The sequence below is a fragment of the Lysobacter sp. HA35 genome, assembly GCF_054061195.1.
The window spans coordinates 1,630,547-1,684,202 of record NZ_JBSSDY010000001.1; the positions used below are offsets into that span (position 1 = coordinate 1,630,547).

The following is a 53,656-nucleotide window of genomic DNA, read 5'->3' on the forward strand; positions in this document are numbered from 1 at the left end:
TCCCGATGCCGTGTGGCCGCTCGATTACCCGATCCGCCGCCCGCAACTGCAGGAGGCGCTGCGTCGCGCAAGCCTCAAGCGCATCGATGCGGAAGAACGCCAGGAAAAGCAGAACGTCGGGCCGACCGGTTCGTCGGAAGCGGTCGTGCGGCTGAACCGCATGATCGACCAAGTCGCCGGTTTCGATACCACGGTGCTGGTGCTCGGTGAATCCGGCACGGGCAAGGAAGTCGTCGCGCGAACCATCCACGAGCGCAGCAAGCGCGCAGGCAAGCCGTTCGTTGCGATCAATTGCGGCGCGATTCCCGCCGACCTTCTCGAAAGCGAACTGTTCGGCCACGAAAAAGGCGCGTTCACCGGCGCACTCACGCAACGCAAGGGCCGTTTCGAAATGGCCGAGGGCGGCACGCTGCTGCTCGACGAAATCGGCGACATGCCGATGGCGATGCAGGTCAAACTGCTGCGCGTGCTGCAGGAACGCACGTTCGAGCGCGTCGGCGGCACGCAGGTGTATTCGTGCAACGTGCGCGTGATCGCCGCGACGCATCGCAACCTCGAAGGCCACATCGCGGAAGGCAAGTTCCGCGAAGACCTTTTCTACCGACTCAACGTCTTCCCGATCGAGATGCCCGCACTGCGCGAGCGTAGCGAGGATCTCCTCGATCTAATCGCCGCGATTACGCGACAGCTGGCCGACAGCGGTCGTGGTCGCGTCACGCTGACGGGCGAAGCAGTCAACGTGCTCAAGCACTATCACTGGCCTGGCAATGTGCGCGAACTGCACAACCTGCTCGAGCGCCTCGCGGTGCTGCATCCGAATGGACAGGTGCGCGCGAGCGAACTGCCTGCGCGCTATCGCGCTGGCGCGCCGGAAATCCTCGAAGAACCTGTTGTCGCCGCGGCACCCGCGCCTGCGCTTGCGCCGTCGGTCCTTCCGTCCGGGCGTAATGGTGCCGATGGTGCCGACCCGACGACGATCAATCCGCGCGCCACGCTTCCGCCGGAAGGCCTCGACCTCAAGAGCCACATGGCGGAGCTCGAGCTCGAGCTGATCCAGGCCGCGTTGCAACAGGCGAACGGCGTGGTCGCGCATGCGGCGCCATTGCTCGGTCTGCGTCGGACGACACTGGTCGAGAAATTGCGCAAGTACGGGATCGATCGCGACGCGGATTGATGCGCGTCGCGCTCTAAGTAGTGCAATGCTCCGTGTGTACCGTGGCGCGCGTAGCGATCTACGCCGCCCCCAAGCGTCCAAACCATTCGATCAGAATTGTCGATCGAGCGGGCTGAGCACGGCACCAGCGCCGCGACCGAGCACATGCGTGTAGATCTGCGTCGTGCCGAGATCCTTGTGCCCGAGCAACTCCTGCACCGTGCGGATGTCCTGCCCAGCTTCGAGTAGATGCGTCGCGAACGAATGTCGCAGCGTGTGGCACGTCGCCGGCTTCGTGATGCTTGCGAGCGTACGTGCACGTTTGACCGCGCGCTGGAGCGCGCTGTCGTCGACGTGGTGACGATGCGTGCGCCCTGTACGTGGATCGACCGACCGCTGCGCCGAAGGGAACACGAACTGCCAACCGGGATCGCGAGCCGCGGTCGGATATTTCTTCGCAAGCGCATGCGGCAGTCGCGCTTCGCCGAACCCTTCCGCAAGATCGTGCCGATGCAGCAGCAATGCGCGCTCGATCGCACGACGCAGGTCTTCTCGCAGCGTCTTCGGCAACGGTACGCGACGATCCTTGTCGCCCTTGCCTTCGCGCACAAGAATTTCGCAGCGCTCGAAGTCGATGTCCTTGACGCGAAGCCGCGTGCATTCCATCAAGCGCATGCCTGTGCCGTACAGCAACGCGGCCATCAGCCGCGTCTGGCCATCCATCGCACCGAGCAGCCGATCGACTTCCGATCGCGACAGCACGACGGGCAGACGCCGAGGACGCTTGGCCCGAACAACGTCCTGCATCCAAGGCAGCTTAAGGCCGAGCACCTCGCGATAAAGGAACAGCAGCGCGGCGAGTGCCTGGTTCTGCGTGCCCGACGCGACGTCATCGCGTGCAGCGAGATCCGTCAGGAAGCGCTCGACCTCCGGCCCGCCCAACTCGCGGGGATGCCGACGCCCGTTCGCGATGATGAAGCGCCGCACCCAGCTGACGTACGCGCGCTCGGTGCGGATGCTGTAGTGACGCACGCGCACCCGTTCGCGCACAAGATCGAGGAGACGCTTGCCGCCGGGCTCCGCGGGCTTCGCGATCGGACGCCCGGTGGCCCGCCCGGCGAGGTCATCGTCCCGAGGCTCACCGAGCCAGCGGATGCCGTCGTCCTGTGGGCCACGCGTCGATGTTTCCTCGGCCCCCGATTGTTTGGGGCACGCGGGAGTGCTCGGAACATTCCTGGCCGGACTCCTTTCCGTCGCGGGCGGCGCCCCCGGGATACGCGGCTGCCCTGATCCCGTGCGCGAACCGTAGCGGCCGCGCTCCTCTCGCAAGCGAACACGCAACCGCCGCAGTCCGCGGTAAATGTTTACCAACGCATCCATGCCGTACATCCCCTGCAACACCTCAAATCGAGGTGCGTAAGATGAACCGCGGGAAGGACTCCTGCTGTAGGCCGCTGTGCTTACTGGGCGTAGGAACAATCCGGCCTTGGCGTCGGTCCATTACAGTTGCTGTGCCGATGGGGTAAAGCGATACAACTCCATGTGACGGTGTAATGCCGATAAGGGTCGGCGCATAGAGGCCGATAACTTCTAAGTGCTTGATTTCGAAGATTTGAAGTGTCGATCCGTTCGCGACTGCCTGCCAATTGGCCTTACCGTCCTACTTTGAAGACAGAATCGGTGTTAGGGCCCATGGATCGGTCACAGGCGCTCCAACTTCTAGAAGAATCGTTTGCTCGGGGCAGCAACACGCCTTGTAGCTGGGCGTCAGACAGAAACGCATACATCGCAGAGCAGCAAGACAAGCTTCGTGCCTGCGTCGTCGACCCATTTCTAACCCTCGTGGCGACCGGGGAATGGGCACAGAAACATTGCAGCCGCTCGGCGGAACCTTATCCTCTGTACACCATTGCGAAACTCGGTAGCCAATGGCTGTTCTATAGCGAACCGACCGGAGAGTTCTTCCTCGGCTACGGTGACTTAGGCAATCCAGAAGGGCTTTCCATGCTCGGCTTCTCGTCAAGCGATGCGCTCGCGGAGTGGCTGGGCTAGGGCCCTAACAATTCGTCCAAGCCGACGCCGCTTCGCGGCGCGGCTTAACTCAGGTGTTAGAGAGCACAATGGGGAACATCGCGGCCTTAGCCTTCGCTTACATGCTGACCCTCGCCGCGTCATGTATCCCCCTAGGTCTGGTCATGTGGGGCGTTGCACGCTTGACGCGCAACTTTGCTCCTCGCTGCCGCACCCCCACCTTGGTGATTGCTGCAGGCGTTCTTTTCATGCCGGTGTGGGGCCCTGCGACCATTGCAGTTGTGCCAGTACCCTTGGGCCTCATCCTTTTGCTCACGGCCGGGTTACTCGACTTCCACGGGTTACTCGATTTACTTAGGCTCACGCCGGCTTGGTGGTACCCCTGCGGGTTTTCTGCGACTTCCCTTGCTGCATACGCATGCCTAAGGGTGCTCTCTAACAATTCGTCCAAGCCGACGCCGCTTCGCGGCGCGGCTTAACTCAGGTGTTAGGCGTGCCATGAAGACATCGTCTCTAGCGAGTCTCTTCTTAGTTTGCTTTGCCGGAAGTGCCGCGAGCTCGGAACTCAACATTGGCGGGCTTACTCCCGGCCTGCCGAAAGCTGCGGTACTCAAGCTACTGGGCTCCCCGCAGCGCGCATTGCCTGGCGACGGTTCCGTATCAGAAACGCTCGTATACCCAAGGGTCCGAGTTGAGCTAGATGAAGGTCACTTGGTAGCTGGCGTCCGGTCTGCCGCGCCGAACATCTGTCTCGGCCGCGTTTGTCCCGGCACGCCTGCCGCGATAGCGCGGGGCTACCTTCCGGAGCTTCGCACGGGTTCCATCGCGCTTTCAAAAGGCGAAGGGTGTTGGGCGGAAGTTCCCATCAAGAACGGGCGTGTGAAGGCTGTGCTTCTCGTATGTCAGCCGTAGGCACGCCTAACAATTCGTCCAAGCCGACGCCGCTTCGCGGCGCGGCTTAACTCAGGTGTTAGGGCGCATGTGGAAGTTTGTCGCAGTCATCGTCGGCACTGTCGTCCTACTTGGTTGCAGCAATCCCGCGCCGGTGGTGGTCACGAGCTCTGCAGTCGCAACTGGTGAATGTCCGCCGGTCACAAGCGAGGCAGTTGCCTCTACGATTGCAGATGTCTTGCGTTCTCCTAGCGCGTACAACCTTAGGCCTGTGCGGCTGGTGGGGTCGTACTACAACGCCTTTGAACACTCGGCTGTGTACCCGGTCATTGCCACTGGCAGTGAGCCGGCTCCTCGCACAGGGATTTGGGTGTCGCCGCTACCCGAGAATCTAAGTGGACGGCGTGTGGAGCTCGTGGGCTACTTCACGGATGCCGTTAAAGGCCACGGCGGGCAGTGGCCAGGTGCACTGTGCGTTGCGTCTGCACGTCAAGCTCGCGAAGATGCGCCCTAACAATTCGTCCAAGCCGACGCCGCTTCGCGGCGCGGCTTAACTCAGGTGTTAGGCAGGGGAAGGTGAATGCGTAGGCTCTTGAAGAAGATGCTCCACAGCGCGGTTCGCTACGGCTCGGGTGAGTTTGTGCTCGACCACATGCCTAATGGAGGAACTGCGGTGCTTGTCAGGTCGCTTCTGGTGACAGCGATCGCAGTCATTTTTGTCGCACCGCTGAAGGCGTATCTGGCCAAAGACACTATCTTCTTATCTTTCTCTATCGAGCAAGCCAAGGGCGACCTCGGCGACATTCTTCCGTGGGTAGGCGCGATATTCGCTGGCGTGTACGCGGCGTTCTATTCTCGTTTTGCCGCGCAATGGAGCTACCTTGCCGGGTTGTACAACCAGCTCATGGCCACGTGCGCTTCCATCCCGGAAGCGCACCAAAGCTCAAGCCGTGCGCTCTCCACCTGGCACGCTGCATTCATAGAAGATGCTGTCGAGCTGCACCTTGCCGCCAAGCCGATGTTCGCTTCAATGGTCGTCGCTCTGCTGCAAGATGGCGAGATAGTTCGAGACTTCGTAGAGAGCACCATTGAAGGTCCCCGCAAGCTTGCAGAACTGGAGAGAAAGCTGCGCTTCACAGCTGTCCCTCCTGCGGTGCCTAAGCCACTTGGCAACTCGTGCCCAGCAACAGCGGCAGCGGCGCCTACAAAGGCCCCTGCCTAACAATTCGTCCAAGCCGACGCCGCTTCGCGGCGCGGCTTAACTCAGGTGTTAGGCCCCAGGCGCGGCTATTCGGTACGTGCGCCCACAGTGCGATGCCTTCCGGTAATCTGCGCGGCACCGCAACAACTGTGTCGAACCAACAAAAGGGGGAGTCCATGAACTTTTTCAAGTCTGCCGTCGTCGCGCTGGCGCTGTGCGTGCCTGTGTCGGCGGTTGCATTGCTGTACTCGCCGCCTGCGGCTGCACAGCAGGTAATCGAGTCGCGTATCGATGGCGAGTTCAACGGGTGGGAAGGCGAGACAGTTGTCAAACTGCAGAATGGGCAAATTTGGGTTCAAACGCAGTACCACTATCATTATCACTACAGCTACTCGCCGAAGGTCATCGTCTACCAGTCCAACGGCGGCTGGAAGATGCAGGTCGAGGGGTCGGATCAGCCTGTAGGTGTTCGTCAGCTTCGGTAAGTGGGGCCTAACAATTCGTCCAAGCCGACGCCGCTTCGCGGCGCGGCTTAACTCAGGTGTTAGGCGTGCATGGAAAGCATTTCGCAAGCGCAACTACTTGAACAGCTTTGTGCTGTCTTCCCAGCGTTCCGGGACGAATGGGAAGCCGATCTTGCCGGTGAGCAGTTCGGGAGCTGCTCGCTGCATTCTGTCTACCAGTCGTTTCTGCCGTGGGTCAGCTCGACTAGTCCTGAGCGTCGGCAGTTGCACGCGCTAGCCACTCTTCTGAGTAACGAAGTGGCGGCGGGCGGCAACCGGGAAAACGCGGTCTCAACCTGCTTTCTCGAACACTGCTCGCCGGCCGGCTTGGCTAAGCAGCTCAACCCCTTGTTGAGCGCTGCCGCCAGGTCTAGGCTGCACGCCTAACAATTCGTCCAAGCCGACGCCACTTCGTGGCGCGGCTTAACTCAGGTGTTAGGCCTCAAATCCAGTTCACGTAGGAAGCAGATGAAAGCCACAACCAAACTACTTCTAGTTGCACTTCTGATGGCTGGTTCGGCGTTTGCCGCCGAACCGCTGAAGGTCGATGCCTCAACAGACCAGACGGCCACTGACTCTTGGAATGCGATGGTTAAGGCTGCACCCGATGGCCAGCGCCAAGCGCTGTTAGAAGCCATGCTCAAGATCAACCTCGCCGGCGTCAACTCTGCGGCGGACATACTCGCCACTCCCGGCATGGACAGTCTCGGCATCGTTCGGATTAAAGATAAGGTCGGCGGCCTCACCGCGGAGCAGATCATTGAGCTCGGCGAAAAGGTATCCCCCGTCAGTGTCGAGCTCAGCTCGCATTGAGGCCTAACAATTCGTCCAAGCCGACGCCGCTTCGCGGCGCGGCTTAACTCAGGTGTTCGCCTGCAGGCTTTTCGTTCTGGTGATTGGGTAAGTTGCACGCTACTCCGCCGTTTTCGCCTCCGCCGTTTTCGCCTCGGCCGTTTCGCAGCAGCTTCTGCACCATCGCGCTGCGCCCCATTTGTCCCGCGGCGATTCCGCAGCTGGAGCTGCACGCAACATCTCGCGGCGCATCCGGTTTATCCCCTTCGGCTTTTTCCGTCGGCCACTTCCCGCGCAGCGCTTCCGAGTCGTTCGGCGGCTATATCGCCCGTGCCGTGCACGGCGGCATGTCCGGGCGCCCTGCCCCGTTCATCTACCTTCGGCCGCACGGTGCTTTGCGGTAGTCTCGCGTCGAACTAGTCGTTCAACCCGACGCCGCTTCGCGGCGCGGGTCAACTCCGGTGTTAGGCCGCCAGATGAGCTTCAACGCACTTCAAATGTTTCGTTCTGTGCCCGCGGAATTCTCGTCCCCACTCGGGGCAGAGGAAGCGGCTGCCGCGCTAGCCGCGGCGACACGTCGCTGGTTCCAATTCGGGAGCCAAGACGCCTATGCCAAAGGAAAAGTCTCGGCACTCGGCGTCACGATTTGCTGTGCTGGGCCATCTTCGGCCAAGCCTTTCAAGAAATACTTCGTCGGCACGTTCGCTCATCAGGGCGAAGGGTCGCTTCTCTCGGGCAACTTTACGATTCATCCATTCGCGAAAATCGTCGCTGCTCTGTGGCTGGGGTTCATCGTGCTGTGGACCGTGTTCGCAGGCATCATCGCCATTAAGCAGCCACAAGTTTGGTGGTTCCCACTTGCGGGCGCCGGGATCTTCGCAATCGGCCTGCTTCTGTTTGCATCTGGAAACCGTGCCGGCTACCGGGATGCACAATGGATCGTAAGCCACATCTCGCGCGCTATAGCTGGGCGGCCTAACAATTCGTCCAAGCCGACGCCGCTTCGCGGCGCGGCTTAACTCAGGTGTTAGGTGACTTAGGATGGCTCGTCACTACGTGTTGCTAGATGCTTGCGTCGCCGCGGCTCATTTCGCGCCGAAGACCACGCACAGCGCCAATCTTAGGAACAGGGCTCGCATCCTGCTGGCCGGCAGCGCGCCGGGAACGGAGATCCATTTCTTGATTCCCAACTTCTGCATCGCGGAAGTATTCGCGGTATTCGAGAAGTATCGCTGGGGGAAGACGTGGAACAAGCAGGTGAAGGTCGCACTCACCCCGGCTGAGTTCACCGCCGCGCGTACCGCCTTCGGGTCTGCTATTCACAACGGCGCAACCATTCTCCAAATAGAGCTTGATCGCTACCACATCCTCTGCGTTGACCTCATCTCGCCAGTCAACAACGCCTACAAGATCAAGCGCGATCGCGCCAAAAAGAAGAATGTCACGCCCGCCAAGGCATACGACATGCTGTTTGTGGCAATGGGCATCTGGCTGCAGCACCAATACGGCGCAGACTCGTTCACCGTCGTTACGGGTGATGAGCGGCTAGCTGCCGTGGTGGAACGAGCCAAGTCGGCCAAGCTCGGGCACCCCATTCGCCAGCACCTGAGCGCGGCCGCCTCCAGCCTCGGCTTTTCGTATAGTTCGTCGCTCTACCCAACGGTGATCAATCTCACGCAAGCCGGAAAGGGCGAGCTGTCGGGCCGCTTTCCGGGCTGGGCACCTGCGTGGTGAAGTCACCTAACAATTCGTCCAAGCCGACGCCGCTTCGCGGCGCGGCTTAACTCAGGTGTTAGCTGCTAGGGGAACGTGCGTGGCTCTTGAAGGTCTTTTCACTGCCCTGTGCCGCTTTCTAGCGGTCGCACTAGTAGTTGTTCTGCTAGCGCCTATTTCTTCGACGTCGTTCGTCATGGTTCTCTGGGATTCGTTTGAGAATCACGGCTACGGCGTCCGAAGCGCGTTGGGCACAGCCGTTTTTTTTGCAGCCGTTTACGCGGTGCCGATTGCTTGTCTGTGGTTCAAGGCGGACTGGTTAGGGCGCAAGATCACTCACGGCATCACCGCTGAAGCCCCAGTTGCCCGCAGCCGTGACCTTCAGCAAGTCGGCTTTAGCCTTGTCGGCCTCTACCTTTCTGCCAGTGCTTCCTACCAGCTGCTAGCGCTCGCTTCCTTGTGGTTGTGGCAGCAGTCCCGCTCGGTGGACGTGCCGATGGCTATGCAGTTGGACCCGTTCCGCGTGTACTGCGCAGTCCTGATGCTTGGAATCGGTCTGTGGCTCTTGTTAGGCTCGCGCAGGTTCGGCGCGTGGCTTCGGTTTCTGCGTGGCCGCGCCTAGCAGCTAACAATTCGTCCAAGCCGACGCCGCTTCGCGGCGCGGCTTAACTCAGGTGTTAGGGCGCAGTGGAAAACATCGTGCACTGGAAGAAGATCTTTGCTGCCGCTTTACTCGCTGTTCTTCTCGCGGCGCTAGTCGCCTTCATCAACGGCCTAACCATCGGTCTATGGCTTGACCACGTCGCATCGATCGACGATGCCATCCAATTCAGCCGCCAGGCCCGAACGGCGCTGATAGTGGTGATAGTTGGGGTAGTTTACTGGCGGCTCTGCGCGAAAGTCAGCGCGCGCCCGCTGCTGCACGTGGCTTTGGCTTGGCTCGCTGCGATCGCCTTGGATTTTCTGGTGGGTTCGGGGTTGGCCGTCGTGCTACACCTCTCCTCACACCCGCGCTCCAGCTTCAGCTACATCTTATCCACTGCTCTCGCGGCGCTGTTTGGGTACTTGGTCTATCGCCTGCGCCCTAACAATTCGTCCAAGCCGACGCCGCTTCGCGGCGCGGCTTAACTCAGGTGTTAGGCGTGTCGGGCGAGGCGCTTACTCGTCGAGGAGAGAAGCGGTGGCAGATCCGATCAGCGAGCTCGGCGTTCTTGACCCGTGGCTATGGCGCGGTTGGGCATATGCACTGTCGCCCACCTACCGTGCGAGAACCCACAGGCGGTGGCAAGCGCATAGCCGGCTTTACGTGGCGGCTGACATCGCGTTGTCACTAGCGGTTGTAGCTGCTGAAATCGCATTGGTCGCGTGGGTGTTCGGGTACGGGCTCGGAATGTCCCACGTCCACGCCTAACAATTCGTCCAAGCCGACGCCGCTTCGCGGCGCGGCTTAACTCAGGTGTTAGGCCGCATGTCGAATCTATCGCTCATCGCCCGCATACAAAGCGCGCTGGCTGCCACGCGGTGTTCGAAATGCTCGCCCCAAGTTCTCGCCGACACGATCCGCAATAACGGTCGTGCGTTGGAAGCTATGCCGTACTCACTAATCACCGAGATGGAGAGTCTCGCGATGGATCTAGATATTGCGTCGTGGCACGATGGAGAAGGTTGCGTGCCAGAGCTAGGGCCGGTGTTGTCACGAGTCGACAGCTGGCTCGCACAGGTCACAACGGCTGCGGCCTAACAATTCGTCCAAGCCGACGCCGCTTCGCGGCGCGGCTTAACTCAGGTGTTAGGGCGCAGGGGTAGCTATGTCGCGATTCGTAACGAGCTCTTTGATCGGCTTCGCGATAGTCAACGCGACTATGGTGCTCGTTGTCGCGCTGACCAAGATTTTTGGCGATCATTGTTGGGCGCCGCGCGTCGGCGGACTGCTCGTGGGCTTCGCCGTATTTGCGCAAGGCTACGCATACGCCAACGCAGAATCATTTACCCGCCGCCTTCCATCTGGCCTCACACTGGAGCAGCGTGTCTTACATGTCGTTTACGTATCTAGCGTTATTGGCACCTTCCTTTGGGCGCTCGGTGACTTTATCCCTTCCATGTTTGGCGTCGCGGTCTGCAAGCACTAGGCTGCGCCCTAACAATTCGTCCAAGCCGACGCCGCTTCGCGGCGCGGCTTAACTCAGGTGTTAGCGCTCATGAGCCGGCTGCTCGCATTTCGGTGTTCACACGACAACTGCTCGGCGCCGCTCTCGTTTAGCGCTTGGGCTTACCTGCCAAGTCGGGCGAGAGGCTACATCCGAACGAAGTGCCACCATTGTCTGACCGAGTACGAGATTCCGCTCCCTTGGTCTTTCCTGCTTTCGGTCGCCACCACTTTCGTCAGCTTGGTCGCCGCCTGCACCGTCTGGTCGGCCACTATGAAGGTCGTGCCCGAACTTGCAGCGACCCATTCCTGGGCCGCAGCTGCATACTTCGTTGCCCTGCTATCGATCGCCGTCTATGGTCTTTCGTGGCTTTTCACGTCCATATGCACGGCCCTTGGCATGAGAGTCGCTGAGCGCTAACAATTCGTCCAAGCCGACGCCGCTTCGCGGCGCGGCTTAACTCGGGTGTTAGCGCTCACACTGGACGCATCTACGCTCGTGGTCTTCGCGTCGCGTCGTGCCGTTGTTCCGCTCGCGTGCCGCCGCCGGGGACACTCTGGCTCCCCGCCGGGCGCGATGCGGAAAAGCCTCCGCACGTGCAAGCACCGCCCGGCTCGGCAACACGCTCGCCTGCGTTGTATCGCGGCTCGTCCCCCTCCGGCTCACGGCAAGGATCGGTACCTCGCTCTCCGTGGCACACTTCGGCTTCGTGGAGAAGCAAGCCGGTTCAGCGGCGTGTGATCTCTAACAAGTCGTCCAACCCGACGCCGCTTCGCGGCGCGGGTCAACTCTGGTGTTAGCGGGCTTGGCCACAACAACGCAACTGAGGCATGCATGACCGCTTCGAAACCCTTGATGTCGTCCGAGCAATATGCATCCGCAGACGGAACAACTTGTCCGGTCTGCGGCGGCCCCGAATTGGATCGCGCACCGATGGGCTACCCGGAGACTGGGAGAGTCACGGCATGGGTCGGCTGCGAAACATGCAAGCACGTGTGGCAAGAACAGTATCGCCTCGAAGGCTACGATCGGCTTGAGAAAAGCTCGATTCCGCCGCAGCATCCGTCGGCGTGATGGGCGCACGCGTCAAGCATCGAGCGCCCGCTAACAATTCGTCCAAGCCGACGCCGCTTCGCGGCGCGGCTTAACTCAGGTGTTAGGCGGCGAAATGAAATATTCGGATGGCTCGGAAGTACGGCTCGGCGACCTAGTGAGCGTGCCGGTTCCCACTGGCTCTGCACTCGCGCGAGTGGTGATGCTCGGCGACTCGGGCGAACACCTGCCGATAGACTCCGCTTTTCTCCAATGGGTTCAGTCAGGCCGCGTGCTCGCGCGCGAGTCTGTAGTGATCGAGTAGACCGGTGAGAACCCGTTTGCTCATCAGGATCCGACGCTCGCTCCCGTGGGAAACTACATGTTCACGGCAGTGGACGAATGGGTCGAGCTAACGGCCCGGTCTGCCGCCTAACAATTCGTCCAAGCCGACACCGCTTCGTTCCGGCTTTGCAGTGGCAGGTAAAGCTTGCCACCGCAAAACCTCCACTACGCGCCGCGGCTTAACTCAGGTGTTAGCGCCCACGCCGCGATGCTCTTCGGTTGTCGGGCTAATCGCTCCTCACGCTTCATAGCTCACGGCTGCATCGGCTTGCAGGTTCATGGCTGCAAGCTCGCGCCGCTCGAGGTGTCCAAGCTCGTCTCGCGTTACGAGTGGCGGCGCCACCTTGCCGGCCACAGTGGTTCCGGCATCGTCACCGTCCTCGCCTTTCGGCGCGCCTGCGGCGCCCCGCTCCGTCCATCTCGCAGTCCAGCCTTTCATGCGAGACTTTCGTCGCGTGGAGCAGCGGGCCAATATCCCGGCGCGTGGGCTCTAACAATTCGTCCAAGCCGACGCCGCTTCGCGGCGCGGCTTAACTCAGGTGTTAGGCCCCGTAATGACAGATCAGCGCGATCCCACAGAGGTGTTCTCGCTCCTTGCGCGGCTGCCCGCGGCGCAACTCGCATTGCTCTGCGCGGCGGCCGTCGTTTGGCTGGTCGGCGGCAACTTGCTGGCGGCCTCATGCTGCCGCCGAATTGGCAAGCCGTGCTGGCACGCATTCAGGCCTGGCACCTTCGTCGTTCGGTATTTTGGCGCGCGCGAATGGCTCTGGCTAGCCGTACTTGCAGGGGTATCGCTCGCGCTTATGATTCTGGCGGTGACCGTTGCGGCTCCGTCCGGGGCCTAACAATTCGTCCAAGCCGACGCCGCTTCGCGGCGCGGCTTAACTCAGGTGTTAGGCGGCACAGTCATGCACTCTCGAAACTGGAATATCCGAACCCCGATCCTCGCAGCAGTGATGCTTGGCGCCCCGGTCATTGCTGGTTGCGCCCATCGGCTCGGCCCGGACATGGAATCCACGCGGCGCGCAGGCGAACTCGGTCTAGCCAATTGCTCAGTTACCGAACCAATGCGGCGCTACCAGACGTTGGACTACGCAGACCTGATCGGTATTCCAAACCTCGCCGAGTCGCGCTATTGGGCAGAGGCTATGGCCACACTGCAGCCCGGCGACGAACTGCGTCATGTTGAATGCAAAAACGGCGAGAACTACTTCGGCCTGTTCCGCGGTAAGTCTGTACTGCTGAAATTTGGCAGCCTGCTGTACTAACGCAGCTGTGCCGCCTAACAATTCGTCCAAGCCGACGCCGCTTCGCGGCGCGGCTTAACTCAGGTGTTAGGCGGCTATGGAAAATCTCACCAGCTACGTGTTGCTAGGGATCTTCGCTGTCGCGGTCGCCGTGCTCTTCGTGCGGGTCGTGAAGTACCGCAGCTGGTCGGGCGCGTTGCTTGGCGCCGCCGTCAATCGCACTGAGGGGCACGCGCTCGCCGCAAGTTCCCTGCACATGCCGGTGGAGGTCCGCGTGCACGCCCTGTCCTCCCCCACGCCGTACCGAGCTGTCGGTCTCGAGCTGGTGGAAAAGGTCGCACTCCGGTATCGGGTCATGCCCGTTACGCTCTCAGCGGAGCAGGCCCGGCACCTCGCGCAGTTGCTCTTGCAGGCCGCGGATACGCCGCCTAACAATTCGTCCAAGCCGACGCCGCTTCGCGGCGCGGCTTAACTCAGGTGTTAGCGCTCATGGAAAAACGTCCCGCCCTCCAACTGCCTGCTCCGGTCTCGGTACGGCTACTCGCACTCACCATGACCTTTGTCATTTCTGGGTTGGGGCTGCTCGCACTTGTGAGCGGCCACACCGAAGAGCGCTGGACTCGTTATGGCCACACCGGGTCGCTGGAAGGTGCGCCTGCACATGCATTCGGGCTTGCCATGTTCTTCTTCGGGCTACTCCCGCTCGCGCTCGCGATGCGCACACCGAAGTCCGCGATGTGGTGGGCGGTATCTGCTGTAGTGCTCGGGCTGCTGACCGTGTTTGTCGGTCCAGCTTTGCTAGCCTGAGCGCTAACAATTCGTCCAAGCCGACGCCGCTTCGCGGCGCGGCTTAACTCAGGTGTTAGGCCTCACATGAGCTCTGTCGCGCTTCGACTTCTTTTGATTGGAACCGTCCTGGTGGTGGTCGGCGTTATCAACTACGAAGCGTTGCGAATGGCGGATGAGCCCCCTAGCCTCAGGCGAACGGTTGGCTCCATCTGCGGGTGCGTGGGCTTGAGCTGCACGGCGTTGTTTCCCTTCATGCCAGTCATCGCTCTTTTCGGTGAGTTCACGCCGGAGGAGCGCCTCGGGGCCACTCCCGCTGCACTAATATTCAATATCGGCGTTGTAGCGACAGTAGGATCAATCGCTTGCATCTTATGGGCGGCGCGGCAAGACAGCCGTGAGGCCTAACAATTCGTCCAAGCCGACGCCGCTTCGCGGCGCGGCTTAACTCAGGTGTTAGGCGGCTAATGCAACGAACTAGCAAGGGCGGTATCGGTCAGACGATCGCCTTGGGCGCAGCGATCCTGCTCTTTAGCGGTTGCGTCGGTGGGCAGGGTCCGTTTCTGCAGGTTCAGCTCTGCGTAGCGAGCCCGGGCGGTGTCGACCACTTGAAAGCCGAGCTCGAGACCATCGCTCGAAATGAGCACGTGCGCTACATCGATGGCAGCCGGCAAACGACCCGAGACCTAAAGCTCTTGAGCCCTAAACCGCAAAATTTTCACACGGACGGCCGCTTGGTAAATGTCGGCATTGAAGCGGATGGGTACGGCCTTATGGCAGGAAACCTTGGCCTTAATCCTTACCAAATCGCGGTGGGCTTCGGCCCAGACACGCCGGAAGCGCGTCTGTTTGCAGATCGTGTAGTCAAGCGCCTAGCGCAACGCTGGCCGGTGACACGCGTGCCTAGTGGGTCCGGTGTCTTGCCAGACCCCACATGCGCCGATAAGCCCGCCACGCCGCCTAACAATTCGTCCAAGCCGACGCCGCTTCGCGGCGCGGCTTAACTCAGGTGTTAGATCATGGCTTGGAACAAACCGGTGCGTGCAGTGCTCGCAACAGCAATCCTTGCAGTCAGCTTGACCTGCCAGGCCCAGTCGAATGAAGAAGCCGAGTTGCGGGCGCTTCTACCGTACGTCGAGGGGCTTACTCCGCCGCCGCAAGTGCCGCGGCAGTCATGTGCTGCCCGGGTTGTCGCGTACGCACTTCTGTACAGGGCCGAGCCAAACAAGTACCGAAATGACTTTTTTGGCGAGCTTGTGGTCAACGACTACGCCCAGCGCTCAGCGGGCCAATACACGCTCGTCGAGCCGGATCGGATCGCTACAACCGTAGATTCGGCGTCGGCACTGCCCGGGAATATCACCGAGCCGCACCTTTCCGCCGCCGCCGGCTTCTGTGCACTGAAAGATAAGAATCTATGGGTATTCACGCGGAAGGCCGGCCGCATCTCCCTCGCGCGCGTGTTGCGGGGCATGGCGCTCACCTCGCTTCTCGAGGGTACAGATGAAGATCCGCTGGCCATTGCGAGCGCTATAGACGCTCACACCGCTGCTCAAAGTCCAGCGCGGCCATAATCTAACAATTCGTCCAAGCCGACGCCGCTTCGCGGCGCGGCTTAACTCAGGTGTTAGGCCTCATGTTTAGGGAACAGGCGCTTGTTACAGAAGCAGCGGAGCTCTCGAAGCTCCTCAATGATTCTGTCTTGCGCTACTGCGAGCTAGCCGTGCCATCCGTCGATGGCGGACACGTCGATTCCACGTTCTTGTTCTGCACCCTGCGCGGCATCGACTGGTATTGGCCGCTGTTCAATCTGGCCGTGTTCGTCAGCTGCACGTTTACAGGCTGTAGCTTCCGGGGAGCGGTCTTCGCCGGGTGTCGCTTCGTCGATTGCCGGTTCGAGGAATGCACGTTTGGCGGCGACAACCTAAATGGCGATTGTGAGTTCGGCGAAAGCGTCTGGTACGGTTGCACCCAGAAGAACTGCATAGGTCTCGGCGGCTTTGTCCCGGCTGAGGCCTAACAATTCGTCCAAGCCGACGCCGCTTCGCGGCGCGGCTTAACTCAGGTGTTAGCTGTATGCAGCTTCGTGCCACGCGCGATATGGAAGTCATCACCAAGTGGAAGTCGCGCGTTGCCGAGTGCTCCGCACGACTCCGGCCGTTATGGATTGTGGCCGGCGCACTCGGCGTAGCAGGTGCTCTAGGGCTGGTGCTAGCTAAATGGCTTCACCAGCTTGGGCCACTTGGCTTTGTCGCGATCACTGCGGCGATACTGCTCGCAACCGCCGGCCGGATGACGGAGCGCGCGCTCCTGCTCTGCCCCAACTGTGGCAATGCGCCCGTCGGTCGCGGCCCCGCGTCTGACGTTGAATTCTGTGGGTACTGCTTATATTGGCTAAACCCACAATTCGGCTCAGGCTCCGATGAATCTGGACGCGGCAGCTAACAATTCGTCCAAGCCGACGCCGCTTCGCGGCGCGACTTAACTCAAGTGTTAGCGCCCACGCCGGGATGCTCTTCGGTCGTCGGGTTGATCGCTTCTCGGACTTCGCAGCTCGCGGCTACATCAGCCTGTGGGTTCACAGCTGCAAGCTCGCGCCGCTCGAACTGTCCAAGCTCGTCTCGCGTATGACTGGCGGCGCCAACTTGCCGGGCCACATCGCTTCCCGCGTCGTCACCATCCTAGCTTTGGGCGCGCCTGCGGCGCCCCGCTCCGTCTATCTCGCGGTCCGGCCTTTCATGCGAGACTTTCCTCGCGTGGAGCAGCGGGCCCATATCCCGGCGCGTGGGCTCTAACAATTCGTCCAAGCCGACGCCGCTTCGCGGCGCGGCTTAACTCAGGTGTTAGGCCTCTGAATGCAACCTTCCCGGTTCTCGATTCAAGCTTTCGGCGTCTGCTTGGTGCTGCTCGGCGGCTGGATCTCGTATCACGCGCTCGCCGCGATTACGGGCTACTTCCATACGGGCAGCATCGTGTGGGGTTCCAGTTCGCGCCGCGCTACTGGCGAGACCGCACTGCTGTTCCACGGCATCTGTCTGCTGGCGGGCTGTTGGCTGGTGGCGAAGGGCGGCTATTCTTTTGCTACAGGCCGTGACCCAGAGGCCTAACAATTCGTCCAAGCCGACGCCGCTTCGCGGCGCGGCTTAACTCAGGTGTTAGGCCTTATGTGGAACATCTCGGCCTCTGGAGCAAGAGCCGCGAAAATCGCGGGTGCGCTTTTGCTTGCGTCGGCGTTCGCCCTATATCTCACGTGGGATCAGTTCGCAGCCCACCTACCCAGCTACCAGTTCCTTGGCCTAGCGTCGCTCGCGCTCGTCGGTAAGCCGCTACTGTTCGTGGACCTCTATCGCACGCCAGCCGACGAGCTAGACGCACGCCAACGGCTGTGGAGAGTACTTTTTGTCCTCGAACCAATCGCCGTCGCGATCGCGGCGTTGGTATGGCTAGTGTCAAATCCGGCCGCTAAGGCCTAACAATTCGTCCAAGCCGACGCCGCTTCGCGGCGCGGCTTAACCCAGGTGTTAGGGCTCAATGGGTTTCATGCTCGCGCTCTTAGGTCCAGTTCTCGCATTGTTCTTGGGCACAGCGACCCGGAGGCTGTATGCACCGAGCTGCCGGGCAGTCGCGTCATCCGCCGCAGGCGTGTTATCGATCGCGGCCTTAGTTGTGGTTGCGTCCACCCGCTTCCCCGGCCCGGCAATAAATTATCTTCAGGGGAGCCTCGGGTGGTTGATGCGGGCGTGGCTGATCTCACCTGGCATGCGTCTGCTACTAGCGTTGCCGTCGGTACTCGCGTTTGCCGGCGCAGCTGCACCGCAACACCGCTTTAGGCTTGCGGTAGCCGCGGGTATTCTGGCGTACGCGTCTATGGTGCCGCTGGCCCTCGTGTTGCTGTTCGTAGGCTGCAACTACGCAGGGGCCTGCTTTTGAGTCGGTTGAGCCCTAACAATTCGTCCAAGCCGACGCCGCTTCGCGGCGCGGCTTAACTCAGGTGTTAGGCCTCATGACGGTAATTTTGGCGGCGTGTTCTTTATTCCTCGCAATCGCGCTCATACCGGCGCTCGCGATGGCCGCCTACGCACACTGGCGCGTTAGCCAGCACCTGCAGCTAAAGCATCCGACCGTTTGGGCAACGATCGCGCCGGCACCAGGTACGGAACCCTCGGCCTCGTCCCCGTATGCACGTTTCATATCGCAGCGCCGCTACGTTGAGCTGCAAGATCCCGAACTCACACGAATCGCGCAGATCGCGCGCCGGCAACTAAACGTGGTGGTCGGCATGCTGGTTGCACTCGCCGTATCTGGTAGCGCCTACAGCTGGCTCGGAGCGCGGTAGCATGAGGCCTAACAATTCGTCCAAGCCGACGCCGCTTCGCGGCGCGGCTTAACTCAGGTGTTAGGCCTCGCAATGGGAAGAGACGACTGGTACCGGAACACCAAGTGGGACGCCTCCGTCGCTGAGGCGTTCGAAGCCAAGCTTCGCCGAGCGCGCGACAAGGCGCAGTACCTGCGAATTCAGGCGTGTATCTTGGCTTCGACATGTCCAGAGGTCACGTTGCAGCTCCTCGAGCGCTACTTCGCGCTTGGCGAACACTTCGACATGGCTCTGGCACACGTCGATCGCGCCAAAGCGCACTTGGCCCTTGGCGACATGGAAGCCGCATTCGCCGCTTATGAGGCTGCACTCGCGCGGGAGCGCTCTTTTCCCGGGTTGCTCACTAATGCCCGCACGGATTATCCATACTTAGTTGCACTGCTAAGCGCGGAGCAACAGTATCGATCTGCGCTAGAGGTGATCTGCGAGTTTCCAGAACTGCCGCAGTTTCCAATTGGGCGTTTCAAGCAGCACGCGGCCGCGGCAATGATCCTGGCGGGCACCGACCGGGCAGAGTCACAGTGCCATGCGCGCGAGGCGCTACAAGCTGCAGCGGAGACCCATTCCGGGTTTAGGTACCATCCGAAACTCGGCTTGGTGTCCGAAGAACACGAACAATCGCTGGTGAGGCTCCGCGAGCTTTGCGAGGCCTAACAATTCGTCCAAGCCGACGCCGCTTCGCGGCGCGGCTTAACTCAGGTGTTAGGCGGCAATGGAGAATTCGGTGCCGTCCCAGTACAGACACGTGATGTTCCGGGCGTTCTCGTTTCCCGTCGCTTTGTTTCTCGTATTTCCCTTGGCGGTCGTGCTGCTCTTCGGCTCGCGAGAGGCGGCAGACGTTGCGGAAGCCCTGGGTTCGGTAGTGGCGTTGCTAGCAGCGCTTTACCTCACCGGGTTTGTGTTGGCACCGTGGGCGGGCAGCCGTCTGCCCGGCAACAAAGGTCCGGCGTTCGTCCTGGCAGTACTGGCGGCTCTCGCACCTGCTGCCACCATTGCCATTGCGGGGAGCCTTTCCGCGAGCATTGCGCTATCGCTCGGCGTCGCCGCCGTGTTCGCTCTCCTCGCGGTTCCTGCATCTCTGCTGGGCGCGCTCCTCTTTATCGGCGGATGCGAGCGCTTGCACCCCTCGAAAAGCGCGTCGGCGTAGTTTTGCTATGTTGCCGCCTAACAATTCGTCCAAGCCGACGCCGCTTCGCGGCGCGGCTTAACTCAGGTGTTAGGCCTCACTGGAGGTTCCATGGCTCGCCAAAGCGTGGCTCAACGAATTTCCGAGTGGCTGGATCGCACAGACATTGTCATTTGCGAAAGCTGCGGCAGGTCGCAAAATATTTCTGCCGTAAGTCGCCTTTGCTTCGATCGCGCGTTTGAAGCCTTCTGGGACGAAGCGGCCGTAGAGTTCACGCAGGCTGATCTTCAAAGCTTCTTCGAAGAGAAACTTCGCTGCTCCGGCTGCAGGGCCCGCCATCCGTCAACAACCAAGAAAAGCGAAGCCGAGTACCTCGCGCTTTGCGAAGCCCGACGCCTTTCAATCGCCCATGCCGAGCAAAAGGAACATGAGGAAGAAGCTCGGGAGAAGGCAGCCGCGCAATACAAACAGGAGTGCGAGGAAGGTAAACATGGCTTTTGGGCGGCAGACTCGCACAGCAGCTTGCTGTCGTCAGGCCAGCGCTCCTATGACCCAGAGTCCGGGAACCGTGACGTCCATATCGTCAACCGCGTTGACAGCGTGGAATGAGGCCTAACAATTCGTCCAAGCCGACGCCGCTTCGCGGCGCGGCTTAACTCAGGTGTTAGGCCCCAGTCCGAAATGACCATGCAACCCGAAGCCGATTTCCCCCCATACGACCCTGACGAACTTGCTGCCGTGAAAGCGCTCACGGCCGTAGATGTCGCGGCCATTGATGCAGCAGTACTCCAGAACGCTACCGCGAGCTGGCAGAAGGTCGCGATGATTGTGATCAGCGCGATGTACGCCTACCCCGGGCGTTACGAGGAAATCCCGGACCACTATTACGGGCGTCGGGTTCGCGCACTTGCCGCGGCGGGGCGCCTCGAAGCGCGCGGTAACGTGGCCTCCATGCGTGCGAGTGAAGTTCGGCTGGCGGACGGCTAAGCTGGGGCCTAACAATTCGTCCAAGCCGACGCCGCTTCGCGGCGCGGCTTAACTCAGGTGTTAGACCTCACTCCCAACTTCATCGAGTAACGTATGGCAAAAGAACTTACTTGGCGAACCGCGATCGACAAGGTGTTGGGAGCAGCGACAACGCCGCAACACTACAAAGACATCGCGGACAAGATCATCGCTGACGGGTTGCGGACGAATCTAGGGGCAACGCCCGCTGCAACGGTGAATGCCCAGATCAGCTCTTCCATAAAGCGAGATGGGGCTTCATCGCCATACATTCGCGTTTCAAAAGGTACGTTCGCGCTAGCGAACTCTACTGCCGCAGCAACCTCGCCGGCCAAAGTGAAACTAACTCCAACGGTCGAAGAATCCGAAGAGTCGGAAGAGCAATACGACATCGTCAGCTCCTTCGGCATGTTCTGGCGGAGAGAGGCAGTCCAATGGGTTGCAACCCCAAAGCTTCTCGGCATGCAGCAATTGGGCGCTACCCCCGTAGATTTCAATAAGCAGCTTGGCATCTACCTGCTGTATGACGGAAGGGAGGTCATCTACATCGGGCGCACCACTGACCGACCGTTGGGGCGTAGGCTGTTCGAACACACGTTAGATCGCTTGGCGGCACGCTGGAACCGGTTTTCTTGGTTTGGGCTCCTTCCCGTTTCAGAATCAGGTCAGCTGGGGACTCTGCCGGCAACATTCGAAGCGGCAAAAATGATTCCCGCCCTGGAAGCCATATTGATTGAGGCGCTGGAGCCTCGCCAAAATCGAAAGCGCGGCGATGACCTTTCGGCAGTTGAGTTCATCCAACGCGAAGATCCGGAGATCCAGAAAAAGCGCGTCAAGGCGTCACTTGAAGCCGCAATTGAGAAGCTGTGAGGTCTAACAATTCGTCCAAGCCGACGCCGCTTCGCGGCGCGGCTTAACTCAGGTGTTAGGCGCGCGAATGATTGATCTCGAACACCGGCGGATGTACCGCTCCAACGGGCTCATCGATGACTTCGTCTTCTATGGCGGCCCATCCGAGTACATATCTTTTGCATCGGGCGTGCGAGCAGCGATTGGCAGCGGGCGCTCGGAAACGCTTCCGACCTCTTCCGGCATCTGGATCGAGATCACGAATGATCCGGACCAAGTGGATCTCTTCACCTCCCTTCAGAATCAGGAAGACTTTTACCCAACAATGGCGGCGTGGGAGGATCGGAATATTCTCAGGGTACGCGGCAGCACGGACGTCCTAGAAGGCTTGTGCGCGTTCTTGCTCGATCTACCCCGGCGCGGCGCCGGTTACAGCTGCCTCTCCGAGTACTCCGATACGCTTAGCTACGCTGCAGATTCGCCGGAGTGGAGGCTGCATGTTCGAGCTGCATAGCACTCCCTGCCGCGAGCAGCGCGCGTTTGGAGTTCATTGGCGCGCACCTAACAATTCGTCCAAGCCGACGCCGCTTCGCGGCGCGGCTTAACTCAGGTGTTAGGCCCCAATGGATACTGCCGTGAGTCTCGTCGGTGCGATGGCCGCCATAGTGTGGGGAGGATGGCTTGCCTCGATTGTTTATCGCGGGCTTCGCACGGGGCAGCTGGAGCAGCGCGGTCGGGCACGATACGTGCGGCGATCGGTGTCGCCGGTGTATTTCTGGTTCTTGATCGCGTTCTTCGGCATCTCGTCCTTGGGATTCATTTCCATTGGCGGTGCAATGGTCTACACACTCTCAGCGCGGGCAGTCCAGGCGCATAGCTTGGGGCCTAACAATTCGTCCAAGCCGACGCCGCTTCGCGGCGCGGCTTAACTCAGGTGTTAGCGCTCACACGGCTGAGCATCACGGGAGTCTGGTTTGCCTTCCTGCGGAGCGAAGTTCGTCGCTTTCAGTCTGTCGCGGGGACGCACCATCGCCGATCCTGGCTGGCACATCCAGGCGTACACCGTTCGCGCTGCCAGGCCGTTCAACATGGCAAGCCTCTCGGCTGCCTGCCGCCCTGGCCTCTGGGCTTGCGGCCGGGTCCGTCCTACAACTCTTCGTGCCAAACTTGGGTAAGCGCGATTGTCGGGCCGGTTATCTCGGCGTGTTGATCGCTAACAATTCGTCCAAGCCGACGCCGCTTCGCGGCGCGGCTTAACTCAGGTGTTAGGCCACGCACTAATGTTCCAGGCAACCTGAGCCGACCACGGACAACACCAATGGCTACTCAACACAGTGTGGCAACCTGGCAGCGCATCCTTGCTGCGCTTCTTTCCATTGGTGGAATCGTCGCGACCGGCCTCGACGTATCTCGCGCTTCTCAGCAGTCGTCGCTGAGCGTTGCGCTTGCTCTGCTGGGTCTGTACGGGGCATACCTGTTTGGCTATGTCGCGCTGCGCGGCGAACTGCCAAAATCACTCAGCCCGCGAAAGTGAAATCGTCGGCCCAGCCGCAAGACGCGTGGCCTAACAATTCGTCCAAGCCGACGCCGCTTCGCGGCGCGGCTTAACTCAGGTGTTAGGTGCCTATGGCCGCAACAAAGCTTCTGATGTCTCTATTCGCTGCCCTCGGGCTGGCGGCGTGCACCGTGAGTACGCAACCTGGCGCGCCGTCCAACCTGGTCGCATCGGCCGCACTAAAAGCCTCGTGTGAGTTGCACGTGCTGTCGGTTGCCGCTGATACCGGGGAGCTCGGCCCTGAAATAGTCGGCCCCGCTGAAGTGCAAGCTATTCGACCGGCCGCGCCAGACTATGACGGCGAGCTCAGCATGTCTGTTGAGCTGTCGCCGCCCGGGCAGAGGAAAATGCTGGCCTATACGCAGTCGCACGTCGGTGCGCCAATCGCTGCGTTCTGCGGAAGGAAGGAGGTTTCTCGCAGCCGAATTCTTGAGCCGTTCGCGGGCCCGTTTCGGGTGCACGTCGGCGAAAGAGGCGGCACCTAACAATTCGTCCAAGCCGACGCCGCTTCGCGGCGCGGCTTAACTCAGGTGTTAGGCCCGTTTGGACAAATCAAGGAGGACGTGGTGAACGAACAGCCGAGGTACTGGTTTCCTGCCAAGAAGTTCGGCGTTGGATTCGGCTTGCCGGTTGCATGGCAGGGCTGGGTGGTCGTTGGTTTGTACGTCGCGGCGCTCGCCATGGTGTACGTCCGCTTTCCACCCGACACCGACGCTGTGTCTTTTTACGCGGGGGTGCTCGCCGCAACTGCTGCTTTGGTGCTGATCGTCTGGTTCAAAGGCGATCGCAAGTGATCGGCGCCGGCCTGTACGGCAACAGGCCTAACAATTCGTCCAAGCCGACGCCGCTTCGCGGCGCGGCTTAACTCAGGTGTTAGGCGGCACGGACACATCAATGAAGCTGAAGCCATTTCTCTCCACTCTCGTCGCGTGCGCCATCGCGGCTCTTCTCATGGGGCAAGCGCACGCGGGGATGTTCCTGTTTTTTGTCACGCCCATGGTTTTTATATGGGCCGTCGTGAATGCCTACTTGGCGTGGCGCGAGCCGCTGAGTCGGCGGCATCGAGCGACACGCGTCGCAATCTGGGCGGTTACGCTCGCCTCGCTGTTTGCCACTCACACCTACTACAAGCACGCCGCGCGGCTAGCCGGCCAAGCAGCAGCAAACGCCGTCACTGCCTACCGACAAGCGAACGGGGCCTACCCTCCTTCTTTGAAAGCTGTAGGCCGTCCGCTCGATCCGCAGTGGCGCGTAGGCTACGTCCTCGGAGAAAAGGGGCCGTTCCTCTTTTACCCGTCCACATTCGTGCCTTTCGATATCTACTCCTACAACTTCGAGCACAGCACTTGGGAATACCAACCAGATTAGCGGTGCCACCTAACAATTCGTCCAAGCCGACGCCGCTTCGCGGCGCGGCTTAACTCAGGTGTTAGGTGCCAGGGGAAACACAAGGATGGCCGCAAAGAAAGCGAGGCCCCAGAAGTCGGCGCCAGTGGTGGCACAGGCGGCACACGCGCAAGAGTCTGGCGGGCACTTCGAAAGTTACGCGCAGCACTCTTCCGTACTGCGAACGTGGTTGGTCGCATACGGAATTGGCGCGCCAGCGCTCTTCATGAGCCAAAAGGAAATCTGGCAGGCGCTTGCCAAGTCCGGCCTGCTCCCGACGATAGGTTTCCTTTTCCTATTCGGTGTCTTCCTGCAAGTAGCACTCGCGGCAATCAACAAGTCAGTGATGTGGGCTTGCTATTACGGTGAAAGCGAGCCCAGCTATCAGGCAACGCGTCGCTACCGTGGAGCCCACTGGCTCTCGGACAAATACTCCATAGACCTCGCTGCGGACCTCGGTGCTATGGCCTGCTTTTCGGTCGCCACCTACTATTGCTTCAAGGTGCTGGCTAACTCGGCTGGCACCTAACAATTCGTCCAAGCCGACGCCGCTTCGCGGCGCGGCTTAACTCAGGTGTTAGGCCCCGCAATGCTCTTCAGTCGCAAGGCGAAGCTCTATCGAGCACTCGATTCCCTCGCCACGTACAACGACAAGGGCGAGGCGTGGGCGGGCCACACTCCGCAGCAGGCGGAAGCGCATCGCACTGCGGCACTTATCCATATCCGAGAACTCGCGCAAGCGCTCTCACCGGCTGCGTTGCCGGCCGAGCTGCGCTCCGCAATAGAGTCAGGTGAACTCGCCAGTGACCTTACGGGCAGGTACTCTCAGCTGCTCAAAGGCGGTCGCTGATCACTCGGGCGGGGCCTAACAATTCGTCCAAGCCGACGCCGCTTCGCGGCGCGGCTTAACTCAGGTGTTAGGGGGCAGATGTGACTACTTCGCAGTTCAGCCGACCAAAGCGCCTTTGGGCCGCGGCACTTATGAATGTGTTGGTTGGCCTCGTTAGCTTGGCCACGGTAGCTTTCATCTCGCTCTCCGACCGCGTGCCCGATGAGGCTCGGCTGGGCGGCGGCACGGTCGCCTTTGGCGCCATCAGTGCGGGCTTCCTGATTGCCTCGTCTGTGCTGGCGCTGCTCGGGCGCCCTCGCGGCCGGCAACTCATGCTCGCGGCAGCCGTGGCTTTCTACGGAAGCATCTTGGTTCAAAACGCGCTTCTGCTCGGCCACGCGGCGGTCGGGTATACCACCCCAAAGCTGGCCGCAAATGTTGTTCGCAGCGTGCTCGAACTCTGTATCAACGTTTGGGCGTTACTCAGTGTCAAAACGCGTATGTACTTTGCGGGTCCACATGCCGCCCCCTAACAATTCGTCCAAGCCGACGCCGCTTCGCGGCGCGGCTTAACTCAGGTGTTAGGGCGCAATGGGAGGCTACATGCGCTGTGCTCTATCACTAGCCTCTAGCCTCGCCATCTTGCTGTTGCCCACGCTTGCGCAATCCCATCCCGGAGCGCTTAACGCCGAGGGATGTCACAACAACCGCAAGACCGGCGAATACCACTGCCACCGCGGCAACGGCTCCGGTAACTCCTCATCGCGCGTGCCCACCCAGAGCTTCGCGCCAACCGGTCGGGGCGCAGCTGGATCGCGCCCGTTCGCTAACTGCTCGGAAGCCCGCGCGGCTGGCGCGGCACCGGTGCACCGCGGAGATCCGGGATACGCTCCGAAGCTAGACCGCGATAATGATGGTGTCGGGTGCGAGTGATGTGCCGCAGCTTGCGCCCTAACAATTCGTCCAAGCCGACGCCGCTTCGCGGCGCGGCTTAACTCAGGTGTTAGATTGCTGATGAGATACGTCTGCCTGCTCGTAGCATCTTCTTTCTTGTTTGCCGGGCGCGCGGAAGCTCAGACGTCCATTTCCCATAGCGACACGTTGAATGATCCCATCGATGTGGCGTTCGCCGAATGCGAGAACGATTGGGATGGCTCACAGCTCGCGGTCTGGTCGGCTTGTGTCAGCCGGGCGGATCAGCAGTGGCGCACGTCCATGAATTCGAGTTACCGCGAACTGATGGCCAAGCTGCCTCGAAAAGACGGCCTACTACTCGCCAAGCGCAGGCGGCATGGAGCGAAGCTGTCGCTGCGGAACGCGCGTTCGTCGAAAGCCATGGAGACCTAACGGTGCTCTACGGTGCAGAGGGGGCGATTTCCTACCGCCGCGGGCTCATGCTTAAAACTCGCGCCAGAGCCTTGGAGTTGGCGGAGCACTTAGAGTTGTTCGCGCACAGTCGCACGCAATCTAACAATTCGTCCAAGCCGACGCCGCTTCGCGGCGCGGCTTAACTCAGGTGTTAGGGCGCACACATGATTCTTTCGCTATTGCTGCAGGTCGCTACGGCTGTGGTCCCGCCGCCACCGCTGCCCATCCGTGCGTTCTGCGTCCCGGTTCGACCCGAGCTCGCGACGTTTCCTGTTGACGAGGACTATTACGTCATCGGAGAGCGGCGACGAACGGGTCAGGTTTACTCCGGCAGGCTAAAGGTGAAACGTGTAGGAAACCGCTACCAGCTGCTCAGGGTCGTTGGCGGCAAGACGGCTCGGGGCGTGGCTACCCCGGTGGCCTGCGGGCCAGACGAGGTGCATCTTTTGCAGGTCAAGTATTCGAACGCGCCAGCGTTCAACTGCAAGATGACCGTGAATTACGACAACTATTCAGTTGCCAGCTGCGGACCGGGGTCGCGGGATGGTCGCGGTGCCACGGGGCTAGAAGCGTGGTATCCCAACGGTGCGCCCTAACAATTCGTCCAAGCCGACGCCGCTACCCGGCGCGGCTTAACTCAGGTGTTAGGCCTCACACGGAGGGTCACGGTGTCTGAACTTTCGGCTGAAACTGGTGCAGAGCTTGATAGGCTCTGCGCGCTCGGCGACAAGCGTGCGGAGGCAGGCGACTACTCTGGTGCATTGGCCGCCTACTGGTCTGCCTGGGATCTGCTCCCCGATCCGAAAGAAGAGTGGGAAGCCGCTACATGGATCCTAGCGGCCGTAGGCGACGCCAACTTCCTGAGCGGCGATTTTGTTGCAGGGCGTGACAATCTTGCCCACGCCATGCACTGCCCGGATGCACTCGGAAACCCGTTCCTTCACCTACGCCTCGGCCAGTGCCAGTACGAGCTCCAGAATCTTGACCGTGCGGCGGATGAGCTTATGCGGGCATATATGGGCGCTGGTCACGAGGCTTTTCAGAACGATGACCCCAAGTACCTGGCGTTCCTGGCAACGCGGGCCAAAGGAATTGAGTTGCCTCGCACAAAGCCCAAGTGGAAGTTTTGGCAGTGAGGCCTAACAATTCGTCCAAGCCGACGCCGCTTCGCGGCGCGGCTTAACTCAGGTGTTAGGTCTCACAGACAGATGATCGATATCCCGGCACCCGTAGCTACTCTCCTCGGAGTACTGATCAGCGGCTTGCTGTTGCTGCACGTCCATCGCAAGAATGCTCGTAGATCTGCTGCTGCGAAGTACCGCGCTGCGCTGCTTGAGTCCTTCGCTGGCCTCTATCCGGTCCCGTCCAACTGGCCGCGCGACATAGACAGCCACCTTCGGGAGATTTTTCCAGCGCTCCAGCGAGCAGCCGCGGAGTTTCGCCCTTACATGTTGTGGCGTGCCCGCCGTTCGTACGACCGCGCCTGGTCTAACTACCGCCTTGGGCCCGGTGGCCGCGAGATCGATAAGCAGCTCTACCATCAATACATGGGCTTTACGGATCCCGGACAACCAGCGTCGGATCCGAAGGCGACATTCAAGACAAATGTTGCGCGTCTTCTCGCTTTTGCGGGTGAGACCTAACAATTCGTCCAAGCCGACGCCGCTTCGCGGCGCGGCTTAACTCAGGTGTTAGGTGCCATGAAGAAGCTGCCTCGGCACTGGATTGAATACACAGCCGACTGGCGCGATGCGCCAATGGCGTACTGGGTGCACATCGAGACCGAAGGCGAAGACTGGCGTTCGGCCTCAGAGTACTTGCCAGCTGCGCCCGAACCGGACGGTGCGAAGGGCTTTCCGCTGCTGTGCATCGAAACGCAGCGCTTTGTATTCGTCTTCTCGTCTGCCGCGCAGCTAGCGGAAGCCATTCGTGTTCTTGCGCTCGTACCGCTTCCTACAACTCGTCGACTCTCCGCCGCGCGCCCGGGTGGTCACGGGCCGAACAGTCATTGGCTTAGCCGGCTGCCAGGCTCGGTCAAATCGCCCAAGACCCGCCTTCGCGTCGTGGAAGATCTATCAGCCGTCTGGCGTAGCATGGCACCTAACAATTCGTCCAAGCCGACGCCGCTTCGCGGCGCGGCTTAACTCAGGTGTTAGAGCCCACATGGACCTAATTACGCTCTGGACGCTACACACGCTTGTGGCAGGTTTCGCGGGCCTAGCCGCGCACGGACGGATCGCGGCGATTAGAACGAGCGAGGAGAGCATCGATAGCCTCAAGCTCGGGCGCCGGTGGATGTACCGGTACTTGCTCTTCTCCCTCGCCTACATGGCCTCGTTCTTCGTCTCGCCTGTTTTACTTAGCCCGCTGCTCAAGCTGGACTGGTTCACGCATTTCGACGCAGATCACAAGAAGCTGCTGTTTGCCCTGGGTCTGCTGCCGCTGGCTATTGTGTTGTTCGCTATAGATCTTCGCTTTATCCGCTGGTGCGACCAAGGCAAGATCGACGCGCGTGAAAAACTGGGCTGGAGGGCTCGCAACCGTGGGCTCTAACAATTCGTCCAAGCCGACGCCGCTTCGCGGCGCGGCTTAACTCAGGTGTTAGGCAGCAGGGCTAGATCCAGATGACTCGAAAGGAAAACCTGATCGGATCCGTAGCTGCGCTGTTCTCTGTTGGCGGCGCTATTGCATTGGCGTTTTCCGTGGCGCTTCGCTCGTTCTGGCCGTGTCCGCAAGGCGGCTGCAGCTTAACTAGTTGGGCGGCGAAAGCTCAGCTGTTGGCGAGCGTTGCCGGCGTCGCTTTGCTACTCGTCCTATTCACACTTTTGCTGCTGTTCGTTTTTGTCTTGTTCGCCCGACCCTTTGTCGCGCGGCTTACGCTTGAGCGTGTCCTACTTGGAGTGCACATTCCCGGCTTGGGTTGGTATGACAAACTCCAACTCAGGTGGATCGCTCTGCTGTACAGCCGAGCTGCTGCCTAACAATTCGTTCAAGCCGACGCCGCTTCGCGGCGCGGCTTAACTCAGGTGTTAGGGCCCAAGATGAACCCCTATAACGCAACCACCAATATTGAGCACACCGCACCCCGAGGTTTTCGGTGGGGTCGCGTCATTGCGTGGTCGCTTCTAATCCTCGTGGCAGCGAATCTCGTTGCCCTACTGAGTGGGCTGAGCATGGCGCACTGGAATCTCTATGGCGCCACCATGGAAGAGGCCATTGCCAATGCGCGGCTTGTTCGTCGCATCGCCGCAGGAATCGTCGGAGCGCTGCTGTACTGGCGCCTAGCCGCGCCCCTGCCTTCGCGGCGCTGGGTACATGTCGCCGCCGCATTCTTGATCGTACAAATCCTGGATGCTGCTGCGTCGCTCGTCGTTTTCCACGCGTCGGCGAAGGATTTGATCGATCCAGCGAGCTTGGGGCGGAGCGCCGTCGCAGCTTTGGTCGGCTTGGGGCTCGCAAGCTTGGGCCCTAACAATTCGTCCAAGCCGACGCCGCTTCGCGGCGCGGCTTAACTCAGGTGTTAGCGCTCATGGAACAACGTCCCGCCCTCCGACTGCCAGCTCCGGTCTCGGTACGGCTACTCGCACTGGCGATGACCTTGATCGTTTCTGGCCTGGGGCTGCTCGCGCTTGCCAGCGGCCACGCCGCGGAGCGATGGAGCCGCTATGGTCACGCCGGGCCGCTGGAAGCGCGCCGGCGCATGCTTTCGGGCTCGCCATGTTCTTTTTCGGGTTAGTCCCGCTCGCGCTGGCAATGCGCACGCCGAAGTCCGCGATGCGGCTCGCGATATCCGGCGTGGTGCTCGGGCTGCTGACGGTGTTCGTTGGCCCAGCTTTGCTAGCTTGAGCGCTAACAATTCGTCCAAGCCGACACCGCTTCGTTCCGGCAAAAATAGGGCAGAAGAAGCTTGCCCTATGTTTGCCTCCACTACGCGGCGCGGCTTAACTCAGGTGTTAGGCAGCGCAATGGACAACATCGAGCTCGAGAGCCTGTCCGAGCGAGCCTTTGAGGCGCTTGAGGCGGTCGGCGGCGATATCAATCGCCCGTCTGAGCCCGCTCGTACCGTCGTAATCGTGTACAGCGCACAAGGCATCATCGATAACGGTGGGCTGCCGTACTTTTTCTACAGTGATTTCCCGGGCTCACCCCGGTACTCGGTCTTTTCAGCGGCGTACCTGCGCATCGGTGCGGCCGACGCAGCTGAGGCCATCGCTCTGGCGGCCAAGCTTTTTCCGTTCCCGGAAGCCACGTGCAGGAAACTGAGCGCCGCACCTTCCTGGAAGGCGGCAGCTGCGAGAGCCAGCTCATGGCCTTGAGCGATAAGATCTGCGGCAACGAACACATCTGGCAGTTGCTTAGCCAATACGCACACGCGCATGCGGCAGAACTGGGCGCTGCCTAACAATTCGTCCAAGCCGACGCCGCTTCGCGGCGCGGCTTAACTCAGGTGTTAGGTGGCGATGGAAGCAGACTCGATAGCCGCAGTCGTCGAAAGCGCGAGAAGCCGCGGCATTGATGTTTACATAGGCGAGCCAGCCAGCGTCGCATCCATACAGCGGCTGGAGGAACAGATCGGTCAGCCTTTGCCATCCTCCGTTCGCGCGTACCTACAAGAGTTTGGCTGTGTCTCGCTTGCAGACGTGCATCTGAGCGGAATCATCGGCAACGACCCGTGTGCGCCTGAAGGCGGAAATATTATTTTTGATACGGCCCAGTTGAAGGCGAGCCTGCCGGAACTCCCCGAATCGCACTGGGTTGTTCTGCTGCACGAGGACGGTGGTTATTGCATGGACTACTCGGTATGCCGCGCCGGCGAGCCGCGAATCGTCAACGTCGAGCGCGGGACCACCAGCACGGTCGCGGAGTCGTTCTCGGTGTTCGTGGCAAACTACTTGAGGGTGCTCGCCACCTAACAATTCGTCCAAGCCGACGCCCGCTTCGCGGCGCGGCTTAACTCAGGTGTTAGGGCGCATGAAGCGACATGCTTGGGGTTTGTTGTTTCTTGCTTCTCTAGTCGCCAACACCTGCATGGCGGCCAGCCCATTCGGCCCGCTCCGAGGTGTGCGTGTTGTCGGCACCGGCAACGACGCTCTAGGCATGAGCTGTCCGGACCTGCCGATTACCAATGCAGCTGCTTCCAAGCTTCTGGCACGCGTGGTCGTCGTCTCTGCTCGGCAGATCCACGACCGCTATGAAACCGGCCCGTGCTGGGTGCGCGGTGTAGCGGAAGTGCCTGGCGAGACTTGGTCATGGGAATACCGCGCTGGCGGAACAGTGCGGGCACGCTCGTCCGGCGGAGAGGTCATCCTGCTCGCCGATCCGCGTCAAGGGCATGCGCCGTCGGAGTAGCATGCGCCCTAACAATTCGTCCAAGCCGACACCGCTTCGCGGCGCGGCTTAACTCAGGTGTTAGGCGGCATGGCAACTTTCTAGCGGCGGACAAATGTTTAAAGCCTTGAAGAGCTGGTTGCGGAACTCGTCGCATGTGCACCTGCGTCAAGGGGAAGTCGCAACCCTGTCCGAACTGGTTTCGCTGCTCGACGGATTCCTGGACGACAACCTCCGTTATCCCTTGGAGTGGGACGACTTCGTCTCGTGGGAAAGCAAGGCGCCGGCAATCGAGGAGGTGCGGAAGATCGTCGAAGCCACTGAGCCGCTGTTTTTTTTTCGAGCAGCCCGGAGAAACAGGCCGAAGGTGCCGCCATCGTGCTCGAGCAGCGCAACAAGATCGCGGCCGTCTTAGGCAAACCGGCGCGCACCTTGGAGCGCCTATGATGCCGCCTAACAATTCGTCCAAGCCGACGCCGCTTCGCGGCGCGGCTTAACTCAGGTGTTAGGCCGCTTGTTGCAGGCCTTCACCACGCGAGAGCTCACTACATTAACGATAAGCGCTGTGGCTGATTCCCGTGCGGATCTAGCAGCGCATAATTCGGGACGTCACATGAAAAGACTTCTTATTCGCCTCGGCATGGCGTGGGTTATTGCCGCTGCGCTCTTTACGTTCGTTTCGCTGTTTTCGGCGTACGGACATGATCGGCCCGCTGCCACGAACGGCATGGAGCCGATCATGATCGTGTTCCTGTTATTCGTCGCTGTGGTGGGCGCGCTTAAATGGAGCATTCCGGGATTAATGATGCTCTTGGTCGGAGGTCTGCTTCCGGCAAAACCCAACAACGAAGAGTCATACTGATACTCCGGACCTACCACGCTTGTCGGCCGTGACCTCTTGGTAGCGCAGCGAATCACAGCCGCGGCCTAACAATTCGTCCAAGCCGACGCCGCTTCGCGGCGCGGCTTAACTCAGGTGTTAGGCCCCGATGGCAAGTGAATCGCTCCCGTCAGCACCCTGGCCGGATCCAGAGATTCCATCGCTGGACTCATCCGGGCACATGCGGCCGCCATTCGCCAAGTATCCGAACCTGCGCCGCGCATCGTCTGGCTGGCGCATGGGTCAAGGCGAGTCGTACATCGAAGAGTTTGGCGTCTGGTGGTCACGTCAGCCGCGCGCCGTACGGTTAACGGTTCGGCAGGCCTATCCTGAGCCCGAAGAATGGTCGGGCTTCTGGGCATCGCAGTTCGGGGCCTAACAATTCGTCCAAGCCGACACCGCTTCGTTCCGGCAAACATAGGGCAGAAAAAGCTTGCCCTACGTTTACCTCCACTACGCGGCGCGGCTTAACTCAGGTGTTAGGGCGCATGGGCAAGATCTCCGCGAGTGGACACAAGAAGCGCAGCCTTGCAGCGCGCCCTCTCTTGCCGATCGCTCTACTTCTCGCCGCTGCATACCTGGCACTGCCGTTCCTACTGATACCGGTCCTCGTCCAGTGTCATCCTTCGCGAATGTTGAACCGCATCATGCCCATCGCGTACCCGTTTACTCGCATGGCGAGCAACAACGCGTACAAGCGCTATTGGCTCGAAGTCCTCAACCGGCGTTACCAAGAAGCTGCTCCAGGTTGCCCAGATCGCGATAGTCAGATATATGCGCCCTAACAATTCGTCCAAGCCGACGCCGCTTCGCGGCGCGGCTTAACTCAGGTGTTAGGCGGCCAGGAAACTATGTCAGACCTCGAAATTCAGAAAGCAGTAGAGAACTACTTCCGTGCCCGAGCGGAATTGATTGCGCTCGGCCGAAAGCACCCTGATCGATTCGCAGGGAATGACAACATCGTGGGCCGCTTCGGCGAGTTCATCGCGTTGCGATTCCTGGAACACTTGGGGCAAACCCCGACCAAAGTTGTCGGCTTGTCGAATGCCGGATTCGATCTCATCGAAGGAGAACTGCGGACTCAAGTCAAGGTGATCTCCGCAGAGAACCAACTCGGCCGGTCCGTGCGCCTCAAGGAGCCTTGGGACCAACTCATGCTCATCCAGCTCTGTCCTGACTACCGGCCATTTCGGCTGGGCCTGATCTCCAAAGAGCAGTTCCTCCTGGCACGCAAAGCCGGTCAAATATCTAGCCCCAACCCGTTTGTCACCCTTGGCATGCTCGGGCCGAAGGGCCTCATCTCAAGGTACGGCAATGTATATGAGCAGCATGAGCTGGCCGCCTAACAATTCGTCCAAGCCGACGCCGCTTCGCGGCGCGGCTTAACTCAGGTGTTAGGGCTCACATGAGGCGTCTCGCAAGTCTTGTCGCATACGCCGCAGTCTTCGCCGCAATAGGGCCCATATGTGGTGCGGCCATCTTCCTTGCGTACATGTCGCTGAGCTCTCCCGGGTCCACTTCGCTGTCTGACCTCTGGTCCCCCGGCATGAGCCTGGTCTATGTGTTCCTCATATTCGGCGCGTACCTTCTGGGCTCTATTCCCGCCGCCATTACGGGCCTCGCGTTTGGGTTTGTCGCTGCGGGAAAGAACATGCGCGCGCTCCAGCGGGCACTACTGGGCGCCGCCTTAGGCGCAACTGCTTGCATCCTATTCCAGCTGGTATTGCGTGCAGTTCAGAACTACGGAGGCACGCTGGACTGGGTACAGCCAACGACCGGCGCCGTGAGTGGCGCCTTGTGTGGGTTGGCCTGCGGTCCTTGGGTGAGCCCTAACAATTCGTCCAAGCCGACGCCGCTTCGCGGCGCGGCTTAACTCAGGTGTTAGGCAGCACAGGGGACCTTTCGCATGACGAACATCATCAAGAGCCTAATTGCCGCCATGGTCGGCTTGATGGTCTCAGCGTATGGCGTCACGCTTCTGCCCGGAGCAGACTTCTCACTCGAAACGTTGGAGTGGGGCCGTCGATCGCGAAGTGACTACACGATGCTCTTGATGGTATTCGGGTTCGCTGCGCTCATGTTCTTCTATGCCTGGCGGTGCTGGCTGCACCGAAGGCCCGCTGATCCGAAGATCTTGGCGATGCTGGACGAGCTGGATGAGTAAGCAAACATGATCGTGTTGCTGCCTAACAATTCGTCCAAGCCGACGCCGCTTCGCGGCGCGGCTTAACTCAGGTGTTAGGCCGTAAATGTCAGATACCCAGCGCCCGAAAGAAGTGACCGCATCTGTGCTGATCAGCGCAGCTTCCTGCCTTGCCGGCTTCGCCAATCTGCTTGTGCAACGTGCCACCTCCGCCCCTGTCGGCGCATTTGTGGTCTGGGGCCTGTGTGGTTGGCTAGTCGCGTGGTACCTGTTATCAATTTGGCGCGGGCGGCGCTGGGCTTGGCGGCTGCAGGTGTTCTTCGGGTTGTTCGGTCTTCTTTCGCTCCCGTGGTATCTAACCCATCTTCCGCCTCTAACTACCCTTACCTTTGCTATCGCACAAACCGTTGCATGTTCCGTCGCAACTGCGCTTCTCGTGCTTCCGAGTGCAAGAACGTGGTTCCGGCCTAACAATTCGTCCAAGCCGACGCCGCTTCGCGGCGCGGCTTAACTCAGGTGTTAGGTTTCTGTAGATAGGAGATCGCAGATGAAGCGTCAGCTGCTCGGAGCCCTCGCGGCCGTTGTGGTGTATGCCGCTGTACAGATGGCACTACGGCCACTCGGGCAAATGCCGTGGCTCGGCCTTGAACCACGCTTCTACCCTTGGGCTATCGCCGGCTATTCCGCCACGCCTTACTTCGTCGCCATGCTGGTGGGCGGCTGGCTCGCGCGGCGGCGTTTCTTGCCTTGGGCAATGATGCTTTGGCTGCTGCCCAGCTTGTTCGTGCTGGTCTGGAGCTACCGCATACAGTCGGTCGCGCTGCCCATCAGTGCGGGGACATTTCTGTCCATTCAACTGCCGGTTCTTGCATTCACCTTCGCGGCCACGCTCGTCGGTGCGTGGCTCGGCGGCGGGCTCTCGCGAGTTAGTCGCCAGAAACCTAACACTTCGTCCAAGCCGACGCCGCTTCGCGGCGCGGCTTAACTCAGGTGTTAGGCCGCTAGCGGAGCTCGGCCGCAAGCGGAAGTCACGAGCTTCCCCGTACGTAACGGCTTCGCAGGAATCGAAACCATGTATCGCACAGCATTGACGGTGCTGTTTCTTCTCGCAGTGATAGTCGGGGCTTCGTCGCTCGGGGTGGCCTTTGCGCTCGATCCACTAGTGCAATGGGCTACGACGCATTGCCAAGCCGGCTGTTCAACTCTTTGCCATGCGGCCGGCATTGCAGTCACGTGGTGGTGGCTCACGCTGATCGTGGCCAGTCTAGTCGGTGCAGTTGCAGTTACCGGTCGCGGCTTCAGTAGAGTCGCGGCCTAACAATTCGTCCAAGCCGACGCCGCTTCGCGGCGCGGCTTAACTCAAGTGTTAGGCGCAATGCGACCCTTGTCCTCGTCCCAAACCGTCGCCCACAAGTTCGTCTTTCCGGCGCTCTGGATTGTTATATTTGGATCCGGCACGCTGACGCTCCTAGTCAAGCGGTCCCCTGAAGCACCCATCTTTTTGTCGCTTTTTACAATTGGCTCAGCGGTGATCTACACGCTCGCCATTGGGCTCAAAAGGGTTTCTCTTCGCGGCGACTCGCTGGTAATTTCGAACTTCCGGCGCGAGATTATCGTTCCCATCTCCGATCTCGAACGTGTGAGCGGAAGCGTTTTCATCAATCCGGAGCTTGTTTGGCTGCACTTCAAGCACGACACTGGGTTCGGGAAAAAGATCATCTTCGCGCCGCGTCACCGGTGGTTCCGAGGGTTTAGTCGTCACCCTGTTGTAGAGGAGCTAAATCGATTGCGTCGGCGCGGCATCCAGGTTGGCGCCTAACAATTCGTCCAAGCCGACGCCGCTTCGCGGCGCGGCTTAACTCAGGTGTTAGCGCCCACGCCGGGATGCTCTTCGGTCGTCGGGCTAATCGCTCCTCGCGCTTCATCGCTCACGGCTGCATCGGCCTGCAGGTTCATGGCTGCAAGCTCGCGCCGCTCAAACTGTCTAAGCTCGTCTCGCGTACGAGTGGCGGCGCCAACTTGCCGGCCACATCGATGCTCGCGTCGTCACCATCCTGGCCTTTCGGGGCGCCTACGGCGCCCTGCTCCGCCTATCTCGCGTCCCGGCCTTTCATGCGAGACTTTCGCGACGTGGAGCAGCGGTCCAATATCCCGGCGCGTGGGCACTAACAATTCGTCCAAGCCGACGCCGCTTCGCGGCGCGGCTTAACTCAGGTGTTAGGCCTCAATGGAAAGAACATGACTGACCCGTATAACTCGCACTCGCCCTACTCGCCCCCACGCACCAATCTGGTGGTCACGCCACCACCTCTTCCGCCAAAGGCGAGTGCGATCGACGCCCTCGATGTCTCCCCGAAGTGGAAGGCTAGGTTCCGCGCAATCGAGAAGGCGGGCGGTGCCCGTCTAACGAAGCTTCGCGACCTAGACAAGGCCGAGCGCAATTTGGTGAATCGCAACTGGCCCGCATTCTTCTTCTGGCCGGTCTACTTCCCCGCTAAAGGACTTTGGCGGCAAGCGATCTCTTATTTCTTGATCGCTATGGCACTAGTGTTTCTTTTCGAGCTCGTCGGTTTGGGTAGGTACTCGCGTGTGGTGGGTTACGGCATGGGTGCCGTCGCCGCCTTCCGGGCCAATCTCGGCTACTACAAGCGAGTGGTCCTCGGCCAAGCTTCCTGGCTTTGAGGCCTAACAATTCGTCCAAGCCGACGCCGCTTCGCGGCGCGGCTTAACTCAGGTGTTAGGGCCCAAGAGGCGACATGACAGCAGTCGTGGTTCTTCCCGGCCTGGATGGCACCGGCGCACTGCTTGAAGGGTTCTGCTCTGCGCTAGAAGCCCTTGGCGTTCCTGCTTCAGCGGTCACGTATCCGCGGGATCGTCCGTTGGGTTACAGCGAGCTGGATCCCTTTGCCCGCGCGCAGTTTCCGTCGGCGCCGTTCATCCTGCTCGGCGAGTCTTTCTCTGGTCCCTTGGCAATTCGCATCGCCGCGGATCCTCCGCCCGGCCTTGTCGGCCTGGTGCTTTCCACCACCTTCGCGCGGGCGCCAGTCGGCGGTCTTTCTGCTCTTGCGCCGCTCGTTCGATTCGCACCGGCCACGCCACCGATGTCGCTGTTGTCCTGGTCGCTGCTCGGCCAATGGGCCACACCGCAACTACAGGCGCAGCTCGGCGCTGCTCTGCGCTCCGTTAGTCCGGTCGCACTTCGGGCGCGGGCGGAGGCGGCGCTCCGCATCGATGTCTCGAACCTGCTCCGCGCCGTCGCTGTTCCCGTACTGCAGCTTCGGGCTACCCGCGATCGGCTGCTGGCCCGATCGGCGTCTGCACAACTGTCTGCGGGCCTGCCGCACTGCCAAACGGTCAGGCTGCCGGGGCCGCATTTACTGCTTCAAACTGCAACGCAGCCCGCCGCTCAGGCCGTTGCTGCGTTTGCGCTAGGCTTGGGCCCTAACAACTCGTCCAAGCCGACGCCGCTTCGCGGCGCGGCTTAACTCAGGTGTTAGCAGTCAATGGCAGATTCGCTGTCCGTGAACGAAGTACTCGACCAGCTCGGCGGCTTGGACGGCAGTCCTGTCTGCGTGCGCGGCATCCTGCGTTTCGAGTTCGAGCATGTCGCGCTCTGGCACTACCCCGCGTCGGAGCACCGAGATGCCGATCCGTTCGGCCAAGCTAGCTCCAGCATCTGGCTCAGCGCAGGCTTCGGCAGCGTCAAGCTCAACGAACGGGGCCTCGGGCGGCTCAACGGGCACCCGGTTATGGTTCTAGGCACCATCCACGCCCCTGACCCGCGGTTTGGCGGCTGCGGCCACCTTTCCGGCTCGCCGGCAGAAATACTTGTCGCCTCGATCGATCGGGTTGACTGCTAACAATTCGTCCAAGCCGACGCCGCTTCGCGGCGCGGCTTAACTCAGGTGTTAGGCCCCACACGAATGATCAAGCAGTCCGAACTCGTAGAAAGCATCTTCGGCTACTGGCCGACCTTTGACGACGCAAAGATCGTGAACTTTGGGTGGGACACGTCGGGAGTAATCGAGATGTCGATCTACTACATCGACGCAACGCAGAACAAGGATGCCCTTATCGCCCTACGGTTCACGGGCGCCACTGAAATCGAGCTCGCCCATTTCATGTCAGAGAACGTCATTGATTGCCTGAGGATTTCACCCGGCGAACCGGTGCTTGTGGATCTACAGGGGTGTGTGGGCCTAGACGGCACTTTCAAGTGCTCGGGCGTTGAGGTTCTGCACGTGGGGCCTAACAATTCGTCCAAGCCGACGCCGCTTCGCGGCGCGGCTTAACTCAGGTGTTAGGCGGCATGCCAACCACTTCCGCAGACGTTGAAGCACTTGTCGCACGCGAGCTCGAAAGGATCGCTCAGCCGGACCTCGTCACTCGCATCAGAGAGCTTCTTGTCCCTGTCCACTGTGAACGTGTCGGCTGGGACTACGGCGATCCGGAGCAAACCTATCCTTGCTGGGTCGTTGCCTATGATCCGGAGACAAGTCTCGCGTTTCCCTACTCGGAACATGGATTCGGTCCCGAATATCCTTGGGGCATGTTCTGGAGAGGGCCGCGTCAGTCAATGGGCACGGACGACTGTTGGTACCTCTCGCTCGAGGATGTTTTCCGCGAATCGCTTGCTTGGTGCGGCTCTAATCCGCCAAACCGTGAGGTGGAATAATGCCGCCTAACAATTCGTCCAAGCCGACGCCGCTTTGCGGCGCGGCTTAACTCAGGTGTTAGGCCACTTATGAAACGTCTTTGGCTCGGGCTGGTTCTTTTCGCCGCTCTTCCGGCATCTGCGGCGTGGCTGAAGATGGACAGGTCTGAGGGCGGGTTCCTGTTCCGAGGCGCTGAAGAGGGCGAGCCGTTTTCGTTCAATGTTCCGGGCACTTCAGTTCGAACAGCGAAGGACGGAGATCGGGCGTTTGCGGAGATCGACGGTGCCCTCATGCAAATCATGCTCCTCCCCATTCCCTCGGGCGCGGGTGTTGATCCCGTCCAATCCTTCAAGGCGTCTGAGCAGCTCTACCTCGAACGGGCAGGCGCAGTCGTCGTCGCTTCCGAGGTTTGCCGCGCCTCAGCTGTACCGCACAGCGAATGGGGATCAAAGCTGGACGGTCATGTCACCTACTATCTCGTTACGAAAGCTGGTGAACGCCTGTTAGTCATCACGATCGTCGCTGCCGATCCTAAGGTGCCGGAGTCCGCTGCACCCGGTGTGCTCGCGGGCGTCTGTTCGTCGCTTAAAGTGGCCTAACAATTCGTCCAAGCCGACGCCGCGTCGCGGCGCGGCTTAACTCAGGTGTTAGGCCTCATACCAACTTCAAAGGGAAGCGTGATGAAGCAATGTGTTGCAGTACTCGCATTCGCGGTGGCTGGAGCAGTTCCAGCCGCCGATCACCCGGCGCTCATCTGGAGCCCGGACGTGCGTGCCGAAGATGCGGGAACGATCCGCGCGGCGTTGAAGGACGAGAAGCAAGAACAGAAGGCGAACGGAGCAATTCGAGCTTTTGTGAACCCCGCCGGTCAAGGATCCGTTGCAACCCTAGTCCGAATTTGGGCCGATCAACCGCCGCGCAGCGAAAACCTCAACGATTTCGGATCGGTCATCGTGCCGGCGGGTAGCTACCACGTTGCGGCCAAGTGCTACTTGTTTCCCTTCACTATGACCCGCGAAACGGTTGTGCTTGTCGAGCCCGGGGTTCAGTACAGGGCCGAGTGCGTGGGGCAAACCGCCCACAACACGGAGTTGGTCATCTACCGACTTCCCGGGTGAGGCCTAACAATTCGTCCAAGCCGACGCCGCTTCGCGGCGCGGCTTAACTCAGGTGTTAGGCCGCTAGGGAAGCATCACTATGATGTTCGTGGTTGGACAAGGCGAGCGCGTCCAGACAATCGGCCCGCCCGAGTTGACCCATTGCGCCAAGTGCGAACAAGAGCGCGAGTTCATTCCGCAGCTCAAATATTCGTACGGCCAACTCGATCTACTCTTTGGCTTTGTGTACGGTCGTCAGTACAGGTTGCTTTGTCCTCATTGCGGCCACGGCTGGCTACTCAACCGTGGCCCAGCCGAAGCGCTCTATGGGAAGCCTGCCATCCCATTCCGTCTTCCGTACGGGCTGGTCGTTCTGGCAACACTCCTGGCGCTCATCGGAACGGCTGCGTACGTCCATCAGCACGCGGCCTAACAATTCGTCCAAGCCGACGCCGCTTCGCGGCGCGGCTTAACTCAGGTGATAGGCCCCAAGATGAAACCTCACAAGCTCTTGTTGGTCCTATCGCTCGCCGCCGGCTTCGCGAGCGCCGGTGAACCGAAGGCCATGACCGCGGCAGCTCTCGCGAGCAATATTGATTCGCACCTGGGGCGCCAGGTGCGCGTATCGGGCTGCGTTGCCTCACATATGCACGGCATGCAGATATATCCGTGCGACTCGTCCGACTGGCGCAACCTTGTCCCACTCACCGGCACGAACGAGCAAGTTTGGAAAGCCATGGGGCGCATTGGTCTCCCACCCATGGGCTCCGCATGGATGGAGATTCAAGGCACTGTGGTCAACAAGCCGATTGATTGGCCCAAACCCGGAAACCGGCTCATGCTGCGCGTCGAGAAAGTACTCAAGGTCCGTCGCTTGGGGCCTAACAATTCGTCCAAGCCGACGCCGCTTCGCGGCGCGGCTTAACTCAGGTGTTAGGGCTCACATGGACGATTTCGAACGCCGGAAGAAAGAGCTGCTGACCCCGATCTTCTTCGAGGCCGGCGCGGGGCTGCACGACTGTCAGTCCTTCGAATACGGGGTCGCGTACCTGCTCTACTTGCTGTCTCGCCTCGGGGCGAGCGACCTATCTGTCGATCGGACGTCTGCCATCCTAGATGACGAAGAAAAGAAGACCGCCGGGCAGCTGGTTGCGCTGCTTAAGAAGCATATGGCGGTTAACGAGGATCTTGCGGAGATACTTCACGCCGCGCTATCGGCTCGCAACTACCTAGTCCATCGCTACCTCGTAGAGAACATCGAGCGGATTTTGGAGCCCGAAGGGCTTGAGAAAATGCCACGGGAAATTCGCGCCCTTCGGGGTCAGGTTCGGCGTGCACAGGCGGAGTTCGACCCGCTCATCAGGTCGCTCGCACTGCTCGCAGATGGCTTTTCCATCGATGAATGGGCAGAGCAGGCGAAGGCGCGCATCATGGGTCCAGGGGCTACTTTGGGTGAGCCCTAACAATTCGTCCAAGCCGACGCCGCTTCGCGGCGCGGCTTAACTCAGGTGTTAGGCCCCTAATGGCAGAAATCTCGCACGCCGACTACGTCCGGTCCGTACGTGCTCGCACGGTGGATCTGTGCAACCGCGTCCTCGGTGGCGAGGCGTGTGCCCTCGAGTCCTCGCTCGAGTTGGTCGCTTTGCTTTGGGAAGCAGAACTATCCGACTCTGATCCCGCATTCGAGTCATTGCGTGGAGTTTCGTACCAAATAGATCATTTGCCTGTAGGTTCGGTACAGGAACTCTGGGCACCAGAGGCTCTCGCAGGGCTTCAGCCGGAGATAGAATCGGCTCGCCGTTGGGCAACGCCGATTGTCGCTGAAGCATGCGAAATGCTTGTGCAGCGGTTCGGGGCCTAACAATTCGTCCAAGCCGACGCCGCTTCGCGGCGCGGCTTAACTCAGGTGTTAGGCCCCGTGATGAGACATGTCGCCATCTGCGGGTTCGCACTTCTCGCTGCGGGGTGCGCGTCCGGCGCGGGAACAAGGCGTGGCCCCGATACCGTCGCGCTTGCCCAGAGGCTCGCCGGGCCCGGGGCCAAGGATTGCGGCGTTTCGAATACTGCGAACCCGGATACGGGTCTAGCCTGCGCAAATGGCGCCTCCGCTTACTGGTTCGCCATTGATTACGGCCCCGTCGGTTGGTGGGCGGTTGCAACGTCGTCGTCCGGCGAGCGGTTCCTGATCCACCCGGCAGAGCATTACCAACCGCTTAGCCGTCCGGTCGCAGAACCTTGTGCCCACCTCGAGGTCCGCGAGATCTATGATCGTCAGCCATTGGTCTGCGCGGCTCAGTAGCCCGGGGCCTAACAATTCGTCCAAGCCGACACCGCTTCGTTCCGGCAAACATAGGACAGGAAAGCTTGCCTATGTTTACCTCCACTACGCGGCGCGGCTTAACTCAGGTGTTAGGCGTCACTGGTTGCCTGACCAAGCGCATGTGCGTTCTACTGATGTGCCCACTGCACCATGGAGGATATATGCAGCCGCTAGCCTTCACGTTCGCCGTTCTTTCGATTGCCGCGCTGTCCGCCTGCGCATCCCATTCGCCTTCACAGCAGGCGCAAATTGAGCCCCAACGTGCCCATGCAAATCGGCTGATCGCTGAGGCCGAGACCACGCGGATGCTCCAGCAGCAGGATGCCGCTCGCACGTACGAGCAAGAACGGGCCATGGAGCGCCGTACTTCTCAGCCAGCCCCGGCGGCGCCCTCGTCACCGGTTCCATGAGCGTCGGTGCGCCGCAGCGTTTACGCCTAACAATTCGTCCAAGCCGACGCCGCTTCGCGGCGCGGCTTAACTCAGGTGTTAGCCGTCAGATGAAGCTACGTCGCGTCCTGCCGCTGTTTCTCTGCGCGCTCTCCGCTGCGGCGGGAGAGCGCCCTGGGGATGTGTTCACGCGATACGCAGGCTTCGAACTGGAGCACGCAACATTGTCCGAGGTGCAGGCCCATCTCGGAGCGAGCCCGCTTCGAGAGCAAGGCGATGCTGGCGAATACGAGGCATGGATCTGCTACGCGGGCAAGAGCGCGGAGGTGCACTTCAACTCGGCCGAAATGGGTGGGGGCACGGAACTTCTGGGTGTGACGCTGCTCGAGCCGCACCGCGCGTCGCCATCGTGCCCTGCGCCCCGAGAGCCCTTGCCGGCTGCTGTAGGCCCTATCAAGCTAGGCCAATCCACGAAGCAGTTCATAGTTGCCGCTGGCCGCCCAGTGACTTGGTCCGGCTCCACGGCCACCGCAACCTTCGAATACTCCTTGCCCCACCAGACCAACGAAACGCTCGATGTCTCTGTCACCGTGCTTGGCACGTTTCGCAACGGTCGGCTGGTCAAGATCCAAACGTGGAAAATCGAAACGCTCTGATGGCTAACAATTCGTCCAAGCCGACGCCGCTTCGCGACGCGGCTTAACTCAGGTGTTCGCCTGCAGCTTTTCGTTCTGGTGGTTGGCTGAGTTGCACGCTACTCCGCCGTTTTCGCCTCGGCCGGTTTCGCAGCAGCTTCTGCACCATCACGCTGCGCCCCATTTGTCCCGCGGCAGCTCCGCACCTGAAGTTGCACGCAGCATCCCGCGGCGCGCCGTGTTGTCCACCTTCGGCTCTTGCTTCGGCCACTTCCCGCGCGGCGCTTCCGCATGGTCCGGCGGCGATATTGCGCGTGCGGCGTACGGCGGCACTCGGAGGCGCCCTGCCCGGCTCACCTGCCTTCGGCCACGTGGTGCTTTGCGGTAGTCTCGCGTCGAACTAGTCGTTCGACCCGACGCCGCTTCGCGGCGCGGGTCAACTCCGGTGTTAGGTGTCATGTCCAGCACTTCAGCTACTTGGCAGCACATCCTGGCGGCTGAAGCATTTGACGATTCGGCGTGGGAATTCAAGTCTCGGCAGCTGGCTTCCAGCTCTGAGGCGCTCTATCGCGTGGCGGTAGAGGCGACGGATGCTCCCACATTTGAGTCGGTGAGCGCGTTGCCGAGTGCGCAACTCTTACTCGCCTTGGCAATTGAGCTCATGGCAAAGGCGTACTTTCTGAAATCTGGGGGAACGCCCAAGGAAAACATCTACTCGCACGAAGTACGAGATCGGGTCTCGCACATGCTATCGGCAGAGCAGCTTGAACTTCTCGAGTTTTCACAGAACTTTGTCGTATGGGCGGGCCGCTATCCCACCCCCAAAATGAACAACCTCAAGCAGCTAGCGTCCGCCGATGTCCCCAGCCGTTTCGTCGACGGAATTGAGCACTTCGAATCGAAAGACTTCCCGAACCACGTTTCGCCAGACCGCTACTTGGAACTCGGCGGATTGTTCAACCACCTTAGGGCTTGCTGGGCAACGGCATGACACCTAACAATTCGTCCAAGCCGACGCCGCTTCGCGGCGCGGCTTAACTCAGGTGTTAGGTGGCCATGGCGCCTCGTCCGTATACCGCAACTCAAAGCATCGCTCTCGCCATCGTCAACGTTGGCGCGCCCTTGTTTGCGCTCTGGCTCGCTGTCACCCTGGGGTTTGGCTGGTTTCTTTTCATCGGCAGTATCGCCGTGGCATGCGTCAGTCTCTTCGCTGCGTACCAGACGTGGCGCTCGCCGTTCTGGATACGAATTAGCCTCCGCATTTTGTCTACGGTGTCAGTGTTCCTTCCGGTCATTCTCGTGGTCAGGCAGCTGCAGTGAACGGCTGGCCACCTAACAATTCGTCCAAGCCGACGCCGCTTCGCGGCGCGGCTTAACTCAGGTGTTAGCCCTCATGGCAGAGAAGACGCCACGTGCCAATGACGACCCCAAGTACTTGGACATGTCCAAGCTACTTTTCGACCTGTTGAAGCATGTCGCAACGTTAAGCTCCGGCTCTATCCTGATCGTCCTTACGGTTGCCGAAAAGGTTCTTCGCCCAGGGAAATACCCTTTCCAGCTGAAGGTCGCAATTTGGTGCTTCATCGTATGCATCATTTCGTCTCTCGGCGGCATGATCATCATGGCTTTCGGCGTCGGGCCGAAGCGTCTCGACACTAGGGACAAAAAATGGTTCGTCTGGATCTTCGTGCTAACGGCCTTCGCGTTCACGGCAGCTTTCGTGCTGCTTGCCGCTCTCGCTACAAGTCGCTGAGGGCTAACAATTCGTCCAAGCCGACGCCGCTTCGCGGCGCGGCTTAACTCAGGTGTTAGGCCTCAGACCAAGATCATGGCAGCCGCAGTAAAGCTTCGAAGCATTTTGGTCTTCGTGACAGCGCTTGGCTTCGCCGGCCTCGCTGCTCTGTATCTCGCACCAAACTTGTTGCCGCGGCCTATCGCGCCAGCCACGTGCGCACCGTTGCCCAGCAACATTGTCTTCCTGGGTCCCGCACAGACTATTGCCGAAGCTGAGCGTTCGTCCCGCGCGGAGATGGCGTCGGCGCTACCATCAGTGCCTCGGGTGCCGTTCGGCTATCTCAACCCGCAATGGGTCGAACTCAAACGCTCAGCCAAGCCAACTGACACGGTTCACGAGTACCGAACTGCGGTCTCCGGAGGCCATCTGATTCTGCGCGGTCGGTGCCTTGTTGGGCAGCTCCCGGGTTGGATACGCTGAGGCCTAACAATTCGTCCAAGCCGACGCCGCTTCGCGGCGCGGCTTAACTCAGGTGTTAGGCCGCTATGGAGACAATGCAGTCAATGAAGTCGGCGACCTATCCAGTTCCAAGCGTGTCCTGTATTGGCTGATCGTTGCGGGTTGCGGCTGGGTGGTGTGGCTCGTGGGCCACGGCGCATGGCTGCAGGCAACAGGCGCCGAAGGCTTGAACTCTGTCTACATCTTCGTGCTCCTGCCGTGGGGCACGCTTGTTCTCCTTCTTGGTCTCGCGACGCTCAAAGTCTTGTTGTTCGGCCGCAGTCGGCGGAATCGTCATCGCCACGCGGCGTAACAATTCGTCCAAGCCGACGCCGCTTCGCGGCGCGGCTTAACTCAGGTGTTAGCGCTCACACTGTTGAGCATCTGCACTTCTCGGTTGTGTCGTCGCATCCGAGTGCTCCGCTCGCACGTTGCATCCGGGGACACACCGGCTCCCGCCGGGCGCGAAGCACCCTGCTACTCGGTCCGTTGTCGCGCCGCCCGGCTTGGAGACACGTTGGCCTGCGTCGTATGCGCCTGGTCGCATCCGGCTGACGGCAACAGTTCCGGTCTGGCCCTTCGTGGCACACTTCGGCTTCGTGGAGAAACAAGCTGGTATCTCGGCGTGTGATCTCTAACAAGTCGTCCAACCCGACGCCGCTTCGCGGCGCGGGCCAACTCTGGTGTTAGCTGGTATGGCAACTGACTTTGTCGTCGTGATTTTCCAACTCCCGATTTTATTGGCCGTGCTGGTGCTCGCGGCGACTGCGTTTTTCGGCCGTAAGCGCGGAGTCGGGCCATCATCGTTTCTCGGCATCGGTCGGACACGCTTAGCGCTGGGCTATTTGGCTGCAGCTGGAGTAACGCTTGCGTACGCCGGCGTCGATTCTTGGCAGCTAGCTCAAGAAAAGGTGGCCTTGGGGCACGTCACTGCTTCTGAGGCGACAGCCCGCTGGGCAGGCTGGAGCCTCTACTTGTTTGTAGTCGCCACGCCGTTTGTCGTGGTGGGCCTTACAGTCTTCGGCCTCCCGGCGCTTGCCGCATTGCGTCGTATTGGGTTCGCTTCGCTAGCCGGTCTCGTCGCGTCAGCGCTCGCATTCTCGGCCGCCGTGGCGGGGTGGGCGCTTCTGGCGCCCTATAACGTCTGGTGCTCGTCACATGCATCCGCCTGCGCGCTAGAGTCCTTTGACGCCTCGCTCGCCCTCGGGGTTCCTGTGGCAGTGGCGTTCGCGCTCGGTGCACGCTTGCCTTGGCTTAGGAGCGCATCGCTACCAGCTAACAATTCGTCCAAGCCGACGCCGCTTCGCGGCGCGGCTTAACTCAGGTGTTAGGCGGCAAAGGACACAGCATGGATGACCGACAGTTCGAAGAGCACCTCGCCGCTGCATTGGCGGAGCTCGACACTAAAAACGAGTACCTGTCGTCTGAGCATGGCTTGGGCTCCTTCCATCGTTGGTGGTTTGAGCAGCAGACGCACAAGGTTCAGTTCTTTGATGAGTCGGACCGATTGACCGTCGAAACAGATGCCATCGTAGTAGGCAGCTTCGCCCCTGAATCTAGCTCTTGGCGCTGGGGCTGGGCCAATGAAACAGCTCTGCCTGAAACCCGGAGCCGGGCCAAAGGGTTAAAGGACCTGGCACAGGTTACAGGCTACGAGATCTTTGGGCGCGAGCACGCGTTCCACGTGGATGACGAGGGTATGGCCTGGGAGTTTCTAGCGTTGGCGGTAAAGCATCTCGGCGCGCTGGGTGGCTACCGTATTCCCTCGCCGAACCGCCCGCTATACACCTACCTTGCGCTAGTTGAGGTCAACCGTGTTGCCGCCTAACAATTCGTCCAAGCCGACGCCGCTTCGCGGCGCGGCTTAACTCAGGTGTTAGGCCCCATGGACAGCGCAGACGCGTTCCAAGAGTTCGTCGACGCGACCTGCAACATCCTTGCGGAGGATGGTTTCGCGTCGTACTTGCCGACGCTGTCCGTCGGCGGCGAGATATTGGTTGCTGAAGGCATCCCGACGTCAGTTCCACACACGGATGCGCTGCAAGACCTTAGTCGAGAGTACGGCCTTGATTCCGTCGGATCCTTTTTCGCTGTACTCGCGGCGCCGGACTTGGTGGTGGCTGGGCAGCGGCTTCCAGCGGGATGGCAGTTTGTCGAGATCCAAGCTCACCCGGCCGGCATGCTCGTACAGCCGTCACGGCGCCCTAGCTGGTTTAACCTTGGGGCCTAACAATTCGTCCAAGCCGACGCCGCTTCGCGGCGCGGCTTAACTCAGGTGTTAGGCGTGACAGCCAGCAAATCGCCAGTCGAAGCTCTCCAAGCGCAGCTTTCGGATGCATCGGACGTCTACATGGCGGCTGGAACGGATGCGGATAGCTACCTCGCGGCCCTCCGAAGCGACATTGAACTGCACGGTTGCGAGCCGTTCGCCTTGAACGCCACCGTGATGGAACCGGGCTTCAGTGGGCACGCGCTGGGTTCAACACTGTCTGGCGCTTGCGTCGCGCACAACGCCGGCTACTGGTTGCGCACGGCGTCTCCGGTAGCCCTCTCTATTGCTGGTCTGCGTAGGTCACGCCTAACAATTCGTCCAAGCCGACGCCGCTTCGCGGCGCGGCTTAACTCAGGTGTTAGAGCCCACATGAACTACCCGGCCCCGCAGCAGAAGAGATCGCGGCGGTTGAGGCAGCGCTAGCCCGCCCACTGCCTACGGCGCTGCTCGCGGCTTACGCATCCCGCGGAAACCGTGGGTTCGGGCCCGAATATGGCTTGCTTGGGCTGGATTCCGGCCACACGACCGACCAAGGCGATACGGCGCTTGCGCTTTATCAAACACTTTCCGCGCGTGACCCAGAAGACCCGCGTTGGTCTTGGCCACCTGAGCTGCTGCCCATCCTCCATGTTGGCTGCGCAATCTACTATTGCGTCAACGTCGCCGAGCCGCCTCACCCCATCGTGCAGTTCGACCCGAACCCGTTCGGCCCCGGAGATGATTGGGCCCAAGCGTTCTCGCTCGTGAGCCCGGCGCTGGAAAGTTGGCTGGGTGGGCTCTAACAATTCGTCCAAGCCGACGCCGCTTCGCGGCGCGGCTTAACTCAGGTGTTAGGCCTCTTGTCGAATTCCTTCGAAATCTTGTTCATCACCGAAGGCGAGGAGTGTTCGCCGGCCGCGGAGATTCAGTTCGCTGGGCAACGACTCTGTGTTGTGCGGCTGTCGGACGCCGGCCCGAAACTTCAGTTCGATCTGCAAGGTTATGTCGGGCGGCCGCCACCCGGCGACGTGCCGCTTGATGCGTTCATGGCTACTGTTCGGCTAGCAGCTGGCGATTTGGCCGATTGGTCAGATACGCTCGCAGTAGGGCCGGAAGAGGCCTAACAATTCGTCCAAGCCGACGTCGCTTCGTTCCGGTTCTGCAGTGGCAGGAAAAGCCTGCCACTGCAAAACTCTCCACTACGCGGCGCGGCTTAACTCAGGTGTTAGGCGTCTGTGGAAAGTACAACGGTCACCATCGAGGTTCCCGATCCGCACTACACGCTCTTCAACGCGACGCGCGAGGGGCTTCCTGAAGTTGTCTCTGTCAATGACGCTCTGCTGGCGTTCCGTCACATCGAGATTTTCCCGTGGCATCTCGAGGTGACAATTGAAGCTCATGAACTGGCGGACCAAGGCATGCCAACCCCGGAAGAAAGCCATCTCCTGTTCGAAATCGCCGACGAGATTGAGGCCGAGGTGGTCGGCTACAACGCTCTTTTTCTGGCCCGCAGCACTTGGAACGGCTTGCGTCAGTTACTTTTCCAAGTCCATGACCCGGAAGTTGCTCACCAAGCGTTGCAGGCACTGTTGAACTCCAGAAAACACGAGCGTCCCTGGGAATACCGCATGCATCACGACCCCAGCTGGACTGATGCTGGGTATGTATTCAAGCTGTTCCCGCTGGCCAGCAGGCCAGGCGCCTAACAATTCGTCCAAGCCGACGCCGCTTCGCGGCGCGGCTTAACTCAGGTGTTAGGCCCCTTGATCGGCAACGTCGCAACCGTAGACCTGGATTATCGCCGAGTGCGGGATGTCCCTTCGCTCATCCGCTGGGCGGAGGAGGCGTTCGCTCTCCCGCCCGACAGCCGTGGCGAGTCCAACATTTCGCGTTTCAGTGATGTGCTGTTCCACCACATTGGGCGCGGCACCACTGCATATACGGTTGTGGAGCACAATATTGGCTCCTGCACCACTGAGCTGAAGCAAGTGATCGCTTCGCCGGGACAGGGCTGGAAAACGTCCTTGGTCTCCGGCATCCCACACGACTACGGGCTGCACCTGACGTTCTCTGAGGTTGCGCCGCTGCCCGGGCCTAGGAAGTGGCGGCGTCCGTGGTAGCGGGGCCTAACAATTCGTCCAAGCCGACGCCGCTTCGCGGCGCGGCTTAACTCAGGTGTTAGGCCTCACATGGAGATCAAAGTGAATTGGCAGAAGAACTCTATTGCAGCACTGTGCATGCTCGTGGCGGCCGGCTGCAGCACAACGCCCCCGCAGACTTCCTCGTCCAACTGGATCGATCCCGGCCAAGCTGTGCTTCGCGCCGCAGATGCTCCGCTAACCGGCGTCACTGGTGTTTTCGCGCTGACGGTTCGAGGCACTGGGCGCACCGATAAGGTGCACTTGAACTCGCAAGATGACTATCGGGATCCAAGAAACCTGTCCATCGCCGTTCTGCCCCATGCGGCGGCGGACTTAGAGAAAACCTTTGGCGGTCCACTTGAGCAAACGCTGAAAGGCAAGCGCATTCTCGTCTCGGGTACGGCCAAGCGAACCCGAATCGATTTCACCGTGGACGGCCAGCCGAGCGGCAAGTACTACTACCAGACTCATGTAGTAGTCACGCACGCTTCTCAGATTCAGGTTCTGTAGGTGAGGCCTAACAATTCGTCCAAGCCGACGCCGCTTCGCGGCGCGGCTTAACTCAGGTGTTAGGGCGCTAGGGTTTCTTCCCCGCAATTGGCGCGCTCAGTTCAATATCAGCAGTGTGAAAGCGCGAAACTCCCGGAAAAGGTCAAGAATGTCTCGCGTTAAATGGTTACTCGTCGTCGCTTGTGCCGTGTGGAGCGTTTTCGTTCCGGTGGCGTCCGCCGTGTGGTGTTTAAACCGATTCTGGGAAGCTCGCGCCGGCCACGTCGCTGACGAGGCACTGTATTTCGTCGTGTGCCTCGCTGCGTGGCTCGTAATGACAATCGGTGGGTTGGTGCCGGTGGCGCTTTTGGGTGTTAGCGCCGGCTTAGTTGCGGCCTGGCAAGGTCTTCGCGCTAGAACCAACGCACGTAGCGCTAGCGATCCCGTTCAACCGCCCCTTTTGCCGCCCTTGCACAACACGCTATACACGAGGTGGCTAAAGTCTCGTGCAGAAAATGGTCGAGCCCAAAAGGGGTGAAGCGCTTGGTGCCCGCCGCCGTTCGCGCCCTAACAATTCGTCCAAGCCGACGCCGCTTCGCGGCGCGGCTTAACTCAGGTGTTAGCCCCCATGTCCGACATCGATGCTCTTGAAGCAACCATTACGGAAGTCGAGGGCCGTCTTGGCATTCGGAGTGGTTTCTTCGCAGATTTAGCGCGTGAGGATGACTGGTCTTTTGTCGTGAAGGCCCATGCCTTGCTTGAGTCGTCTTGCTCGGCCTTCCTCACCGACTACCTCGGCAGGCCAGAACTTGCGGACATTTTCGTGCGTCTTGAGCTCAGCTCCAAGGACACTGGCAAGGTCGCCTTCGCGAAAGCCTTCGGTCTAATGAACGACCGCGAGAGGCGGTTTATCTCGGCCCTGTCGCAGCTTCGAAATTTGCTGGTACACAACGTCAAAAACACAACCTTCTCCTTTGCAGAGCACGTCGGCACTCTAGACGCGAACCAGAGAAAGAGCTTTGTGGAGTCTCTCGGTTACGCCTACCTTTCCGAGGAGGATGGCAAGGAGTTCATTGCTTATCAGGAGCGTGTCCTGAGCAGGCCGAAGGAAACGATTCTGCTTGGGCTGAAGTATGTCATCGGCATCATGGGCATACAGGTTGATACTGCTGCTCTGCGCCGTGACGTGGAGCGGTACCAGGCTCAGATAGGTATGCTCAAGGCTTCTATGCCTTAGTCCCCGGCAAGGGGGCTAACAATTCGTCCAAGCCGACGCCGCTTCGCGGCGCGGCTTAACTCAGGTGTTAGGCCCGTTTGGACAAATCAAGGAGGACGTGGTGAACGAACAGCCGAGGTACTGGTTTCCTGCCAAGAAGTTCGGCGTTGGGTTCGGCTTGCCGGTTGCATGGCAGGGCTGGGTCGTCATTGGCTTGTACGTCGCGGCGCTCGCCATGGTGTACGTGCGCTTCCCACCCGACACCGACGCTGTGCCTTTTTACGCCGGGGTACTCGCCGCAACTTCTGCTTTGGTGCTGATCGTCTGGTTCAAGGGCGACCGCAAGTGATGGGCGCCAGCCAATGCGGCAACATGCCTAACGATTCGTCCAAGCCGACGCCGCTTCGCGGCGCGGCTTAACTCAGGTGTTAGGTGTGCGATGGGACCAGAAGTAGCCATTGCAGGTTTCTTGTCGCTGGCGGGCCTCGTGCTTTTTGCGGCGTTCGCGATCGTCGCGTTCACGCCTGGCGGCAAGCGAAGCTCCCGCTTGGCGTTCGTTGTCGCGGCAGTAGTCGGCCTGTTGCTCGCCGCGCGCCAGGATCTCAGTAGCAGCGTGCATCCTGGCCAGCACTTCGCATTCATCTTCTTCGGGTGCTTCGCGCTCGTCGGAACTCCAATCGTGCTGGCCGAAAGGCTGGTCCGGTTAGTCCGTCGGTCGCACACCTAACAATTCGTCCAAGCCGACGCCGCTTCGCGGCGCGGCTTAACTCAGGTGTTCGCCTGCAGCTTTTCGTTCTGGTGGTTGGGTGAGTTGCACGCTGCTCCGAGGTACTGGCCCCAGCCAGTTTCGCAGCAGCTTCTGCAGCATCACGCTGCGCCATCTTTGTCCGGCGGCAATTCCGCAGCTGGAGTTGCACGCAACATCTCGCGGCGCGCCGGGTTGTCCGCCTCCGGGCTTTGCTTCGGCCACTTTCCCGCAGGGCGCCATCATTTTGGCGCGCAGCGATATCGCTCGTGCGGTCCACGGCAACATTCCCCAGCGCCCTGCCCGCCTCATCTGCCTTCGGCCGCGCGGTGCTTTGCCGTAGTCTCGCGTCGAACTAGTCGTTCAACCCGACGCCGCTTCGCGGCGCGGGTCAACTCCGGTGTTAGGTGCGCGAATGATTGATCTCGAACACCGGCGGATGTACGGCTCCAACGGCCTCATCTATGACTTCGCCTTGTATGGCGACGCATCCGGGTACACGTCTTTTGCAGTAAGCGTGCGCGCAGCGATTGGCAGTGGCCGCCCGGAAACGCTTCCGACCTCTTCGGGCGTCTGGATCGAGATCACGAACGATCCGAACCAAGCGGATCTCTTCACCTCACTTCAGAACGAGGAAGACTTTTACCCAACGATGGCGGCGTGGGAGGATCGGAATATTCTCAGGGTACGCGGCAGCACGGACGTCCTAGAGAGCTTGTGCGCGTTCTTGCTCGACCTACCGCGGCGTGGCGCCGGTTACAGCTGCCTTTCCGAGTACTCCGATACGCTTAGCTACGCTG

General features: G+C 60.5%; 75 protein-coding genes and 1 pseudogene (2 of these 76 cut by a window edge). 74 read left to right on the forward strand and 2 right to left on the reverse strand.

Features of this window, described 5'->3' with window-relative positions; genetic code table 11:
* Positions 1-1,174: the 3' portion of a sigma-54 dependent transcriptional regulator gene (locus ACVWZN_RS07975; RefSeq protein ID WP_456953330.1), read on the forward strand. The gene continues 287 nt to the left of window position 1, outside the view; the window shows 1,174 of its 1,461 coding nt (coding positions 288-1,461); its start codon lies beyond the left edge, outside the window; its stop codon occupies positions 1,172-1,174.
* A gap of 90 nt (positions 1,175-1,264) precedes the next feature.
* On the opposite strand, the gene ACVWZN_RS07980 is transcribed toward ACVWZN_RS07975, so the two are convergent.
* Complete coding sequence (locus ACVWZN_RS07980; protein WP_456954737.1) at positions 1,265-2,248, reverse strand: integron integrase; 984 nt, start codon at positions 2,246-2,248, stop codon at positions 1,265-1,267.
* A 597-nt stretch (positions 2,249-2,845) separates the two neighbouring features.
* Here ACVWZN_RS07980 and ACVWZN_RS07985 point away from each other — a divergent pair.
* From ACVWZN_RS07985 to ACVWZN_RS08030, 10 genes are all read left to right on the forward strand, one after another.
* Positions 2,846-3,205, forward strand: a complete 360-nt coding sequence (locus ACVWZN_RS07985; RefSeq protein ID WP_456953331.1) for a hypothetical protein — start codon at positions 2,846-2,848, stop codon at positions 3,203-3,205.
* A 1,462-nt stretch (positions 3,206-4,667) separates the two neighbouring features.
* Positions 4,668-5,297, forward strand: coding sequence for a hypothetical protein (locus ACVWZN_RS07990; RefSeq protein ID WP_456953332.1), 630 nt, complete (start codon positions 4,668-4,670; stop codon positions 5,295-5,297).
* Between the two features lie 155 nt (positions 5,298-5,452).
* Complete coding sequence (locus tag ACVWZN_RS07995) at positions 5,453-5,761, forward strand: hypothetical protein (protein WP_456953333.1); 309 nt, start codon at positions 5,453-5,455, stop codon at positions 5,759-5,761.
* Positions 5,762-6,247: 486 nt separating this feature from the next.
* Positions 6,248-6,592: a DUF6694 family lipoprotein gene (locus ACVWZN_RS08000; RefSeq protein WP_456953334.1), complete on the forward strand. Its 345-nt coding sequence runs from the start codon at positions 6,248-6,250 to the stop codon at positions 6,590-6,592.
* 455 nt (positions 6,593-7,047) lie between these two features.
* Positions 7,048-7,590, forward strand: coding sequence for a hypothetical protein (locus ACVWZN_RS08005; RefSeq protein WP_456953335.1), 543 nt, complete (start codon positions 7,048-7,050; stop codon positions 7,588-7,590).
* 22 nt (positions 7,591-7,612) lie between these two features.
* Complete coding sequence (locus ACVWZN_RS08010) at positions 7,613-8,305, forward strand: hypothetical protein (RefSeq protein WP_456953336.1); 693 nt, start codon at positions 7,613-7,615, stop codon at positions 8,303-8,305.
* A 175-nt stretch (positions 8,306-8,480) separates the two neighbouring features.
* On the forward strand, positions 8,481-8,906 hold the full coding sequence (locus tag ACVWZN_RS08015; RefSeq protein WP_456953337.1) for a hypothetical protein: 426 nt from the start codon (positions 8,481-8,483) through the stop codon (positions 8,904-8,906).
* Between the two features lie 77 nt (positions 8,907-8,983).
* On the forward strand, positions 8,984-9,412 hold the full coding sequence (locus ACVWZN_RS08020; protein WP_456953338.1) for a hypothetical protein: 429 nt from the start codon (positions 8,984-8,986) through the stop codon (positions 9,410-9,412).
* A 704-nt stretch (positions 9,413-10,116) separates the two neighbouring features.
* A complete protein-coding gene (locus ACVWZN_RS08025) occupies positions 10,117-10,413 on the forward strand; it encodes a hypothetical protein (RefSeq protein WP_456953339.1) in 297 nt (98 codons plus the stop codon).
* A 1,186-nt stretch (positions 10,414-11,599) separates the two neighbouring features.
* Positions 11,600-11,788, forward strand: a complete 189-nt coding sequence (locus ACVWZN_RS08030; RefSeq protein WP_456953340.1) for a hypothetical protein — start codon at positions 11,600-11,602, stop codon at positions 11,786-11,788.
* 258 nt (positions 11,789-12,046) lie between these two features.
* Here ACVWZN_RS08030 and ACVWZN_RS08035 read toward each other — a convergent pair whose 3' ends face one another.
* A complete protein-coding gene (locus ACVWZN_RS08035) occupies positions 12,047-12,247 on the reverse strand; it encodes a hypothetical protein (RefSeq protein WP_456953341.1) in 201 nt (66 codons plus the stop codon).
* A gap of 469 nt (positions 12,248-12,716) precedes the next feature.
* Between ACVWZN_RS08035 and ACVWZN_RS08040 the strand changes: the two genes are divergently transcribed.
* From ACVWZN_RS08040 to ACVWZN_RS08350, 63 genes and pseudogenes are all read left to right on the forward strand, one after another.
* Positions 12,717-13,076 carry a hypothetical protein gene (locus ACVWZN_RS08040; RefSeq protein WP_456953342.1) on the forward strand — a complete coding sequence of 120 codons (360 nt, stop codon included), beginning with the start codon at positions 12,717-12,719 and terminating at the stop codon, positions 13,074-13,076.
* 76 nt (positions 13,077-13,152) lie between these two features.
* Positions 13,153-13,527, forward strand: a complete 375-nt coding sequence (locus ACVWZN_RS08045; protein WP_456953343.1) for a hypothetical protein — start codon at positions 13,153-13,155, stop codon at positions 13,525-13,527.
* Between the two features lie 17 nt (positions 13,528-13,544).
* Entirely contained in the window at positions 13,545-13,862 is a 318-nt protein-coding gene (locus tag ACVWZN_RS08050; protein ID WP_456953344.1) for a hypothetical protein, read from the forward strand.
* A 998-nt stretch (positions 13,863-14,860) separates the two neighbouring features.
* The gene (locus ACVWZN_RS08055; RefSeq protein ID WP_456953345.1) at positions 14,861-15,415 is read left to right on the forward strand and encodes a hypothetical protein; all 555 of its coding nucleotides are present in this window, start codon (positions 14,861-14,863) and stop codon (positions 15,413-15,415) included.
* 62 nt (positions 15,416-15,477) lie between these two features.
* Positions 15,478-15,861 (forward strand): pentapeptide repeat-containing protein, encoded by a 384-nt coding sequence (locus ACVWZN_RS08060; RefSeq protein WP_456953346.1) that lies wholly within the window; start codon positions 15,478-15,480, stop codon positions 15,859-15,861.
* Positions 15,862-16,696: 835 nt separating this feature from the next.
* On the forward strand, positions 16,697-16,948 hold the full coding sequence (locus ACVWZN_RS08065; RefSeq protein ID WP_456953347.1) for a hypothetical protein: 252 nt from the start codon (positions 16,697-16,699) through the stop codon (positions 16,946-16,948).
* Between the two features lie 57 nt (positions 16,949-17,005).
* The gene (locus tag ACVWZN_RS08070; RefSeq protein ID WP_456953348.1) at positions 17,006-17,314 is read left to right on the forward strand and encodes a hypothetical protein; all 309 of its coding nucleotides are present in this window, start codon (positions 17,006-17,008) and stop codon (positions 17,312-17,314) included.
* Positions 17,315-17,844: 530 nt separating this feature from the next.
* Complete coding sequence (locus tag ACVWZN_RS08075) at positions 17,845-18,177, forward strand: hypothetical protein (RefSeq protein WP_456953349.1); 333 nt, start codon at positions 17,845-17,847, stop codon at positions 18,175-18,177.
* 72 nt (positions 18,178-18,249) lie between these two features.
* Positions 18,250-18,870, forward strand: coding sequence for a hypothetical protein (locus ACVWZN_RS08080; protein WP_456953350.1), 621 nt, complete (start codon positions 18,250-18,252; stop codon positions 18,868-18,870).
* A gap of 94 nt (positions 18,871-18,964) precedes the next feature.
* Positions 18,965-19,363: a hypothetical protein gene (locus ACVWZN_RS08085; RefSeq protein WP_456953351.1), complete on the forward strand. Its 399-nt coding sequence runs from the start codon at positions 18,965-18,967 to the stop codon at positions 19,361-19,363.
* Between the two features lie 90 nt (positions 19,364-19,453).
* Entirely contained in the window at positions 19,454-19,951 is a 498-nt protein-coding gene (locus ACVWZN_RS08090; RefSeq protein WP_456953352.1) for a hypothetical protein, read from the forward strand.
* Positions 19,952-20,023: 72 nt separating this feature from the next.
* Entirely contained in the window at positions 20,024-20,329 is a 306-nt protein-coding gene (locus ACVWZN_RS08095) for a DUF3658 domain-containing protein (RefSeq protein ID WP_456953353.1), read from the forward strand.
* Positions 20,330-20,422: 93 nt separating this feature from the next.
* Positions 20,423-21,217 carry an HTH domain-containing protein gene (locus ACVWZN_RS08100; RefSeq protein ID WP_456953354.1) on the forward strand — a complete coding sequence of 265 codons (795 nt, stop codon included), beginning with the start codon at positions 20,423-20,425 and terminating at the stop codon, positions 21,215-21,217.
* 67 nt (positions 21,218-21,284) lie between these two features.
* Positions 21,285-21,710, forward strand: a complete 426-nt coding sequence (locus ACVWZN_RS08105; protein WP_456953355.1) for a hypothetical protein — start codon at positions 21,285-21,287, stop codon at positions 21,708-21,710.
* A 121-nt stretch (positions 21,711-21,831) separates the two neighbouring features.
* On the forward strand, positions 21,832-22,125 hold the full coding sequence (locus tag ACVWZN_RS08110; RefSeq protein WP_456953356.1) for a hypothetical protein: 294 nt from the start codon (positions 21,832-21,834) through the stop codon (positions 22,123-22,125).
* Positions 22,126-22,514: 389 nt separating this feature from the next.
* Positions 22,515-22,730, forward strand: coding sequence for a hypothetical protein (locus ACVWZN_RS08115; RefSeq protein WP_456953357.1), 216 nt, complete (start codon positions 22,515-22,517; stop codon positions 22,728-22,730).
* Positions 22,731-22,882: 152 nt separating this feature from the next.
* On the forward strand, positions 22,883-23,236 hold the full coding sequence (locus ACVWZN_RS08120; protein ID WP_456953358.1) for a hypothetical protein: 354 nt from the start codon (positions 22,883-22,885) through the stop codon (positions 23,234-23,236).
* Positions 23,237-23,317: 81 nt separating this feature from the next.
* Positions 23,318-23,545, forward strand: coding sequence for a hypothetical protein (locus tag ACVWZN_RS08125; protein WP_456953359.1), 228 nt, complete (start codon positions 23,318-23,320; stop codon positions 23,543-23,545).
* Between the two features lie 100 nt (positions 23,546-23,645).
* A complete protein-coding gene (locus tag ACVWZN_RS08130) occupies positions 23,646-24,119 on the forward strand; it encodes a hypothetical protein (protein ID WP_456953360.1) in 474 nt (157 codons plus the stop codon).
* An 85-nt stretch (positions 24,120-24,204) separates the two neighbouring features.
* On the forward strand, positions 24,205-24,666 hold the full coding sequence (locus ACVWZN_RS08135) for a hypothetical protein (RefSeq protein WP_456953361.1): 462 nt from the start codon (positions 24,205-24,207) through the stop codon (positions 24,664-24,666).
* 60 nt (positions 24,667-24,726) lie between these two features.
* Positions 24,727-24,987, forward strand: coding sequence for a hypothetical protein (locus tag ACVWZN_RS08140; RefSeq protein WP_456953362.1), 261 nt, complete (start codon positions 24,727-24,729; stop codon positions 24,985-24,987).
* Positions 24,988-25,118: 131 nt separating this feature from the next.
* Entirely contained in the window at positions 25,119-25,499 is a 381-nt protein-coding gene (locus ACVWZN_RS08145) for a hypothetical protein (protein WP_456953363.1), read from the forward strand.
* A 70-nt stretch (positions 25,500-25,569) separates the two neighbouring features.
* Positions 25,570-25,899: an excalibur calcium-binding domain-containing protein gene (locus ACVWZN_RS08150; RefSeq protein ID WP_456953364.1), complete on the forward strand. Its 330-nt coding sequence runs from the start codon at positions 25,570-25,572 to the stop codon at positions 25,897-25,899.
* A gap of 168 nt (positions 25,900-26,067) precedes the next feature.
* Positions 26,068-26,313: a hypothetical protein gene (locus ACVWZN_RS08155; RefSeq protein WP_456953365.1), complete on the forward strand. Its 246-nt coding sequence runs from the start codon at positions 26,068-26,070 to the stop codon at positions 26,311-26,313.
* 689 nt (positions 26,314-27,002) lie between these two features.
* Positions 27,003-27,470, forward strand: a complete 468-nt coding sequence (locus tag ACVWZN_RS08160) for a tetratricopeptide repeat protein (protein ID WP_456953366.1) — start codon at positions 27,003-27,005, stop codon at positions 27,468-27,470.
* Positions 27,471-27,542: 72 nt separating this feature from the next.
* Positions 27,543-27,977, forward strand: a complete 435-nt coding sequence (locus tag ACVWZN_RS08165; protein WP_456953367.1) for a hypothetical protein — start codon at positions 27,543-27,545, stop codon at positions 27,975-27,977.
* A 57-nt stretch (positions 27,978-28,034) separates the two neighbouring features.
* A complete protein-coding gene (locus tag ACVWZN_RS08170; RefSeq protein WP_456953368.1) occupies positions 28,035-28,478 on the forward strand; it encodes a hypothetical protein in 444 nt (147 codons plus the stop codon).
* Between the two features lie 19 nt (positions 28,479-28,497).
* Positions 28,498-28,887, forward strand: coding sequence for a hypothetical protein (locus ACVWZN_RS08175; RefSeq protein WP_456953369.1), 390 nt, complete (start codon positions 28,498-28,500; stop codon positions 28,885-28,887).
* Between the two features lie 620 nt (positions 28,888-29,507).
* The gene (locus ACVWZN_RS08180) at positions 29,508-29,846 is read left to right on the forward strand and encodes a hypothetical protein (protein ID WP_456953370.1); all 339 of its coding nucleotides are present in this window, start codon (positions 29,508-29,510) and stop codon (positions 29,844-29,846) included.
* Positions 29,847-30,299: 453 nt separating this feature from the next.
* A complete protein-coding gene (locus ACVWZN_RS08185; protein WP_456953371.1) occupies positions 30,300-30,650 on the forward strand; it encodes a DMP19 family protein in 351 nt (116 codons plus the stop codon).
* A 144-nt stretch (positions 30,651-30,794) separates the two neighbouring features.
* Positions 30,795-31,247: an SMI1/KNR4 family protein gene (locus ACVWZN_RS08190; RefSeq protein WP_456953372.1), complete on the forward strand. Its 453-nt coding sequence runs from the start codon at positions 30,795-30,797 to the stop codon at positions 31,245-31,247.
* Positions 31,248-31,305: 58 nt separating this feature from the next.
* Positions 31,306-31,683 carry a hypothetical protein gene (locus ACVWZN_RS08195; RefSeq protein ID WP_456953373.1) on the forward strand — a complete coding sequence of 126 codons (378 nt, stop codon included), beginning with the start codon at positions 31,306-31,308 and terminating at the stop codon, positions 31,681-31,683.
* A gap of 544 nt (positions 31,684-32,227) precedes the next feature.
* Complete coding sequence (locus ACVWZN_RS08200) at positions 32,228-32,524, forward strand: hypothetical protein (protein ID WP_456953374.1); 297 nt, start codon at positions 32,228-32,230, stop codon at positions 32,522-32,524.
* Between the two features lie 506 nt (positions 32,525-33,030).
* Positions 33,031-33,327: a hypothetical protein gene (locus ACVWZN_RS08205; protein WP_456953375.1), complete on the forward strand. Its 297-nt coding sequence runs from the start codon at positions 33,031-33,033 to the stop codon at positions 33,325-33,327.
* A 66-nt stretch (positions 33,328-33,393) separates the two neighbouring features.
* On the forward strand, positions 33,394-33,888 hold the full coding sequence (locus tag ACVWZN_RS08210; protein ID WP_456953376.1) for a hypothetical protein: 495 nt from the start codon (positions 33,394-33,396) through the stop codon (positions 33,886-33,888).
* 560 nt (positions 33,889-34,448) lie between these two features.
* Positions 34,449-34,706 carry a hypothetical protein gene (locus ACVWZN_RS08215; protein WP_456953377.1) on the forward strand — a complete coding sequence of 86 codons (258 nt, stop codon included), beginning with the start codon at positions 34,449-34,451 and terminating at the stop codon, positions 34,704-34,706.
* A 526-nt stretch (positions 34,707-35,232) separates the two neighbouring features.
* On the forward strand, positions 35,233-35,670 hold the full coding sequence (locus tag ACVWZN_RS08220) for a hypothetical protein (RefSeq protein WP_456953378.1): 438 nt from the start codon (positions 35,233-35,235) through the stop codon (positions 35,668-35,670).
* Between the two features lie 390 nt (positions 35,671-36,060).
* Complete coding sequence (locus ACVWZN_RS08225) at positions 36,061-36,504, forward strand: hypothetical protein (RefSeq protein WP_456953379.1); 444 nt, start codon at positions 36,061-36,063, stop codon at positions 36,502-36,504.
* Positions 36,505-36,923: 419 nt separating this feature from the next.
* Complete coding sequence (locus tag ACVWZN_RS08230) at positions 36,924-37,367, forward strand: DUF2628 domain-containing protein (protein ID WP_456953380.1); 444 nt, start codon at positions 36,924-36,926, stop codon at positions 37,365-37,367.
* Between the two features lie 74 nt (positions 37,368-37,441).
* A complete protein-coding gene (locus ACVWZN_RS08235) occupies positions 37,442-38,170 on the forward strand; it encodes an alpha/beta fold hydrolase (RefSeq protein WP_456953381.1) in 729 nt (242 codons plus the stop codon).
* Between the two features lie 18 nt (positions 38,171-38,188).
* Positions 38,189-38,545: a hypothetical protein gene (locus ACVWZN_RS08240; RefSeq protein WP_456953382.1), complete on the forward strand. Its 357-nt coding sequence runs from the start codon at positions 38,189-38,191 to the stop codon at positions 38,543-38,545.
* A 63-nt stretch (positions 38,546-38,608) separates the two neighbouring features.
* Complete coding sequence (locus ACVWZN_RS08245) at positions 38,609-38,977, forward strand: Imm50 family immunity protein (protein ID WP_456953383.1); 369 nt, start codon at positions 38,609-38,611, stop codon at positions 38,975-38,977.
* A 452-nt stretch (positions 38,978-39,429) separates the two neighbouring features.
* Complete coding sequence (locus tag ACVWZN_RS08250) at positions 39,430-39,939, forward strand: hypothetical protein (protein WP_456953384.1); 510 nt, start codon at positions 39,430-39,432, stop codon at positions 39,937-39,939.
* 168 nt (positions 39,940-40,107) lie between these two features.
* Complete coding sequence (locus ACVWZN_RS08255) at positions 40,108-40,458, forward strand: hypothetical protein (RefSeq protein ID WP_456953385.1); 351 nt, start codon at positions 40,108-40,110, stop codon at positions 40,456-40,458.
* Between the two features lie 79 nt (positions 40,459-40,537).
* Positions 40,538-40,870: a hypothetical protein gene (locus ACVWZN_RS08260; RefSeq protein WP_456953386.1), complete on the forward strand. Its 333-nt coding sequence runs from the start codon at positions 40,538-40,540 to the stop codon at positions 40,868-40,870.
* Positions 40,871-40,930: 60 nt separating this feature from the next.
* Entirely contained in the window at positions 40,931-41,362 is a 432-nt protein-coding gene (locus ACVWZN_RS08265; RefSeq protein ID WP_456953387.1) for a hypothetical protein, read from the forward strand.
* Positions 41,363-41,381: 19 nt separating this feature from the next.
* Complete coding sequence (locus ACVWZN_RS08270) at positions 41,382-41,900, forward strand: hypothetical protein (RefSeq protein WP_456953388.1); 519 nt, start codon at positions 41,382-41,384, stop codon at positions 41,898-41,900.
* Between the two features lie 1,356 nt (positions 41,901-43,256).
* Positions 43,257-43,802: a hypothetical protein gene (locus ACVWZN_RS08275; protein ID WP_456953389.1), complete on the forward strand. Its 546-nt coding sequence runs from the start codon at positions 43,257-43,259 to the stop codon at positions 43,800-43,802.
* Positions 43,803-44,238: 436 nt separating this feature from the next.
* A complete protein-coding gene (locus ACVWZN_RS08280; protein WP_456953390.1) occupies positions 44,239-44,772 on the forward strand; it encodes a hypothetical protein in 534 nt (177 codons plus the stop codon).
* A gap of 65 nt (positions 44,773-44,837) precedes the next feature.
* On the forward strand, positions 44,838-45,101 hold the full coding sequence (locus ACVWZN_RS08285) for a hypothetical protein (RefSeq protein WP_456953391.1): 264 nt from the start codon (positions 44,838-44,840) through the stop codon (positions 45,099-45,101).
* 73 nt (positions 45,102-45,174) lie between these two features.
* Positions 45,175-45,534 (forward strand): hypothetical protein, encoded by a 360-nt coding sequence (locus ACVWZN_RS08290; protein WP_456953392.1) that lies wholly within the window; start codon positions 45,175-45,177, stop codon positions 45,532-45,534.
* 1,175 nt (positions 45,535-46,709) lie between these two features.
* Positions 46,710-47,333, forward strand: coding sequence for a hypothetical protein (locus ACVWZN_RS08295; protein ID WP_456953393.1), 624 nt, complete (start codon positions 46,710-46,712; stop codon positions 47,331-47,333).
* Positions 47,334-47,362: 29 nt separating this feature from the next.
* On the forward strand, positions 47,363-47,842 hold the full coding sequence (locus tag ACVWZN_RS08300; protein ID WP_456953394.1) for a DUF6882 domain-containing protein: 480 nt from the start codon (positions 47,363-47,365) through the stop codon (positions 47,840-47,842).
* 57 nt (positions 47,843-47,899) lie between these two features.
* The gene (locus tag ACVWZN_RS08305; protein ID WP_456953395.1) at positions 47,900-48,244 is read left to right on the forward strand and encodes a hypothetical protein; all 345 of its coding nucleotides are present in this window, start codon (positions 47,900-47,902) and stop codon (positions 48,242-48,244) included.
* 437 nt (positions 48,245-48,681) lie between these two features.
* A pseudogene (locus ACVWZN_RS08310) lies at positions 48,682-49,068 on the forward strand (SMI1/KNR4 family protein); the annotation flags it as partial.
* Between the two features lie 57 nt (positions 49,069-49,125).
* Positions 49,126-49,389 (forward strand): hypothetical protein, encoded by a 264-nt coding sequence (locus tag ACVWZN_RS08315; protein ID WP_456953396.1) that lies wholly within the window; start codon positions 49,126-49,128, stop codon positions 49,387-49,389.
* A gap of 111 nt (positions 49,390-49,500) precedes the next feature.
* Entirely contained in the window at positions 49,501-49,971 is a 471-nt protein-coding gene (locus ACVWZN_RS08320; RefSeq protein ID WP_456953397.1) for a DUF695 domain-containing protein, read from the forward strand.
* Positions 49,972-50,028: 57 nt separating this feature from the next.
* The gene (locus ACVWZN_RS08325) at positions 50,029-50,385 is read left to right on the forward strand and encodes a hypothetical protein (RefSeq protein WP_456953398.1); all 357 of its coding nucleotides are present in this window, start codon (positions 50,029-50,031) and stop codon (positions 50,383-50,385) included.
* A gap of 69 nt (positions 50,386-50,454) precedes the next feature.
* Positions 50,455-50,916, forward strand: coding sequence for a hypothetical protein (locus tag ACVWZN_RS08330; protein WP_456953399.1), 462 nt, complete (start codon positions 50,455-50,457; stop codon positions 50,914-50,916).
* 607 nt (positions 50,917-51,523) lie between these two features.
* Entirely contained in the window at positions 51,524-52,132 is a 609-nt protein-coding gene (locus tag ACVWZN_RS08335) for a hypothetical protein (RefSeq protein WP_456953400.1), read from the forward strand.
* Between the two features lie 100 nt (positions 52,133-52,232).
* Entirely contained in the window at positions 52,233-52,460 is a 228-nt protein-coding gene (locus tag ACVWZN_RS08340) for a hypothetical protein (protein WP_456953401.1), read from the forward strand.
* 90 nt (positions 52,461-52,550) lie between these two features.
* Complete coding sequence (locus ACVWZN_RS08345) at positions 52,551-52,838, forward strand: hypothetical protein (protein WP_456953402.1); 288 nt, start codon at positions 52,551-52,553, stop codon at positions 52,836-52,838.
* Positions 52,839-53,271: 433 nt separating this feature from the next.
* Positions 53,272-53,656, forward strand: partial view of a hypothetical protein gene (locus ACVWZN_RS08350; protein ID WP_456953403.1) — the 5' portion only. The gene runs 92 nt beyond the window's last position; only the first 385 of its 477 coding nucleotides appear in the window; the start codon lies at positions 53,272-53,274; its stop codon lies off the right edge, out of view.

Coding starts and splice junctions, on each gene's coding strand:
- ACVWZN_RS08285 (WP_456953391.1), top strand. CDS start 44,838: ATGGCGCCTCGTCCGTATACCGCAACTCAAAGCATCGCTCTCGCCATC.
- ACVWZN_RS08165 (WP_456953367.1), top strand. CDS start 27,543: ATGATCGATATCCCGGCACCCGTAGCTACTCTCCTCGGAGTACTGATC.
- ACVWZN_RS08245 (WP_456953383.1), top strand. CDS start 38,609: ATGATCAAGCAGTCCGAACTCGTAGAAAGCATCTTCGGCTACTGGCCG.
- ACVWZN_RS08190 (WP_456953372.1), top strand. CDS start 30,795: ATGGAAGCAGACTCGATAGCCGCAGTCGTCGAAAGCGCGAGAAGCCGC.
- ACVWZN_RS08195 (WP_456953373.1), top strand. CDS start 31,306: ATGAAGCGACATGCTTGGGGTTTGTTGTTTCTTGCTTCTCTAGTCGCC.
- ACVWZN_RS08345 (WP_456953402.1), top strand. CDS start 52,551: ATGGGACCAGAAGTAGCCATTGCAGGTTTCTTGTCGCTGGCGGGCCTC.
- ACVWZN_RS08010 (WP_456953336.1), top strand. CDS start 7,613: ATGGCTCGTCACTACGTGTTGCTAGATGCTTGCGTCGCCGCGGCTCAT.
- ACVWZN_RS08225 (WP_456953379.1), top strand. CDS start 36,061: ATGCGACCCTTGTCCTCGTCCCAAACCGTCGCCCACAAGTTCGTCTTT.
- ACVWZN_RS08095 (WP_456953353.1), top strand. CDS start 20,024: ATGACCATGCAACCCGAAGCCGATTTCCCCCCATACGACCCTGACGAA.
- ACVWZN_RS08090 (WP_456953352.1), top strand. CDS start 19,454: ATGGCTCGCCAAAGCGTGGCTCAACGAATTTCCGAGTGGCTGGATCGC.
- ACVWZN_RS08185 (WP_456953371.1), top strand. CDS start 30,300: ATGGACAACATCGAGCTCGAGAGCCTGTCCGAGCGAGCCTTTGAGGCG.
- ACVWZN_RS08170 (WP_456953368.1), top strand. CDS start 28,035: ATGAAGAAGCTGCCTCGGCACTGGATTGAATACACAGCCGACTGGCGC.
- ACVWZN_RS08280 (WP_456953390.1), top strand. CDS start 44,239: ATGTCCAGCACTTCAGCTACTTGGCAGCACATCCTGGCGGCTGAAGCA.
- ACVWZN_RS08115 (WP_456953357.1), top strand. CDS start 22,515: ATGGCTACTCAACACAGTGTGGCAACCTGGCAGCGCATCCTTGCTGCG.
- ACVWZN_RS08215 (WP_456953377.1), top strand. CDS start 34,449: ATGACGAACATCATCAAGAGCCTAATTGCCGCCATGGTCGGCTTGATG.
- ACVWZN_RS08300 (WP_456953394.1), top strand. CDS start 47,363: ATGGATGACCGACAGTTCGAAGAGCACCTCGCCGCTGCATTGGCGGAG.
- ACVWZN_RS08295 (WP_456953393.1), top strand. CDS start 46,710: ATGGCAACTGACTTTGTCGTCGTGATTTTCCAACTCCCGATTTTATTG.
- ACVWZN_RS08260 (WP_456953386.1), top strand. CDS start 40,538: ATGATGTTCGTGGTTGGACAAGGCGAGCGCGTCCAGACAATCGGCCCG.
- ACVWZN_RS08045 (WP_456953343.1), top strand. CDS start 13,153: ATGGAAAATCTCACCAGCTACGTGTTGCTAGGGATCTTCGCTGTCGCG.
- ACVWZN_RS08230 (WP_456953380.1), top strand. CDS start 36,924: ATGACTGACCCGTATAACTCGCACTCGCCCTACTCGCCCCCACGCACC.
- ACVWZN_RS08235 (WP_456953381.1), top strand. CDS start 37,442: ATGACAGCAGTCGTGGTTCTTCCCGGCCTGGATGGCACCGGCGCACTG.
- ACVWZN_RS08040 (WP_456953342.1), top strand. CDS start 12,717: ATGCACTCTCGAAACTGGAATATCCGAACCCCGATCCTCGCAGCAGTG.
- ACVWZN_RS08005 (WP_456953335.1), top strand. CDS start 7,048: ATGAGCTTCAACGCACTTCAAATGTTTCGTTCTGTGCCCGCGGAATTC.
- ACVWZN_RS08105 (WP_456953355.1), top strand. CDS start 21,285: ATGATTGATCTCGAACACCGGCGGATGTACCGCTCCAACGGGCTCATC.
- ACVWZN_RS08210 (WP_456953376.1), top strand. CDS start 33,394: ATGTCAGACCTCGAAATTCAGAAAGCAGTAGAGAACTACTTCCGTGCC.
- ACVWZN_RS08270 (WP_456953388.1), top strand. CDS start 41,382: ATGGACGATTTCGAACGCCGGAAGAAAGAGCTGCTGACCCCGATCTTC.
- ACVWZN_RS08065 (WP_456953347.1), top strand. CDS start 16,697: ATGCAACCTTCCCGGTTCTCGATTCAAGCTTTCGGCGTCTGCTTGGTG.
- ACVWZN_RS08140 (WP_456953362.1), top strand. CDS start 24,727: ATGCTCTTCAGTCGCAAGGCGAAGCTCTATCGAGCACTCGATTCCCTC.
- ACVWZN_RS08265 (WP_456953387.1), top strand. CDS start 40,931: ATGAAACCTCACAAGCTCTTGTTGGTCCTATCGCTCGCCGCCGGCTTC.
- ACVWZN_RS08290 (WP_456953392.1), top strand. CDS start 45,175: ATGGCAGAGAAGACGCCACGTGCCAATGACGACCCCAAGTACTTGGAC.
- ACVWZN_RS07995 (WP_456953333.1), top strand. CDS start 5,453: ATGAACTTTTTCAAGTCTGCCGTCGTCGCGCTGGCGCTGTGCGTGCCT.
- ACVWZN_RS07985 (WP_456953331.1), top strand. CDS start 2,846: ATGGATCGGTCACAGGCGCTCCAACTTCTAGAAGAATCGTTTGCTCGG.
- ACVWZN_RS08030 (WP_456953340.1), top strand. CDS start 11,600: ATGAAATATTCGGATGGCTCGGAAGTACGGCTCGGCGACCTAGTGAGC.
- ACVWZN_RS08240 (WP_456953382.1), top strand. CDS start 38,189: ATGGCAGATTCGCTGTCCGTGAACGAAGTACTCGACCAGCTCGGCGGC.
- ACVWZN_RS08070 (WP_456953348.1), top strand. CDS start 17,006: ATGTGGAACATCTCGGCCTCTGGAGCAAGAGCCGCGAAAATCGCGGGT.
- ACVWZN_RS08335 (WP_456953400.1), top strand. CDS start 51,524: ATGTCCGACATCGATGCTCTTGAAGCAACCATTACGGAAGTCGAGGGC.
- ACVWZN_RS08055 (WP_456953345.1), top strand. CDS start 14,861: ATGGCTTGGAACAAACCGGTGCGTGCAGTGCTCGCAACAGCAATCCTT.
- ACVWZN_RS08100 (WP_456953354.1), top strand. CDS start 20,423: ATGGCAAAAGAACTTACTTGGCGAACCGCGATCGACAAGGTGTTGGGA.
- ACVWZN_RS08060 (WP_456953346.1), top strand. CDS start 15,478: ATGTTTAGGGAACAGGCGCTTGTTACAGAAGCAGCGGAGCTCTCGAAG.
- ACVWZN_RS08080 (WP_456953350.1), top strand. CDS start 18,250: ATGGGAAGAGACGACTGGTACCGGAACACCAAGTGGGACGCCTCCGTC.
- ACVWZN_RS08180 (WP_456953370.1), top strand. CDS start 29,508: ATGGCGCACTGGAATCTCTATGGCGCCACCATGGAAGAGGCCATTGCC.
- ACVWZN_RS08135 (WP_456953361.1), top strand. CDS start 24,205: ATGGCCGCAAAGAAAGCGAGGCCCCAGAAGTCGGCGCCAGTGGTGGCA.
- ACVWZN_RS08175 (WP_456953369.1), top strand. CDS start 28,498: ATGGACCTAATTACGCTCTGGACGCTACACACGCTTGTGGCAGGTTTC.
- ACVWZN_RS08130 (WP_456953360.1), top strand. CDS start 23,646: ATGAAGCTGAAGCCATTTCTCTCCACTCTCGTCGCGTGCGCCATCGCG.
- ACVWZN_RS08250 (WP_456953384.1), top strand. CDS start 39,430: ATGAAACGTCTTTGGCTCGGGCTGGTTCTTTTCGCCGCTCTTCCGGCA.
- ACVWZN_RS08075 (WP_456953349.1), top strand. CDS start 17,845: ATGACGGTAATTTTGGCGGCGTGTTCTTTATTCCTCGCAATCGCGCTC.
- ACVWZN_RS08000 (WP_456953334.1), top strand. CDS start 6,248: ATGAAAGCCACAACCAAACTACTTCTAGTTGCACTTCTGATGGCTGGT.
- ACVWZN_RS08205 (WP_456953375.1), top strand. CDS start 33,031: ATGGGCAAGATCTCCGCGAGTGGACACAAGAAGCGCAGCCTTGCAGCG.
- ACVWZN_RS08145 (WP_456953363.1), top strand. CDS start 25,119: ATGAATGTGTTGGTTGGCCTCGTTAGCTTGGCCACGGTAGCTTTCATC.
- ACVWZN_RS08330 (WP_456953399.1), top strand. CDS start 50,455: ATGGAGATCAAAGTGAATTGGCAGAAGAACTCTATTGCAGCACTGTGC.
- ACVWZN_RS08275 (WP_456953389.1), top strand. CDS start 43,257: ATGAAGCTACGTCGCGTCCTGCCGCTGTTTCTCTGCGCGCTCTCCGCT.
- ACVWZN_RS08035 (WP_456953341.1), bottom strand. CDS start 12,247: ATGAAAGGCTGGACTGCGAGATGGACGGAGCGGGGCGCCGCAGGCGCG.
- ACVWZN_RS08015 (WP_456953337.1), top strand. CDS start 8,481: ATGGTTCTCTGGGATTCGTTTGAGAATCACGGCTACGGCGTCCGAAGC.
- ACVWZN_RS08085 (WP_456953351.1), top strand. CDS start 18,965: ATGTTCCGGGCGTTCTCGTTTCCCGTCGCTTTGTTTCTCGTATTTCCC.
- ACVWZN_RS08050 (WP_456953344.1), top strand. CDS start 13,545: ATGGAAAAACGTCCCGCCCTCCAACTGCCTGCTCCGGTCTCGGTACGG.
- ACVWZN_RS08220 (WP_456953378.1), top strand. CDS start 35,233: ATGAAGCGTCAGCTGCTCGGAGCCCTCGCGGCCGTTGTGGTGTATGCC.
- ACVWZN_RS08305 (WP_456953395.1), top strand. CDS start 47,900: ATGGACAGCGCAGACGCGTTCCAAGAGTTCGTCGACGCGACCTGCAAC.
- ACVWZN_RS08150 (WP_456953364.1), top strand. CDS start 25,570: ATGCGCTGTGCTCTATCACTAGCCTCTAGCCTCGCCATCTTGCTGTTG.